Genomic DNA, 56,095 nt, shown 5'->3' with positions numbered 1-56,095 from the left:
TGGTATCTGGCCTGGCGCTGGACTGCCTCCCTGAACGAGCACGCGCTGTGGTTCTCGGTGCCAGTGGTTCTTGCCGAAAGCTGCGCTTATCTCGCTTGGGCGTTGTTCGCCTACAATTTGTGGCGGACCGCCGATCGGCCCTCGCGGCCGGCGCCTTACTGGATCTCCGAGTGCGTTTCGGATCTCGCCGCGCCCCACCGGCCGCTGGCCGTGGATGTGTGTGTCGCGACCTGCGACGAGGATGCGGCCCTGGTCCGCCAAAGCCTGGAAGATGCGAAAAAGCTGAATTATCCCTATCAGATCGACATAAGGCTGCATCTCTATGATGCGGGCCGCCGCCCCGCCATGAAGCAGCTTGCGGAGTCCCTGGAAGTGGCCTACATCGTGCCGGAGGAGCGGGACGGCCTGGGGACGCACAATCTGCGCCGGATCGTCGAGGAGACACAAGGGGATTTCATCGTGTTCTGCGATGCCGACACCCGGTTGTTTCCCTCCTTTCTGGAACATACCTTGGGGTATTTCCGCGATCCGGACGTGGCCTGGGTGCAGACGCCGCAGTGGTATGACGACATCCCCCAAGGCACCCCGCTGGGCGATGTCCTGGGCCGCCGTTTCGGCCCCACGGGCCTGGCGGTCGGAAAAGCGTGCGAGGCGGCGGCGGGACCGATACGGATCGGCAGGGACCCGTTCGGCAGCGATCCAACCATGTTTTTCGGCGTGATCCAGCGCCGGCGCGACCGCGCCGATGCGGCCTATTCGTGCGGCGCGGGCGCCGTCTACCGCAGCGACGCGCTCGCGGAGGCGGTGGATCTGGCGCGCGCCCGGCGGGTGGGCAAGGAGGTCGGCCGGTTCGCGAAGGGGATCAGCGACCGGGAATGCCGTGCCGATTTCGTCGAATCGGTGACGCGCCAGGCGGCGGCGGATGCCGGCGTGGCGCCGTATCATCTGCGCGAATCCGAACATTTCTACGTGTCCATGGTGCTCCACGGCTGCCGCAACCGGCGCTGGGGTTCCGTGCTGCATCCCCGGATCGAGTCGAAGATGCTCTCGCCGCAGACTTCGCGGGATGCGGTCGCCCGGCGTTTCCGCCGCACCCTGGGGCTCATGGAAATCGCGCTGCGCGACAACCCCGTTTTTTCCCGCGGCCTGAGCCTGTCGCAGCGGCTCCTGTATGCCCAGATCCTTTGGTCCTGCTTCGGCTCCCTGTGGCACTCGGTTTTCCTCTTGGCGCCGATCGTTTTTCTGTACACCGGCATCGCGCCGGTCGCCGCTTATTCCCCGCGGTTTTTCGTCCATCTCCTGCCGTTCCTGCTGGCTGCGGAGCTTGCCATGATGACGGGTACCTGGGGCGTGTCCTGTTTCCGGCAGCGGGCCGCGTCGCTGGCCCTGCTGCCGGTGGATCTGCATGCCTTGTGGTCGGTGCTGCGGGGGCGGCGGTTTCCCACGGTTTCGAGAAGCAACCGGGCGCGCGATTTGTCCCGGCTGGCCGAATTCCGCATCGCGGCCACGGCTTTGACGCTGGGCGGGATGTTTTTCGCCCTGGTACGCCTGGCCTTCGGCAGCCACGCGGACCCGGGCGGCCTCCTCGCCAACGGCCTGTGGGGGCTTTACAACGTCGTTCTGCTGTCGGGCACCGTGAGCCTCTCGGCACGGAACGTTCCCGTCGAACCATCTGACGCGCAAGAGGTCCAGGCATGAGCTTTCCGAGCGCATTACTCGCCGCACGCCAGCATCTCGTGGTGATCCTGGGTCTCCTGACCGCGGCCGCGCTGGTGTCGTGGCTGGAGACGCCTTCCCGCCCCGTGCCGCCGCCGCTTCCCGCCGGGGAAATACCCGCCTCCCGCCACGGCACCTTGTCCGAGGAAGAGACCCGCTGGGCTCGGGCCGCCTGGCGCTATTTCCAGCGCAATTCGCGGGAGGAGACGGGGCTGGCCAATGCGGCCGACGGCCGTTCCGTCACCACGCTGTGGGACACGGGCTCCCATCTGCTCGCCATGATTTCCGCCTATCGCCTCGGCGTCATCGACCGTGCCGAGTTCGACCAGCGGCTGGGCCGGGCCCTGAACGGCCTGGCAAGGATACCCTTGTTCCAGGGCGAACTCCCCAACCGCTTCTATCTCACCGAAACCCTCGGGATGGCGGATGCCGAAGGTCTGCCCTCGGACCAGGGCGTCGGCTGGTCGGCGGTCGATATCGCCCGGGTGCTGGTGCCGCTGAACGTCATCGTCTGGAACCATCCGGGCCATGCCGCCGAGGCGAGCGCCGTGGTGCGGCGCTGGCGGCTGGACCGGCTGGTGCGGGAAGGCGTGCTGACCGGCGCGGTCGTCGACGCGCAGGGCCGGGCGGAGTATTCGCAGGAAGGCCGGGGGGCTTACGAAACCTATGCGGCGAAGGCTCTCGCGCTGATGGGGGGTGGCGTGCCGGCAACCGCGGCCTCGTACGGCTACGCCAAGGTCCAGGGGGTGCGGGTTCCGGTCGACCAGCGGCCGCCGGAAAAATTTTCCACCCGCAACTACACCGTCGGCGAGCCCTATATTCTCGAAGGGCTGGAATTCGGCTGGGACCGTAGCGGACGGGAGGACGCCTGGCGCATATTCCGCGCCCAGGAAAACCGGTTCAAGGCGACCGGCAAGTTGACGGCGGCCAGTTCCGGTCCCGTCGACGAGGCGCCGTATTTCGTCTACAACGCCGTGTACGCCGGGACCAGGCCGTGGCAGACGCTCACGGCGGACGCCAGGGAGGCTTCGGACTTCCGCTTCTTGAGCGCAGGCGATGCCGTCGGCTGGCATGTCCTGTACGATGCGGGCTATGGCCGGCAACTGGCGGAAAAAGCGGCGGGCCTGTTCGATCCGGAGCAGGGCTGGTATGGCGGCTGGTACGAAGCCAAGGATCGCCCCAACCGCGTGCTGAGCGCCAACACCAATGCCATGGTGCTGGAGGCCTTGCATTACCGGCAGTTTGGCAAGCTGGTGGCGGTTTACCCGCCGGCCGACATCGCCGAATCCGCAGCGCCCGTCCGACCGCCAGCGGGCCAGCCTTCGGCGGACAGCGGCGGGACCACGGCGCGGGCCAAGCCGGCGGCCAAGTCCGGCCCGGCCCACAAGGCCAAGATCGGGACGGCCGGCTCGCGGAAAGGGAAGGGCGGCTCCTCCGCCTCCAAGGCTTCCGGCAGACACGGTTCGAAGGCCCGGAAGACGGAAGCCAAGCCGGCAAAGAAACGTCGCTGACGGCGGCTTCGCCCAAGAACCCATGAAGAAGGCGCTCGTGCTGGGTTTGCTGGTCCTGGCGGGTTGCGCCACCGCGCCGCCCCGCAACCCCGCCGACATCTGCTCCATCTTCAGGGAAAAGGACGACTGGTACGAAGGCGCCCGCCAAGCGGAGCTGAAATGGGGGCTGCCCATTCCGGTGCAGATGGCGATCATCAAGCACGAGTCGGATTTCGTGGAAGACGCGCGGCCGCCGCGGGTCCGGTTCCTGGGGATACCGCTTTGGCATCCGACCTCGGCTTACGGCTATGGCCAGGTGCTGGACGGAACCTGGGACCTTTACACCGAGAAGAGCGGCAATTCCGGCGGCGACCGGGACGATCTGGCGGACGTCGCCGACTTCATCGGCTGGTACGCGCATCAGTCGCAGAGCCGGCTGGGTATTCCCAAGCGCGACGCCTACAACCTGTATCTTGCCTATCATGAAGGCTGGGGCGGGTGGCGGCGCCGCAGCTATGTGTCCAAGAGCCGGCTGATGAACATCGCCAGGAAGGTGGCGGCCACCGCCCAAACTTACGAACGGCAACTGTACCGCTGCCGGCCCGATCTGGAAGCCGCGGCGGAGTGAGAAATTCGATTTTTTGAGATGAACCTTTCCTATCGGCTACCGGTCCGCGAAGCGTACGAGCCGGTGCGCCGCGGCTTGACCGTCGTTCTGCGCTGGGCAGTCGCGTTGGCGGGCGAAATCCGCGCCGGCGGGCTGGATTACCGTGCCATGAGCCTGGTATATACCAGCCTGCTGGCGCTGATCCCTTTGCTCGCCGTGGCGTTTTCCGTGCTCAAGGCTTTCGGTGCGCACACCGAGCTGGAGCCCTTGCTGTCGGAACTGCTCGATCCTCTGGGGCCCAACGCGGAGCAGGTGAAGGACGCCATCATCGACTCGGTCAAGCGGATGAAGGTCGGGGTGCTCGGTTTCCTGGGCTTCCTGTTCCTGTTCTACGTCAGCATCACCATGCTGGACAAGATCGAGGAATCCTTCAACCATGTCTGGCGTACCCGCACTTCCCGCAGCCTCTGGCGCCGGCTCGGCGACTACCTGAGCTTCACCCTGGTCGGTCCGCTGCTGGTGTTTTCGGCCTTCGGCAGCATGACCGGACTCCTGGGCCGCCACTCCGGGCGAGGCGCGGCCGGCTGGGCCTGGAGCCTGGCGGATCACGTGCTGCCGTATGCGGCGATCATCCTGGCCTTCACCCTGTTCTACCGGGTCATCCCCAGCGCCCGGGTCAAGCTGCGCTCGGCCCTGTTCGGCGGCGTCGTGGCTGGCGCGATGTGGGAAGTGGCCGGCTGGGTGTTCGGCAAGTTCGTCGCGGGGTCTTCGCAATACCATGCGGTCTATTCCAGCTTCGCCATCCTGGTGCTGTTCATGGTATGGCTGTACGTGAGCTGGCTCATCGTGCTGCTGGGCGCGCAAAGCAGTTTTTTCTTCCAGAATCCCCAATGCATCGGCCAGTCGGGGGGCAGGGCGAGGGCGGACAACCGCCTGTGGGAGCGCAGCGGCCTGGCGGTCCTGTACCTGATCGTCCAGCGTTTCCTGGCCGGACAAAAACCCCCGAGCCTCCCGGACCTGGCCGAATCGCTCAAATTGCCGGAAGTCCTGACGGGGGAACTGCTGGCCCTACTGCAGCATGCCGGCTTCATCGTCGCCATCGACCACGGCCGTCCGGGTTTCCTGCCCGCCCGCGATCCGGGGACGATAGCCGTGCTCGAGGTGCTCGAAACCCTGCGCGGAGACGAGGACGGCCTCCCGGTCCCGGAGCCGGTCGCCTTGGGGTTGGCCGCCGCCGAGACCTCGCTGTGCGCCGCTCTGGCCGGCGCGAGCCTGCGCGACTGGGCCACCTCGGCCCCTCCCCAATAGTTCGATCGATTCATCATGCCAACATCCCGAGATTTTTTTGCCACGGCCCCCAAGGGTCTGGAACCTTTGCTCGCCCGCGAACTGGACGGCCTGGGGGCCGAATCCGTCAAGGAAACCCGCGCCGGGGTCGAATTCCGCGGCACGCTCGAAACGGCTTATCGCGCCTGTCTGGGGTCGCGGCTGGCCAACCGGATACTGATGCCCCTGGACCGCTTCGCCGCGGCGAGGCCCGAGGCGCTGTACGAAGGCGTGCGGCGCACCGACTGGGCCCGGCACTTCGAGCCCGAGGTCACCCTTGCCGTCGACTTTTCTTCCCGCCGCTCGGCCATCACCCATACCTTGTTCGGCGCCCAGAAGGTCAAGGACGCGATCGCCGACCAGTTCCTCGAACGCTGCGGACGGCGGCCCTCGGTGCGGCTCGAACAGCCGGACATCCGCATCAACCTGCATCTGGAGGCCGACCAGGCCGTCATCAGCCTGGACCTCTCGGGCGACAGTCTGCATCGGCGAGGCTATCGCACCGAAGCCGGGCCGGCGCCGCTCAAGGAGAACCTGGCGGCGGCGGTCCTGATCCGCGCCGGCTGGCCGGAGGCCGCGGCGCGGGGTGGCGGTCTGATCGATCCCATGTGCGGTTCCGGCACCCTGTTGATCGAAGGCGCGCTGCTCGCGGCGGACATCGCTCCCGGTCTGTTCCGCGAGTATTTCGGCTTTCTCGCCTGGAAGGGGCATGACCTCGAGCTATGGCAGCGACTGTTGGATCAAGCCCGTGAGCGGGGCGATGCCGGGCTGGCCAGCCTCCCGCCCATCCTCGGCTACGACATGGACCGCCGCGCCATCCATTTGGCGCTCAACAACATCGACAGGGCGGGCCTGCGCGGCAGGATCCACGTCGAACGCAAGGCCGCCGCCGATGCGCGCCCGAAAGGGGCGGCGGGGCTGGTCGTGGTCAATCCGCCTTACGGCGAACGGCTGGGCGACGTCGAGAGCCTGATCCCGGTCTACCGCGAATTCGGCGAAACCTTGCAGCGGCATTTCCAAGGCTGGAAAGCCGCCCTGCTGACCGGCAATTTCGAACTGGCTTTCCAGATCGGGATACGGGCGGGGCGTTACTACACCCTCTACAACGGCGCGCTGGAGTGCCGGCTGTTCCTGTTCGACATCGCGCCCGAACGGTTCTTCACACCCCGCTCGGGCGCTCCGGAGACCGAAGGCCAGAAGAAGCTGCGGCAGATCATGGAAAAAGCCGGGCGCGGTGCCATCCCTGCGGAACAGGCCGAAATGTTCGCCAACCGCCTGCGCAAGAATCAGCGCAACCTGGGAAGCTGGGCGCGCAAGAGCGGGGTGAGCTGCTACCGGCTGTACGACGCCGACCTGCCCGAGTTCGCGGTGGCGGTGGACCTCTACCAGGGCGAGAAACTCTGGGTCCACGTGCAGGAATACGAAGCGCCTGCCAGCGTCGATCCGGCGAAGGCGGAAGCACGCCTGGCCGGGGCGGTCGCCATGATCCCGGAGGTGCTGCAAGTGCCGCGCGAGCAGATTTTCCTCAAGGTGCGGCGGCGTCAGAAGGGCGAGGCGCAGTACGTCAAGCAGGACCAGACCGCGCATTTCCAGGTGGTGGAGGAGGGCGGCTGGCGCTTCTGGGTCAACTTCGAGGACTACCTGGACACCGGCTTGTTCCTCGATCACCGCATCACCCGCGGCCTGATCCAGCAGGCGGCGCGCGGCCGGCATTTCCTCAACCTGTTCGCCTACACCGGCACGGCGACGGTGTACGCGGCCGGCGGCGGCGCGGCCTCGACCACCACGGTCGACATGTCGCACACCTATCTCGACTGGGCGGGCCGCAACCTGGCGCTGAACGGCTTCGGTGAACGAGACCATCTGCGCATCCAGGCCGATTGCCTGGACTGGCTGGATCAGGCGGTCACTCGCGGCCGCCGTTACGGCCTGATTTTCCTCGACCCGCCGACGTTCTCGAATTCCAAGCGGATGGCAGGCAGTTTCGACATCCAGCGCGACCAGGGGCCGCTGCTCGAGAAAGCCGTGTCTCTGCTCGAGCCCGGCGGCATCCTGATCTTTTCCACCAACTGCCGCAGGTTCAAACTGGACGAAGCGGCGCTGGCAGGCTGTGTGGTCGAGGACATCAGCCGCCTCACCTTGCCGAAGGACTTCGAGCGCAACCCCAAAATCCATCTGTGCTGGCGCATCCTCGCGCCGGCTGGCCGGCGTTGAAAAATAAGGAGCGAGCGGGAAAAATGAAACGGGTCCACGTCCATGTCGCGGGACAGGTGCAAGGGGTCTGGTACCGGGCGTCGGCGGCCAGGAAGGCTGCGGAACTGGGCCTGACCGGCTGGGTGCGCAACCTTCCGGACGGACGGGTGGAGCTGGTCGCCGAGGGCGACGCGGAAACGGTCGATGCCCTGCTGGCCTGGTGCCGGCGCGGTCCGCCCCTGGCGCGGGTGGCCGGGCTCGACGTCCGGGAAATGGCGGTCACCGGCGAGTTCGTAGAGTTCGCCGTGTTGCGTGACGAATGATGGACTCAGGACGGCGAGGACAAATCCTGCAGCAGCTTGATGAACGGTTCGGGCCGCGCGCCGAGATCGCCCAACAGGGGACTATTCATGGACAACACCAGGATCAGGACCAATGACAGCATGCTGGTCACGATGCCGGTGAGCATGAGCTGGACCCTCTGGTTTTCGGCGCCGAAGAACCAGAGGAAGGCGATGGTGAAAGCGGCGCCCACCCACAGCACGAACCGGAGCAGGTCGCTCAGATCGTCGTTCGCGGCGGAAATCCGTTCGTAGCGGGCTTCGGCCAGATTTTCCAGCATCGAGACGGTCGTATCGTAGAGTGCCTGGCCGCGCGGCTCGGCCGGATCGATCGCATTGCTGACCCGCCACAACCGTTCCAGCGGCGCGCGCTTGATCCGTCCACCCTGATGTTCGGCCAGCAACGGCCATTCCTGTTCGATGACGGCGTTCGCGTAGCCCACCGCGGCGGCGTGGACGGCATGCCCGACCTTGTCGTTGTAGGCTTCCGCCACATTGACGAGGTCCATGAGGATGGCGGCCTCATGCACGGTGGCGGAGGAAAGATCGCCCAGCCGCTCTTCTCCCTGGCCGACCAGGATGCCCAGGATCAGGCTGAACAGCACGCCGAAATTGGTGTACACGGCCGCCGCCACATCGTTGTGGTTGCGCAGCTTGCGGTGGTCCACCCGCCGTTGGATGAGGCCGTGGATGCCCATACTCGCCAGCCCGGCTAGGGCAGTGATCAGAATGATGCTGAGGATGGTCATGTCGGGCGGTCTGGTCGATGAGTGCGGCGGACTGGGGCAAGGCCGCGCAATCATGCCATCAAGCGGCCTCGGGAGATAGAGGCGACCGAGGGATGGCCCGGAGCGGAGCGGAGGCATCCCTGCCTCCGGGAGACGGGCAGCCCCGCCGGAACGGGGCCGGGGAGACTGCGCTCTTTATGCGCTCAGGCAGGGTCCGTAGAGTTTGTCGACTTTGGGGATGTGATTGACCAGCCAATCCCGGACGAAGCGCGTGGTGTCCTGGTTCACCTCGGCTTCACCGGCGTGGAACTTCTTCTGCAGATCGGCGCAGACGCCGACGAGCTTCACATGTTCTGCTTTGTGAGCCTCGAAGTCGGCGTAGCCTTTCTTCTGCATTTCGGTTTCTTCCGCCTGGAAATGCATGACGACGTAATCGATCAGCGCGTCCAGTTGCTTGCCGATTTCGGCGCGATTGCCCGTGGCGGCGGTATCGTGCAGCTTGTTGACCATGTCGAAAATCGTCTTGTGCTGGTCGTCGGCAAAGCCCACGTTGGTGCCGAACTCTGCTGCGGTCCAGGTCATTAATGCCATGGATTCATTCCTCCTCGTTTTAGTGTGTGGGGTTCTGGACGCGGGACTCGTGCGCCAGATTGGGGCGCAAGGCCCAGAGGTGGACTATACGGATTCTGGCGCATCGGAATTTGATCTGGATCAAAACTTTAACGATTCAGTCGCAAAGCGGTCCTCCCCGCTCCGGCGGCTTGCGTTGCCCGATCCCTGATATGATCGGGGCGGAAAACCGCGGTGGGTGGCGCCGCGCCTTGAATTGACAGGTGGCCGATGTTCATAGCGTTCTGGTGTCGTGTGATTGTCGTGCTGAGTCTCGCCGGGATGTTCTGGGGGGCGGCGGCGGGTCAGGTGTCCGGTTTGCCGCCGTGCGAGTCGGCGGTGTCCGGCGCTTCGATCCGGGTCTCGCCGCGCGTTCCCGTGCCGGGCGAACCGCTGAAGATATTGGCGGTTTCCGCCGACGCGCCGATCCGGAACCTGTCCGTGCGCGCTCCCGATGGAACCAGCCTGCCGCTCGAGCCCGAGCGCCGGGGCGGTCCGCCCTGGAGCCTGGCGGTGGAGATCGGCCGGCCTGCGCGGGGGGGCTATCGGGTGGAGGCGCGCGGCGCGGAGGGGGCACTCGCATGCCTGGATCTGAGCGTGGACGGCGGCACGGCGGCCGGCCTGCCGGGGCGCTGGGACCGGGCCGCCGAGGCGTTCTTTTCCGCCTGGGTCGAAACGCTGTTCGACTATCCGCTGGAGGAAAGCGTCAACCTCCCGTCGCTCAAGCCGGTGCTGACGGACCCCTCCCGCAATTTCCTGTACGACTATTTCGGAGCGGGCGAGGACCGGCGCATTCCCTCCGATCCCGACTGCGCGGACCTGCCATATTACCTCCGCGCCTATTTCGCCTGGAAAATCGGCTTGCCCGTAGCCTACCGGGGCTGCAGCCGCGGTTCGGCCAGCCAGCCGCCGCGCTGCGGGGCGGCGAACGTCGCCGATGCCTTCGCGCGGGGGCCGGCGCCGGCGGGCGTATTCACGGGGGTGATCCGCAAGGTGATGGATACGGTGCACTCCGGCAGCGCCCGTACCGGCCTCCGCGACAGCGCCACGGATTTCTACCCGGTGCCCCTCAAGCGGGAGTATCTCTGGCCGGGCACGGTCTATGCCGACCCCTACGGCCATGTGCTCATGATCGCCAAATGGGTCCCTCAGTCGATGGACCGGAACGGTATGCTGCTCGCCGTGGACGCCCAGCCCGACAACTCCATCAGCCGCAAGCGGTTCTGGGAGGGGACGTTTCTCTTCGCCGACGACGTGAGGGGCGCGGGTCCGGGCTTCAAGGCTTTCCGGCCGCTCGTGTCCGCCAGTGCGGCTGTCCGGATTCCCGGCAACGGGGAGCTGGCGGGCTCGGCCTTGACCGCGCCGTTTTCGGCCGAGCAGGGCGAGCTGACGCCCGAGGACTTCTATGCCGAAATGGGGCGGCTGATCAATCCTCAAGGGCTGGACCCGCAGCAAGCTTACGAGGCCATGTTCGAGGCCTTGATGGAACAGTTGGAGACGCGGGTGGCTTCGGTGGAAAACGGCGAGGCGTACTTCCGGAAGAATCCCCGTGCCGTCATCGCCATGCCGTCCGGCAGCGCGGTCTTCGAGACCATCGGCCCGTGGGAGGATTATTCGACCCCGTCGCGTGACATGCGGCTGATCATCGCCCTCAACGTCATGTCGCAGCTTCCCGACCAGGTGGTGCGCTATCCGGAACTGTTCGTCCTGCACGGCCAGTCTCCGTCGGAGGTCAAGGCGTGGCTGGAGCGGTTGGATTCCGAGCGCCTCCGCGACGCGCACATCGTCTACCGCCGCAGCGACGGCAGTCCCTGGCGGCTTTCGCTGGCCGAGGTGTTCGCGCGCCGGAAAGCCTTGGAAGTTGCGTATAATCCGAACGATTGCGTGGAAGTGCGCTGGGGTGCCGAGCGCGGAACCGAAGAGTATTCCACCTGCAGCCGGCACGCGCCGGCGGATCAGGCGGCGCGCATGGAGCAGTACCGGGCCTGGTTCCGCGAGGCCAAGCGCCCGCCGCGTTAGCGGGGGCTTCGGGGCTGGATTGGAAAAGCGGGTCCATCGGGAAATCTTGTTGGAAAATCGGGATGAATCGCTTGAATCAGGGAAATCGTCAATGGCGCGCCGGTCGGCGAAGCCTGCGCTTTTGCGCTTTGGCTTTTTGCCTCGCCATCGGCGGCTGCGGCGGCACGAAGAAGGCGCCGACGCAGCCCGTGCCGTTGACGGAACCGGCCGCGTCGGCCGAGAAGCCTGCCGTGAGGGAACCGACGCTGTCGGCGATCAAGCGCCGGATACTGGCGCTTGCCAACTCCGAGTGGGAGTTCTTCGGCTCCCAGCGCGTCATCTATGACGGCGGCCAGGAAAGCATTCCGCATGTGGGCTATTGGGAGGACGAGGACGACGCCCATATCCAGCGCGTCAGCCGCTACTGGCAGGCGGTGAACAAGCCGGGGCTGTCCGGACTCAACTGTTCCCAGCCCTGGTCCGCCGCCTTCGTGAGCTGGGTGATGGAAATGGCCGGCGTGCCGGAAAGCCAGTTTCCCCCGGCCAGCGCCCACTGGGTCTATCTGAGCCAGATCATCCGCAAGTCCGATGGACCGTATGCCTCCTTCGTCCCCCACTCGATCAAGGAATACAGCCCCCGTCCCGGCGACCTCATCTGCGCCAGCCGGGAGCGCTACGGCCTGCCCAGCGTGACCCGGCCGCTGGAAACCTACATGCTGGAAGATACCAAGCTGCATTGCGACATCGTGGTCGAACGCAACGGCGGCAGCGTGGATGCGATCGGCGGCAACGTCCGCAACTCGGTTTCGCGCAGCACGGTCGCGCTGAACAAGGACGGCATGCTCGTCCCCACGCGGCAGCGTCCGTGGTTTCTGGTCCTGGAAAACCGGTTGTGACCCGTCCGGCACCCTGCCGCGGGGGCTCCTTTCGCTCATTTCACGGGAAATAAAGCCATGCAGTCGCCGGATACGGGCGCGCCGGAGCTGAAGCGCGCCCTGGGCTGGGCCAGCGCGGGTGCCATCATGGCGGGTTCGGTGATCGGCACCGCCATCTTCCTCGTTCCTTCGACCATCGCCCGCGAAGTCGACTCGGTGGGTTGGACGTTTTTCGTCTGGGTTTTCGGTGGCCTGCTGTCGCTGGCCGGAGCGCTCAGTTATGCGGAATTGGGCGCGGCCTTTCCCGAGGCCGGCGGGGAGTACGCCTTTCTCCGCCGTGCCTATGGCCCCCTGTGGGGCTTCCTGTTCGGATGGCAGCAGGTCGTCATCGGAAAGACCGGCTCCATCGCCGCCATCGCGACCGGCTTCGCCATATTCCTCGGCTTTTTCGTCGACGGCTTGCAGGAGGAATGGCTGCGCCTGCCGTGGGGAGAGGGCGGCTGGGGAGTGACGGGGCTACAGCTCGCCGCGATGACGGCGGTCGCGTCGTTCTCCCTGATCAACTGTTTCGGCGTCGGCCGGGGCGGCGCGGTGCAGAGCTTCCTGACCGTCCTGAAGGTGGCGGCCATCGTGGCTTTGGCCGTGTTGGTATTCGGCGCCGGCAAGGGTTCCTGGGACCATTTCCGGCCCGCTCCGGAAAGCCCGGCCTGGGCCGGACGAGGCGTGGGCGCCTTCGCCGCCGCGCTGGCCGCGGTGCTTTGGGCTTACGACGGCTGGAACAACCTGACCCTGGTGGGCTCGGAAATCCGCGATCCGGAGCGCACCATCCCGAAGGTGTTCCTGTTGGGGCTGTTGGGCGTGATGGGGGTTTATCTGCTGGCCAATTTCGCCTATTTCTACGCCCTGCCGCTGGAGGCGGTGAAACGCTCGGAGCGGGTGGCGCAGGACGTGGCGCAGATCGTCTTCGGCGACTGGGGGGGCGCCGCGATCACCGCCGCCGCCGTGGTGTCGACCCTGGCGGCGCTCAACGGCTCGATCCTGTCGGGCGCCCGGGTGTCCTACGCGATGGCGCGGGACGGGCTGTTCTTCGGCCCGCTGGCGCGGCTGAATCAGGCCTATCGCGCCCCGGTCAACGCCCTGATCGTCCAGGCGCTGTTCGCCTGCTTCCTGATCCTCCTTTTCGGTCAGGACCGGGCCGGTTTCGACCGGCTGTTCAACTACGCGGTCTTCGGGCTCTGGGCGTTCTACGGCATCACCGCACTCGCCGTCATCGTGCTGCGGCGGAAGTCGCCGGAGGTGGCGCGGCCTTACCACGTGGCGGGCTATCCCTGGGTGCCGCTGATTTTCGGCGCGGTCGCCGGCTTGTTCTGTCTCAGCATGATCTTCAAGAATCCAGCGGAAACCGGTATCGGCCTGGCCTTCCTGCTGCTGGGCATCCCCTTCTATCTCTATTGGCGCTCCAACGGCGAGGCCGAGGCTTGCCGTGAGCGGGGTCGAACGGAATGAGCGAACTTGCCGTGAGCGAAGCCGAACGGATCGTATACGCCTACACCGATGGCGCCTGCCGCGGCAATCCCGGCCCCGGCGGCTGGGGCGTGCTGCTGCGCTACGGCAGCAAAACCCGGGAGATCTACGGCGGTGAGCGCGAGACCACCAACAATCGCATGGAACTGATGGCCGCCATCCAGGCGCTGGAAACGCTGACCCGTCCCTGCACCGTGAAAATCGTCACCGACTCGCAGTACGTGAAGAAAGGCATCACCGAATGGGTCGCGCAGTGGGAGAAGCGCGGCTGGAAAACCGCGGGGCGCACCCCGGTCAAGAACGTCGACCTGTGGCAGCGGCTGATCCAGGCGGAGCAGCGCCACCAAGTGAGCTGGGGCTGGATCAAGGGCCACTCCGGCCACCCCGAAAACGAGGCTGCGGACCGCCTCGCCAACCGCGGCATCGACGAACTGCTTGCGGTGAGCGGAGCCGAACGGCTGCAATCGAACAAAATCTCCGCCTGAAGGGCAGACCATGCGCCAAATCGTACTGGACACCGAAACCACCGGCCTCGATCCCAAGGCCGGCCACCGCATCATCGAAATCGGCTGCGTGGAACTGCTCAACCGGCGGATCACCCAGAACCGCTTCCACGTCTACATCAACCCCGAGCGGGAGATCGACGCCGGCGCGATCGAGGTGCACGGCCTGACCAACGAATTCCTGGCCAGCAAGCCCGTGTTCAGGAGCATCGCGGACGATTTCCTGAACTTCATCGGCGGCGCCGAACTCATCATCCACAACGCCGCCTTCGACGTCGGCTTCCTCGACCACGAACTCGCGCTTCTGGGTGAAAACCGTGGCCGGATCGCCGACTACTGCGGCGTCTGCGACACCCTGGCGATGGCGCGCAAGAACCATCCCGGCCAGCGCAACAGCCTGGACGCCCTGTGCAAGCGCTACAACGTCGACAACAGCCGCCGGGAACTGCACGGCGCCTTGCTGGACGCCGAAATCCTCGCCGACGTCTACCTGGCGATGACCGGCGGACAAATCGCCATGCTACTGGAGGCCGACGGCGAATCCGGCGGGGTTCTAGGCCCGGGCGGGGCCGACGGGCGGCTCGAACGGCTTGCCGTGAACCCCTCGGCGGGTTTCGGCCACGCTCACCCCGAGCCGCTCGGGGCAAACTCCGTCGAACGGCTCGCCGTGGGCGGAGTCGAACGGGAGCAGGCGGCGCCGAGAGTGGTCGACACCAGCCGCCCGCCGCTGCGGGTCATCCGCAGCACGCCCGAAGAGGCCGAAGCCCACGCCGCCCGCCTGGAAGCCATCGCCAAGGCGAGCTCCGGCAACTGCCTGTGGTCCCGCAGCAGCAGCTAGCGCGCGGCTACGCCATCGGGTATCCTACGCCGCCTGATCGGAAGCGGCAGCCCAAGCCCGCTGATATCGATTCTTGTCTTTTATGGAAGAGTGGCCGAGTGGTTGAAGGCACCGGTCTTGAAAACCGGCAACGGGAAACCGTTCGTGGGTTCGAATCCCACCTCTTCCGCCAGTTGAACTCGCAACGAAGTCCAGGAAACCCGTGAGCAATAAGGCTTGGCGGGTTTTTTGTTGTCCAGAATCGGGAACCGCTAGTAGATAGGCGCCCGACGAGCGAGGCCATGGATCTACCCCCTCTCCGCGGCCGGCGTTCCCTCCTGTCACAATCGCTGGTTGGGATCGTGTCAGGCCGGAGCCAAGCACCAGCGAGGCAAATCACGGTTGCCGTGGCTAAGCCGACTGTTGTTTATACGGAAGTTACCATGTGTTACCGAAATCTGTTAGCGCGCTTTGTAGAAAGTTGCTGCTACTGAATGTTTCGGTTACGCCGGCCAACGCGTGCGTCGGACATCGGTCAGTCGCCGACCTTGCTGCGGGAAGGCGACCGGACGGTCATCGGCGGTGCCGGATACGTCAATGACACCTACAAGCGGGCCGATTCTGCTGGCACGGGTAACATACCTACTTAGCCGTCATCGAATCGAAAGTCTTTTTGGCATAGCTGCGACAATTCCATAGGCAGTCCTTTTCACGCATATCAACATATTCCGGGTGATCGTTACAAATTATCTTACCGCTTTGCGGATATGTTTGTAGACAAGCGTCCCATGCCCAATCGGAACACTCAGACTCACAAGACTGTTCAGCATAGCTCAATATCGGCCCGATACATTCTATATAATCTGAATCACACCGAGATAACTTCGCGATTTCGCATTGCCTTCTCTCGGCTCGGCAGGCCGCCAGTTGTTGTTGACCATCCGGCGGCAAATACCCTCGCGGATAAGAATCGGCATTAACGTGAGAAAGAATCGTAAATACAAATATAGCCCCAAAAGTTACTAAGCGTAAAACAACCAAAGCCATATCGTTTAACCTCATTTTCTCGCTGAAATGACATGCATGCGCGTCGTCAAAAAAAATCCGCATATGGATCAAAATAAAGGGGGTCATACATAAACGAGAAAGCCAAACCAACAATAGAGTTGTTTCCGATGATAACCGCATGATTACCTGGAGCGTCGCCATTTTTTGCGAAACCCGACGGGACATCCCAGTCACCCTCGGGAGCAAAAAATTGGCGACGTCTTTGCCTTCGGCGGCCCGCGCCGTCCTGCGTCCGCCTCGGCTTCGTCCGTCTCTCCGCGACGCACTCCGCCAAGGCTCCCACAATGGCTCGACGCCGTGTCGGTTCCCTTATGTTTTGTCTCCGCCCGCGATGAAGCCGCGGACTCCGACAAAACATCCGGGCCTACGGCTTCGCGGGGGTCGTCGCACTCGCTCGCTTCGCTCGACTTCCTTGTGCTCCTTCAAAGAAATTTTTAGATTCCAAAGGCCAGCGCCAAGCCCGAAAAAGCTATCTATGAATAGACTGAGTCGGTTTCTAATGCGATGCATCAAGCAATGAAAGGTCTTCATTCCTCCAATGGAGTGTTCGACGGAGATGCGAGTTCGCGCTTGCTTTTTGTTCTCGCGCCTTTGTTGATCTGCCAACGCGGGATGAGGATTGTTCTTGGAGGCTCTGGGTTTCTTATGAGGCAGGTGAATTCTGGCTTTATTCCCATAATCGGAAGCGGCCCCCAAGAACCCCAAATCCAACCAGACATCGGCACCGTCAAACCATGATAAGGCAGGATCGAACCATCGCTTCATCAGCGCATAATCATGAACACTGCCGGCCACGATACTTCCAACGAACAAAATTTGCCGTGCCAGGGTCGAAATGACTAGGGTTTTAACCGTATGGCGTTTTTTTTACCGCTATAGTGGGCTTTCTGCTGATCGTCATCCTGCGGCCTGACGCAACTGCATTCCACCCCGTCAATGATGATATCTCCATGTTTTTCAATCAGCTTCATCATCTCTCCCGGGGTCGTCAGCTCCCGCTCGGGCAGCAGATCAAGTTTCGCCAGGCTGCGCCGTAACACGGGCAGAAGTTGCGCCACATGGCGATGCGCGTGTCCCGAGCTGAAGCCAAAATGAAAGCCCAGGACATCGAAAGTACAGTAGGTCTTGAGGTAATGCAAAATGAAGAACAGCTTCTTATCTATCCGATCGAGATAGCCCACATGGCCACCTTTGGGTACCCGTTTTATTTCGCCTTGCTGAACGCGTTCTTGCTGAATCTCCGCATGGGCCTCCTCAAAGATAGGGCAAAGCTTGGCGAATTGAGCCTTACTCATTCCGATCAGGGCTCTGACGGTACGCTCACTGGTTTCTTCCATGAACTTTTCAAAAATCATTGGCTGACATCATTCGATTGTTGTTAATCATTTTATACCACAGCAAATCCATTTAGTTCAACGGAAGCAACTCTAATGGCAAGCGGAAACGTAAAGCCGGACAACAAAGCCTCTGACGGGGTCATCTGCCTAAGCGTATAGTGTTGGTTCTTCATGCATTCCCTGATGAATTCCCGATTTATCCCTTCTTTATTGGCCACCCATTCCACGCATGTTTGACCACGGGTTGTCCACTTGCCGTGTACCTTCCCGTCTATGCCAACAACCAGCAGAGAGAGCCTGCTGGCGCCTCGTCCGGGCATTGCTGAATAGGCTGCGCGCTTTTCAATCACAATGAAAAATCCTCATTCCGACGAGCTGAGTGTGGAAGATAGTTAGATTCCTTGGCTCGAGAGGCAGCACACCCAAAATTCACGGTTGCTAAACATACGAAGCAAAATAAAACAATCAACGCTTCTATTATTGGTTTTCTTATGCGCAAGGAAGGCGTCGCCGAAACCCATTGCTCCGGCGACTAACCTCGGAGTAGAGATCGATCAGCAATTGGGCTTTCATTATTATTAGGTCTTATTGGAAACCGATATAATCGTATTTCACTTACATCTTTTGCGTTAACACGTCCTGGTTTGTTTTCGCTTTCTAAATTTATTCTACTGAGCTTGGTACACTTTGAAAGTGACTGGCATGACACACAACCAAATTCCACCTCCAGTAGGGTTGCAATTGGCGCTATTTGGATCAAAATAAGCACAAGAAACCCAAGATTTACTACACCAGTCAGAGGCTTGAGCGTTTACTGACAATAGGGCATCTTGTAATGAATTCCCATAAGCTCCAAACGTCTCGGTCTTCTCATAGAGAAGCCTCCCGGCCGCAAAACAGTTAAAAGCAATTAAAACGGCAGCAAAGAATAATAATTTAATTTTCATGAGCTTCTCCGTTAAAGAATAAGAAATAAAGATAAGCACCTAACAAAAAGTCATTTGGTATTGCGATCCGAATCCTGCGCCGATGTGGTCGATGGCCTGTTCTAGTTCGTGGGTAAAGGACCTGAAGGGCAGCCATTCGTACTTCATCTTCTTCCACAGGATTTCGATCCGGTTCAATTAAGGGCTGTAGGCCGGCAGGAAGTAAAACCGCATGCCTTTTTCCTTCAGCAGCTCCCATACGGCTCCAGCGCTTTCGCCGTGTGGCTCGACGCATGGTCTAGGATCACCACCATCGGTTTCTTGACCTACTCGATCAGGGCCCTCAGAAAACCGAAGAACAACAAGCCATTCACGCTGTGCCATAGCTTCGCTATCACCAACTGCCCCGAGGACAGCAGCACTGATTCTGCAGTCCTCAGCACGACAAAAACATCACCAATCTTGATGATGTTTTTTCTGGCGAGTTGTGGTAGGGGCCGCCCGAAATGCCGTATGCTTCGCGAGGACTTTCTTTCGGAGCATTCGTCGTGACGCGGGAAGACGAGTTGGATGGGCTGATCGGAACGCTGTACGAAGCGGCGCTGGAGCCGGAATTGTGGCGAGAGGCGATCGAAGGCCTACTGCGGATGGTGGACGCGCAAATCGGGCATTTGTACTTCTTGGAACGGAACAGCGGACGGGTCACCAGCTCGATCATGCTGGGGCCGGGACATAAAAGGGAGGACATCGAACAGATCGATGCGGATTATTCCGGCTACTATCGAACCATCGATCCACGGCAGGCGGTCGCGGCACGCGCCGGCGTGGGCGAGTGGATTCTGTGCCACGAACACTGGGACGAAGCTTTCGTACGCCGCAGCGAGTTCTTCAACGATTTCCTGATTCCTTCCGGCATGCGCTATTTGCTCGGTGCGCGTCTAGGCGATCTGGAAGAGCGTTCGATATTTATAGGGATGACCCGCGCCGTGGGCCATCGCCCTTTCGGCGAGGGCGAAGTCCGTCGGATCAAGCGCATCGAACATCATCTGGCACGGGCGGCGCGGCTGTATTTCAAGTCGGAAGGTCTGCGGCGGAAGCTGGACAGTGGGCTGGCGGCATTGGACGCGCTGGATTTCGCGGCGTTGATCGTCGACCAGATCGGGGCGGTCCACTTCGCCAATTCGGCGACCGAGGGCCTGCTGAGGCGAAAGGGAGTCGCGCTGAAGGTCAGGGGTAGCCGATTGTCCCATGCCGTGCCCGAGATCAACGTGCGGCTTGAAACGTTGTTGCGGGAAGCCGTTGTCGGCGGCAAAGGCGGGGGGATGCGTCTTTCGCGTGGCAGGGAGGGCCCGGACCTGCATCTGCTGGTGGTACCGCTGTCGGCACGTTCGCGCCTGGCCGCGCCCTGGCAGATGCCGCTGGCCCTTCTACTGGTGTCCGACCCGACGACCCGGCGAATGCCACCGGACCGCTTCTTGCGTCTGCTGTTCGGACTGAGCCCAACGGTGCGCATTCCGGCGAACGTGACCGTTGATTCCGGTGATCGTGACCGCCGGGGATCTCATGCCGCGCTGGAGGTTGGTTTTTTACTTGGACCGGTCACGTTGGGTCAAGCCGGCGGTGGTTTTGCGCATCGACTCGCCGGTCAGGGGTAGCCGGTGGGCGTTGTGCAGGAGGCGGTCGAGGATGGCATCGGCGAGGGTGGGCTCGCCGAGGTAGTCGTGCCAGTGCTCGACCGGCAGCTGGCTGGCGATGAGGGTGGAGCGCAGGCCGTGGCGGTCTTCGATCAACTCCATGAGGTCGTTGCGCTGAGAGGCGGTGAGCGGCTGGATGCCCCAGTCGTCGAGGATGAGCAGGTCGGTGCGGGCGAGCTGGTTCATGAGCCGGGAATAGGAGCCGTCGCCGCGGGCGACGGCGAGCTGTTCGAGCAGCCGAGGCAGGCGCAGGTAACGGACGGCTAGTCCCTGGCGGCAGGCCTGATTGCCGAGGGCGCAGGCGAGATAGGTCTTGCCGGTGCCGGTGGGGCCGGTGAGGCAGAGATTGTGATGGGCGCGCAGCCAAGAGCCTTCGGCGAGCGCGGCCATTGGGGGACGATGCAGGCCGCGGGGGTGGCGATAGTCGATATCCTCGATGCAGGCGGCAAGGCGCAGCTTGGCGTCCTTGAGCAAACGGCTGAGGCGGCGGTTGTCGCGGTAGAGCAGCTCCCGGTCGACGAGCAGCGCGAAGCGCTCGTCGAAGGAGAGATCGTGGGTGGCGGGCTGTTCGAGCTGTTGTTCGAAGGCCTCGCGCATGCCGGTGAGGCGCAGGGTGTGGAGCTTGTCCAGGGTTTGCTGGGTGAGCATGGTTTTGTCTCCTGTTGTAACGGGTTTCAGTTGTAGTAGTCGGGACCGCGCACGTTGCCGTGGGCCGGCAGCGCCGCGGCGGTCTCGTCATGGGCCTCATGCGGCTGGCGGTCGAGCCCCTTGTCGAGGATGGAGCTGACGGAGCGATAGGACGGTGATTGGATGGCCAAGGCCCGCGCACAGGCCGCCTCCAGCCGCGCTCGGCTGTAGCGCCGAGCGAGATTGAGCAGGCCCAGGCAGGCGCGGTAGCCGTGCTCGGGATGGGGCCGGTTGTTGAGCTGGTGTTCGACCACGTGCAGCGTCGCTACGCCGATGTCTTTGGCCCAGTTCATGAAGCGCCCCGGTGACCACTGGCGGTGCTCGCGGTGGGACTTGGGCATGTGCTCGGGGAGGGTGGAGAAGCGGCCGGCGCCCTGGCGCGGGTGCGCGGCGACGCGGTGTCCCCGGTGCAGCACCTCGATGCTGGTGGCGGTGGCGCGCAGCTCCAGCACCTGGCCGACCAGCGCATGGGGCACGCTGTAGAGGCGACCGCCGAACTCGACGTGGTAGTCGATGCCGGGCTTGACCTGTTTCCACTCGGCGTACTCGTAAGGCACCAGCGGCAGGGGTTTGAGGGCCGGCCGGTCGAGGGACTCGAACAGGTCGCGGCGGCTGTCGGGCTGGCGCTGGAAGGGGCGGCCGTTGAGTGACTCCAGCAGCTCGTGTATGGCCTGGTTGAGGGCCGCCAGGGAGTGGAAGGTGCGATGGCGCAGCCGGGCCAGAATCCACCGTTCCACGACTTGCACGGCCACCTCCACCTTGGCCTTGTCCTTCGGCTGGTAAGGGCGCGCCGGCAGGATGGCGGCGCCGTAGTGGCGGGCCAGCTCGGCGTAGGTGGCGTTGGGCTCGGGGGCGTAGCGGCAGGGCTGGCTCACCGCCGCGCGCAGGTTGTCCGGCACCCACAGCGCGGGGGTGCCGCCGAAGTAGCGCAGGGCGCGCTGATGGGAGGCGATCCAGTCCGGCAGCGCCTGGGTCCAGGTGGCCTCGGCGTAGGTGTAGCTGGAGGCGCCGAGCACGGCGACGAACACCTGCGCCTGGCGCAGCTCGCCGGTGGCGGGGTCGATCACCGGAACGGTGGGGCCGCAGTAGTCGAGAAAGAGCTTCTCGCCGGCGTGGTGAACCTGGCGCATGCTGCGCCGCTGCTGGCCCTGCCAGAGCCGGTAACGGTGGCAGAACTGGCTGTAACGGTAAGCGGCCTCGCCGTGGGTCGCCACGTACTCGGCCCACAGCAGCTGCAGGGTCACCCCCTTGCGCTTGAGCTCGTGGTGAAGGCGCGGCAGGTCCGGCTCCACGAAGCGCGCCGGGGCCGTGGGGGCGGGGAACAGCAACCGCTCCAGGGCCGCCTCGTCCATCGCCCCGGGCAGCGGCCAAGCAACGCCCTTCGCCTGGGCGAGGCTCACGTACTTGCTGACCACGCCCTTGGAGACGCCCAGCGCCCGGGCGATCTTCTCGTGGCTGAGCTTCGCCTCGTGCTTGAGGCGCAGAATCTCGGTGATGTGTCGCATGGAACTCCTCTTTGCCGGCATGTCGCCCCCTTCGAAAGTAAAAGGGCGGCTCTATGCCTGTTGGGGTTGAGAAATTCCAGCGCGGCTGAGGTGATTCCGGGAACGTGACCGCGATTTCCGGCATCGTGACCACCGATTCCGGCCGGAAGGCCAAAATCGGTCACGATCAAACGGAATCGCCGGTCACGTTCACCCGGCATGGGCGGTCACGATCAAACGGAATCGGCGGTCACGTTGGGCCGGAATACGCAAACGGAGGTACGGCTCGCGGAGGCACTGGTAGCGGGGCTGAGTCCAGGGGAGTATGCGGCAGATGCCGGCGTTTCAATGAATACGGTGCGCACCCAGATTCGGTCCATGTTCGAGAAGACACGCACCCGTCGCCAAGCCGACCTGGTGAAGCTGCTGACATCGCTTCCGGCGATCCGGTTGGACGGTGAGATTTTGTAATGATGACGCGAGAACGGGCTGGCCGGAGTGAGCGCGAAATGTCAATAAGCGCTCGGAGGCCGTCAGGTAGCACTGATCGTGGAACTCGAATTGCTCAAGTGTTCCGTACAGTTAATGACGGGACGCCGAGGAAGAACGATCCAGCCCCCGGCGGACGGTACTTCGTACATCGTCATTCCGCTGGACGCTACCGCAACGGCAAATTCGATATCAGAACAAATTCCGTAAAAACATCGTATGAGGTGAAGTTTGTGGCAGACGCCTCTGCTGAGGGGGCTCCACCGCGTTGTCGGCCTGGGCGCAAGACCGGCGATGCGCTCCGCCGGATTCTCAGGGGCCAGAAATACAAAGGCCTGTCTCGAGCGGGTTTGATCGAGCAATCCTAGCTGTCAATCCCGTGCCTCATGCCGCCGCGCATCGAACCCGCAGGCGGCAGGTTTCCCTGGAGCCGTGCGGAACATCCGTGACGTGATCTTTTTTCGTCCAGACGGTGCGGGTCAAGCCCGACCCAAGCGCCGCGTAAGGTCGCCCCCTCCACGATGCTACGTTGGCGGCGGCGTTCGAGCGGTCGCAAGCCTTGCCGGCGAGCTGTGTGTCCAGCCTGGAGCCTTGGCGTGAGCGGATCACCCAGTGGCACTGCCAAGGTATCCAAGGCACCACCATCCACGCCGCCTTGGCGCGCGAGCATGGCTACACCGGGAGCCTGTCCTCGGTGTACCGCTTCGTGGGGCAGTTGGTGATCGCGTCCCCGCCCGAGGTGCCGCTACGCCTCTCGTCAAGGGAGAAAGGGTGATCTGTGCACTTCATGCTTCAGCGTATCCTACGCGGGCAGCGAGGACTTCAACCCAAAGCCCGCAACACCGCTCCCGGCTCCTTCGCCACCACATGGAGCAAAGTCAAAGCCGGACCGTGAGGCTTACGGTCTCCCCGCTCCCAATGCCGAAGTGTCCCGACACTGATTCGCAGCTTTGCAGCGAACTCCATCTGCGTCAGACCCAAGCTATGGCGCAGCTCCGCCACGTTCACCTCATCCGGGCGATGCATCTTCGCCGGAACCGGTTGTCCCTCCGTCAGCGCAATAGCCTCCTTCAACCCCTGCGCGATACTTTCAAATGCCTTGCTCATCGTTTCTTCTCCAATGCCGTTGTCATCAGCACGTCTACCAGCTTCGCGAGGCTGTTCCGCTCCGCTTTCGTAAGGTTCGCCTGTTCGTTCTTACCGAACACCGTCAGCAAGAACAGCGGCAGCCGTTCATCGTGGTAGTAATAAATCACCCGCACCCCGCCGCTCTTGCCCCGGTTGCCCCGTCCCCATCGCAGCTTACGGATTCCTCCCGTGCCCTCCATCACATCCCCGGCGCGGGGATGAGCGGCCAAGTAGTCGATCACGGCCTTACGATCAGCCTCACCCAGGAGATCGTTCGCACGTCGAATGTACTCCGGCAGTTCTGTAATCGTGGTAAGCATAGCCTCAATGTAAGCCAATGGCTTAGTTCACGCAAGGTCCTTTCCCTTACGACTCCTTACGAAACCGTGCATGTTGACTTCGTGAGGGAGGCAGCCGTGGTGTCATTTTGCTCATCGGCAGCTACTACCAGGCCGAAACCGACCTGCTCGAGGGCAAGCCCGGCCATCACCTGAAAATCGAGCTCTCGCCCCATCTCCTGGCTGCCTGTAACTCTCAGGCGATCCAGACCGAACTGGACAGCTTCGCGCATGGCCTCATGACCGCCCCCGAACCCGCCGGCGTCGCCATTCATCTGGCGGTGGACGTTCAAGGCTGGTCCCCCGATCCGCACTTCCAGGACCGTTTCATCACCCGTGCCCGCATTGCCCGGCGCTATGACGGCATCTCGGACGCCGAATTCGATGGGCTGTCGGATGTCTCCGTCTGCTACGGCAAGCAGGCCGCCGAAAGCCTCACCTTCGGCAAGGCGGCTTCCCTTCAGCTCTGCCTCTACGACAAGTCCAAGCAGATCGTCCACGCCGACAAGGTGGACTTCATGCAGGGGCAATGGGGCGAGTTCACCCAAGGCGAATTCGACCCCACCCAGCCGGTTTGGCGGGTGGAAGCCAGGTTCCATCACTCGGCACGGGCCGGAATTGAGAATTTCCGCTGGCACGATCTGCGGCGGCCCGCGTCGGGTGGTTACGAATCGGCTACGCCCAGAAACAAAAAAGGGTTAAGCTTTCGCCTAACCCTTTAAATTTATGGTGGGCCATGTAGGGATCGAACCTACGACAAACGGATTAAGAGTCCGCTGCTCTACCAGCTGAGCTAATGGCCCGTAAAACGGGGATGGGGTGACCGATGGGGCTCGAACCCACGACAACCGGAATCACAATCCGGGACTCTACCGACTGAGCTACGGTCACCACTGAAATTGGCGCGCCTGGCAGGACTCGAACCTGCGACCCTCGGCTTAGAAGGCCGATGCTCTATCCGGCTGAGCTACAAGCGCTTGATTGGTCGGGGTAGAGGGATTCGAACCCCCGACATTCTGCTCCCAAAGCAGACGCGCTACCAGACTGCGCTATACCCCGGATGAGCTTGCCGAACCTTGTCAATGCGCTGCTCAAAGAGACGCGCATTTTATAATCCCAAAACAGGCCCGTCAATCTCGATATCTAAAGATTGGCTTTGACCGTTTCGAAAACGGCAACGGCCTTGGCCTCGCCTTCCTTCAGTAGGGTTTCGAGCCGGTCCACCCGGTCCCGGGCGAAAGCCTCGTCCTTCACGCCCTTGGCGTTGACGTAGACGTTCAGCGCCGCGCTTTTGAGGGCGGCATGGGCGGCCATGACGGCCACGCCGGCGTCGCTGATGAGGTTGCGGTTGCCTTTTTGGGCGACAATTTCACTCAGTTCGATGATATCCACGCAAAGCCGGGCGCAGACCAAGGGGACCTCGGTTGCGGCCTTCAGCGCTTCCTGGACGGCTTTGCCGCGTGCGGCTTTGTCTTCCTCGGTTTCGCGAGGCAGCGCGTAGGCAGCCATGACGCGGTCGAACGCTTCGATGTCCGCCCGGATCAGGTCCATGGATTGCGCCCGCAAAGCGTCTGCCCGCGCCAGGACGTCGGCCATCTCGGCTTCGACGGTCTCGTAGTTCTTCTTGCCCACGGTCAGATTGCACACCATGCCGACCAGCGCCGCGCCCATCGCACCCATGATGGCCGCCGCGCTGCCGCCACCGGGCGTCGCCGATTTGCTGGCGAGTTCGTCGAGAAACTGCTGGATGGGCTGGTCCTGGATCATGGGGTCGCGCGTAGTGCTTGAGAAAATGATGACCGACCATTATAAGCAAGGCCGGCGGCTAGCGTAAAATCGCCAGCCGACGCCCCGCATACCGATCACCGGGAAGAAACCCAAGCACGAATCCTGACCATGAAAAAACTGCTGTTTCAATTCGATACCGACCTGCATCCGTCCGTCTTCGACACCGTCGTCGGCTACGACGGCGGCGCCGATCAGGTCATTGCGCACGGACATCTGACGCCGGACAACGTCGGCCCGCTGGTGGAGGGCACCATCTTCACCCGCGCTCCCAAGGACAAGAAGAACACCGCCATATTCGTGGGCGGCAGCGATCTGGTGGCGGGGCAGAATCTGCTCCGGGCGGTGCGGAAGAAGTTTTTCGCCGATTTCCGGGTATCGGTGATGCTGGACAGCAACGGCAGCAATACCACCGCGGCGGCAGGCGTCGCCAAGCTGGCCTCGAGCGGGACGCTGGCCGGCAAGAAGGCGGTGGTGCTGGCGGGCACCGGTCCGGTAGGCCAGCGGGCGGCGGTGATGCTGGCGAAGGAGGGTTGTTCGGAGGTGGTGATCACCTCGCGGCAGTTGGCCCGCGCCGAGCATGCCTGCGCCGAGATGAAAACCCGCTTCGGGGTGGATCTGGTTCCGGTCGAGGCGTTCGACGACGATGCGCGCGGTGCCGCGATCGCCGACGCCCAGATCGTATTCGCCACCGGGGCGGCGGGGGTGCAGCTGTTGGAGGAACGTCACTGGCGCGACCATCCGAATCTGGAGCTGCTGGCCGACGCCAACGCCACGCCGCCCTTGGGGCTGGGCGGTGCCGACATGATGGACCGGGGCGCGGACCGGCACGGCAAGATCGTATGGGGAGCGATCGGTTTCGGCACCCTCAAGCTGGCGCTGCACCGGGCGTGCATCGCCAAGCTGTTCGAGAGCAACGATCGGGTGTTCGACGCGGAGGAAATCTTCGCGCTGGCCAAGACCATGGCCTGAGGGCCGGCCCTATTCGCGCCGCCAGCTCGTGCCGCCGGCGGAATCCTCGAGGATCACCCCCTGGGCCTTGAGTTCGTCGCGGATGCGGTCGGACTCGGCCCAGTTCTTGGCTTTGCGGGCCGCCAGCCGCGCCTGCACCAGCGCGTCGATGTCCGCATCCCCCAAGCCTGAACCGGCGGAATCGCCTTTGAAGTAGGCTTCGGGATCGGCCTGCAGCAGGCCCAGCACGGCCCCGAGGGTTTTCAACGTGGCGCCCAACGCCGCGGCCTTGGCCGGCTCCGCCGCCTTGTGCCGGTTGATCTCCCTCGCCAGGTCGAACAGCACGGCGATGGCTTCGGGGGTGTTGAAGTCGTCGTGCATGGCGTCCGCGAAACGCATAGAGAAACCCTCGCCCCGGCCCTCTCCCAGGGGGAGAGGGAGGTCTGGAGCCAAGCCGCGCAGCGCGGTGTAAAGGCGTGACAGCGCCGCGGCGGCCTCGTCGAGGTTTTCGTCCGAATAGTTCAGCGGGCTGCGGTAATGGCTGTTGAGGATGAAGAAGCGCACCACCTCCGGCCGGTAGCGGGTCAGCACCTCGCGCACGGTGAAGAAATTGCCCAGCGACTTGGACATCTTCTCCTCGTTGATGCGCACGAAGCCGTTGTGCATCCAGTAATTGACGAAATGCTCGCCGCTCGCCCCTTCCGACTGGGCGATCTCGTTCTCGTGATGGGGGAACTGCAGGTCCATGCCGCCGCCGTGGATGTCGAAATGGGCGCCCAGGCAGCGGGTCGACATGGCCGAGCATTCGATGTGCCAGCCGGGACGGCCCGGTCCCCAGGGGGATTCCCAGGACGGCTCGCCCGGCTTGGCCGATTTCCATAGTACGAAGTCCAGCGGATCGCGTTTGGCTTCGTCCACTTCGACCCGTTCGCCCGCCTGCAGCTCTTCGAGGTTCTTGCCCGACAGCCGGCCGTAGGCCCGGAAACTCGCTACCGCGTAGAACACGTCGCCGTTGCTACCGACGTAGGCGTGCCCGCGCTCGATCAGTGTTCCGATCATCGCCAGGATGTCCTCGATGGACTCGGTCGCGCGAGGCTCGTGATCTGGCGGCAGCACGCCCAGCGCCCGCTCGTCCTCATGCATCGCCTCGATGAAGCGGGCTGTCAGCGCGCCGATGGTCTCGCCGTTTTCCGCTGCCCGCTTGATGATCTTGTCGTCGATGTCGGTGACGTTGCGGACATAGGTCACGGCCAGCCCCAAGTGCCGCAGGTAGCGCGCCACCATGTCGAACACCACCATGACCCGGGCATGGCCCAGGTGGCAGTAGTCGTACACCGTCATTCCGCACACGTACATGCGGACGCGGCCCGGTTCGATGGGGCGGAATTCCTCTTTCTGCCGGGTCAGACTGTTGTAGATCTTGAGCATGTCACTCCGATTCGTAGGTGAATTCGGCCAGCCGGCGGTGCAGGCGCGGCTTGTCGAGGAGCTGGTAGATTTTCGCCAGCTCCGGCCCGTCCAGGCTGCCGGTCAGTGCCGCCCGCAGCGGCAGGAACAGGTGTTTGCCCTTGGCGCCGCTGCGCCGCTTCAGCCCGGCCAGGAAAGCGGCGAAGTCGTCGGGCGACTCCGTCGCGGCGTCGATGGCCGCCAGGTAGAACGCCTCGCCGGCCGATTGCGCCACGGCGGCGATGTCGGTCGCCAATTCCAGCTCGTCGGTGAACAGGATCCTGGCCCAGGCATCCGCCTGTTTGGGGAACAGGCAGTTGCTGCGGACGATGTCCAGGAAATCGGCGCGGTGAGCGTCCGGCACCACGGCCCGGGTTTCGGCGTGGACCCAATGCCAGAGGGCGCCATCGGCGGCGCCGCGCACAGCCAGGCCCTGCCAGTGGTCCAGGTGGGACACGTCGAAACGCGCGGGCGAGCGGCCCAGGCGATTGACGTCGAAACCGGCCCGCAGGGCGGCGAGTCCCAGCAGTTCTTCACTGTCGTAATGGTGGCCGAGTCGGGCCAGCATGTTGACCACGGCTTCGGGAAAATAGCCTTCCTCCCGCAACTGGTTGATGCTGCGGCTGCCGTTGCGTTTGGACAGCGGCGCGCCGTCGTCGCCGACGATGAGCGAGATATGGGCGTAACGGGGCGCGGGTAAGTCCAGCGAGGCCAGGATCATGAGCTGGCGCGGGGTATTGGCGAGATGATCCTCGCCGCGCAGAACCCTGGTGATGCCCATCAGCGCATCGTCGATGGCGTTGCAGAAGATGAAGGCGGGGGTGCCGTCGGCGCGGCGGATGATGAAATCGCCGATGTCTTCGCCGGCGAAACGCTGCGGCCCGCGCACCTCGTCCTCGAACTCGACCACCTGGTCTCTCGGTACCCGGAAGCGCAGGGTCACGGCCAGCCCCTCCTCATGCTTGCGGCGGATTTCCTCCGTCGAGAGATGGGCGCACTTTCCCGAGTAGCGCGGCGGCCGGCCGGAACTCAGCTGCACCTTGCGCGAAACCTCGAGTTCCAGCGGGGTGCAGAAACAGGGATAGGCCAGGCCTTTTTCCTCCAGGGCGCGGTAATAGTCCGCGTAGACTTCGCCGCGCCGCGACTGATACCAATGCGGATCGGGTTCGGCGGTCCGCGGCCCTTCCTGCCAGTCCAGCCCGAGCCAGTGCAGGTCGGCGATCAGTTCGGCGACGAATTCGGCGCGGCTGCGCTCCAAGTCGGTATCTTCGATCCGCAGGACGAAGACGTCGCCCCCGAGGGCGCTGAGCAGCGCGGTGCGCGCGTTGCCGAGATGGATCAACCCGGTCGGGCTGGGCGCGAATCGCGTCTTGATCGGGGGCATGGTGCGGGTGGCGGTACGGACGAATGGCCGAAAAAGTAACGCAAAAGAGTAACGGCAACGAGCGAGCGCCCGCAAGCCGCAGCGGCTTCTTCCGCAGTTTGCCATCCGTTTGGAGCATGTTAACCTTCTCCGCCGTGTGGCGGGCACCGTCCCTGAAAAAAACGGGTGACCGGGGATCGGCCGGCAACCCCTTTCGAAACGATACCATCGACAAAATCGCGGGATACCGGTCGTCGTGAAAATCTTGAGCTGCCTCCTCTGGACGCCCCTCGCGGGCGCTCTGGTGCTGGCCTTCCTGCCGCAACGGCTGCACCGGCACGCGTGCAGCCTCGCCTTGGGATTCAGCGGACTGTGTCTGCTGTTGGCCCTCCTCGTCGCCATCCGTTTCGAGACGGCCTCGCCGGACATCCAGTTCGGCGAAATGCTGCCTTGGAATCCCGGCATGGGCAGCTTCTACGCCTTGGGCATCGACGGCTTCTCGCTGCCCATGCTGCTGCTCTCCGCCTTCCTCTGCCTCGTGGCCTTGCTGGCAGGCCGTGGCGGCGGCAGGCCACGCGGCTATTACACGGCTTTCCTGAGCCTGGAGTTCGGGATGCTGGGCGTCTTCCTGGCCCGCGACTGGGCGTTGTTCTACGTGTTCTGGGAACTGACCCTGATCCCGCTGTTCTTCCTGATCGACCAGTGGGGCGGCAAGCGCCGGCACAGCGCCAGCCTGAACTTCGTGCTCTACACCATGGGCGGCTCGGTGTTCATGCTGATCGCCCTGCTCATGGTCTACACCGCATCGGCCGAGCATTCGACGCTGATGGATCCGATGCAGGCCACGGCGCGCGGACTGCCGCGCGGCAGCCAGGTCTTGATCTTCCTCGGCCTCGTCATCGGCTTCGGTGTGAAGATGCCGGTATTCCCCCTGCACGGCTGGCTGCCGCTGGCGCATGTCGAGGCGCCCAGCCCCATCAGCATCCTGCTGTCCGGCGCCTTGCTGAAGATGGGGGCCTACGGCCTGATCCGTGCCTGCGGCATGCTGCCGGAGGCGGCGCACCTGCTGCAGCCGTGGCTGGCGGCGATCGCCCTGGTCGGGATCGTGTACGGCGCGCTCCTGGCCTGGCGCCAGAGCGACCTGAAGGCCATGATCGCCTATTCCTCGGTCAGCCACATGGGCTTCGTGCTGCTGGGTCTCGCCACGCTGAATCCGGTGGGTCTGACCGGAGCGGTGATGCAGATGACCGCCCACGGCCTGGTGGCGGGCGCGCTGTTCCTTTTGATCGGCCTCTTGTACGAACGCACCCATACGCGCGAGATCGGCGATTACGGCGCCCTGGGCCGGACCGCTCCCCGCTTCGCGGCGTTCACTGCGCTGGCCCTGCTCGCCTCGATGGGGCTGCCCGGTTCCGCCAGCTTCGTCGCCGAGCTGCATGCGATGCTCGGCGGCTTCCAGCGTTTCGGCGCCTGGATGCTGGTCGCCAGCTTCGGCGTCCTGGTCGGCGGCGCCTATGCGCTGCGGAGTCTCGCCGCGCTGGTTGCGGGGCCGGCAAAGCCGGCGATGTCCGGCCTCGAGGATATGCGTCCTGCGGAGTTCGCCGGCGCGTTCTGCCTGGCCGCGGCCATCGTCTATCTCGGCCTCGCCCCGGCCGCGATGCTCGAGCTGAGCCGGGTTTCGATCGGCCATTATCTGGCGGCCCTGCATCCCGAATCCCTGTGAGGCCGAGCATGAGCCATCCGAACGGCGCCGCCCCAACCGACGTCAAGACACGCCTGGCCGAGGCCGTCCAGCGCATGGAACACGTGCTGCCGGGCCAGGCGCCGATCCGGGACTTCGTCCATCACAACACCCTGCACGGGTTTCAGCATCTCCCTTTCGAAACGGCGCTGGAGGAAGCCGAGCGTCTCACGGGCATCCACGGCTATCTGCCGGAGAGCGAGTTCCGCGCGCTGTACCGGAAAGGCCGCATCGGCGACGCCGACATCGATGCGGTACTCGACCGGCACCTCGGGCCGCATGGCGGGGAAATCCTGGCCATGGCCGGAGGCGAGCCGATCACCCGCAGGCAGATCCATCGCCTGCTGCTGACGGTCGACCTCGAGCCCGTGGACCCCGCCCGTTTCACGTGGCTGGTCGACGAACTCAAGGCGCTCGACCGCTTCGATCCGGAGGTATCGCCCGAAGCCCGGCGCCGGCTCATGGATTCGGCCAAGCGCGGGCAGGAGGAAGCGGTGGCCCCGCCCCGCCCGGTGCGGGATCTCTGGGACGCCTGTCTGGAGCGGCTCGGTCTGGAGGATCGCGCCGCCCTGCATCCGGAAGACCTGATGGAACACGCCATCGCCCAGGCCGAAGCGCTGTACGCCGAATTCAAGGCCGAGTCCTCCGGCAGCGGGCTTTCGGCGCTGCATCGCGCCATGCGCGAGGAGGCGCGCGTCCTGCTCGCCGAAGAGATCGATGCCGTGGGGCGGGAGCGGACCCTCCGCGGCTTCACGCTGAAGCTGACCGGGCAGGACGTGCTTGACCGGGTCCGGCCCCAGCTCATCCGCCACTGCGCGTCGCATCTCGACGAAGGACTGGCCGCCTGGCATGCCCCCGACCGGAGCCACGGGTTCTATGCGGCATGGAAGCGTTCGATGAGGCACGGCGCCGAACGTGGGCTCGGCGAGGTGCCGCTGGACCACGCCGACCTGGACGGCCTGCCCGACGACCCGGCCGAGGCGGTCATTTCCGAACTCGAGCAGCGCGGCATCCCCGCGCCGTACTGGGAAGGCTATCTGGAACGCCTGGCGTTGGAGCTGCCCGGATGGTCCGGGATGATGAACTGGCGGGCCCACCGCCCGGCCTACCGGGCCAACCGGACAGCGCCCGCGAGCCTGATGGATTACCTGGCGGTCCGCCTCATCCTGGACCGCCGCTACCTCCGCCAGATCTGTTCCGAAACCTGGGGCATCGAAGGCCATGTCGGCGAACTGGCGCGCTATTTCGAGCGCCATCTTTCGGAGTTCGTGGTGCGTCACGCGTTGTACCGGAGCGAATTGCCGGAATTCCTGGCCTCGGCCTGCGCCGACCTGGTGCGGCGCGCCGGCAGCGAGCGCATCGACAGGAAGCCCTGGCGCATCGCCGCCGACATGATCTTTTCCTGGCGCCATGCGCCCAGGGTTGGACGGAACTCCGGCTTTTGTCTCCACGGCGGCGGCTGGCGGCTTTTCAAGCTGGCCCAGCATCTGGGCGTTTCGGCCCAGGACGTGCGGGCATTCCGGGAGGAGGACGTCAACCGCCTGCTTGGCGCGCTGGACGAACTGACCCCCGGAAGGCGCGGCTATCTCTGGCTGTGCGCCTACGAACGCAATTACCGCGAAACGTTGTTCAACGCCCTGGCCGGCAACCATGGGCGGGGACGCTGGGCGAGCCGCGACGAGCGTCCCGAGGCGCAGATCGTGTTCTGCATGGACGACCGCGAGGAGGGCATCCGCCGCCATCTGGAAGAACTGAATCCCGCCGTCGAGACCCTGGGCGCCGCCGGTTTTTTCGGGGTGCCCATGCACTGGCAGGGGCTGGACGATGCCGAGCCCATGGCCCTGTGCCCGATCGTCGTCACCCCCTCCCACGAAGTGCGCGAGATTCCGCGTCCCGGCGAGGAAATGGGCCGGCAACTGCACGACCACCGGCGGGGAGTCATCCGGTTTCTCGGCCGGATATTCAACCAGGAGATCCGGCGCAACCTGCTCAGCTCCCACCTGCTGATCGACCTGCTGGCCCCGGGCGTCGCGGCTGGCTTGCTCGGAAGGGTCCTGCTGCCGCGCTGCGCGGCGAAGTTGTCCCGCCGGTTGGCGGAAGCCTGGCTACCCGAGGTGCCGACCACGCTGGCGCTGAATGCGGCGGACGATGCGGGCCCGGCCAGTCCGGAGCGGCCCCGCCCGGGCCTGACCGACGCCGAACAGGCGGACCGGGTGGCGGCCTTCCTGCTGAACATCGGCCTGACCCAGGGCTTCGCGCCCATCGTCGTGCTGATGGGGCACGGCTCCGTCAGCCGGAATAATCCGCATCTCGCGGCATACGACTGCGGCGCCTGCAGCGGGCGCCACGGCGGCCCCAATGCGCGGGTGTTCGCGGCCATGGCGAACCGGCCCGAAGTCAGGGCGCAGCTGGCGCAGCGGAGCTTGCCGATTCCCGACGACACTTGGTTCGTCGGCGCCGAGCACAACACCTGCAGCGAGGAAATCACCTGGTTCGACGCGCAGGACATTCCGCCCTTGAACCGCATCGGCTGGCACGCCTTCGCGGCGCAACTGGACGAGGCCCGCCGGTTTTCGGCGCAGGAACGCTGCCGCCGTTTCGCCTCGGCGCCCAAACGGCCCTCGCCGGCCAGGGCGCTGCGCCATGTTACCGGGCGCTCGGTGGATTTCAGCCAGGCCCGGCCGGAACTGGGTCATGCGACCAACGCCGCCGCTCTGATCGGCCGGCGTTCGGTCAGCCGTGGCCTGTTCCTGGACCGCCGGGTATTCCTGATCTCCTACGACCCGACCCGCGATCCGGAAGGGCGTATCCTGGAAGGCATCCTGCTCGCGGCGGGTCCCGTGGGGGCAGGCATCAACCTCGAATACTATTTTTCCACGGTGAACAACGAGCGCTACGGCTGCGGTTCCAAGGTGCCGCACAACGTGGCCGGGCTGTTCGGCGTCATGGAAGGCACGGCCAGCGATTTGCGCACCGGCCTGCCCCGGCAGATGGTCGAGGTTCACGAAGCCATGCGGCTGCAGATCGTGGTGGAACAGACGCCGGAAGTCCTGGCCGCGATTTACCGCCGCCAGCCGCCGATCCGGGAACTGGTCGGCAACGGCTGGATCCTGCTGTCCGCGATCCACCCGGCGGACGGTACGATCTCGGTGTTCGATCCGGAGCGGGGTTTCGTTCCCTGGACCGGCGTGGTGGCCGAAATGCCGGTGTGCGCCCGTTCGGCCGATTGGTTCGAAGGCCATGCCGGGCCGCTGCCCCCCGCCTTGATCGCCGTCTGACGCCCCGCCATGGCCTATCTCGAAAAAGCCGCCGTTCTGGTTCCGCTCCTGCCCGCCGCAGCCGCGTTCGGCATCGCCGCGGGCATCGCGTTCGGGCGCATCGAGGGCGAATCCTGCGAACGGGCGAGCGCCCGGCTCGCGGGGGCGGCGCTGGGGACATCCGGACTGCTGGCTTTGCTGTTGCTGATGCTGGGATCGGCCGGTACGCTCGATGCCAGAACGGTGCTGGGCACCTGGCTGGCCAGCGCGGATTACCGCGTGCTCCTCAGCTTCCAGCTCGACCGCCTGAGCCTGGGTTTGTCCGTGCTGGTCGCCCTCATGGCCTACCTGGTCGCGCGCTTTTCCGTCAACTACATGCACCGCGAGCGCGGATTCCACCGGTTTTTCCTGGTGCTGTGCCTGTTCGCCGGAGCGATGCAGCTCCTCGTGCTGGCCGGGAATCCGGTGCTGACGTTTTTCGGCTGGGAACTGGCCGGGGTCTGCTCCTACCTCTTGATCGCTTACGCCTACGACCGTCCGGTCGCGGCTGGCAACGCCACCCGCACCTTCGTCACCAACCGCGTGGGCGACGCCGGTTTCGTGCTGGCGATCGCCCTGAGCTTCGCCTGGACCGGCCAGCTCGAATGGCCGAAGCTGCTGGCCGGCCTGGCGCAGCTCGCGCCGGAAAAGCAGAACCTCATCGCCGCCAGCTTCCTGGTCGCGGCCTTCGCCAAGTCCGCCCAGGTGCCGTTCTCGCCCTGGCTGCCGCGCGCCATGGAGGGACCGACACCGTCGAGCGCGATTTTCTATGGGGCGCTGATGATCCATGCCGGCGTCTACCTGGTGCTGCGGCTCGAACCCCTGTTCGTCCATGCGGAAGCAGCTTCGGCGCTGATGGCGGCGGCAGGCCTCTCGACCGCGCTCTACGGCTATTTCTGCGGTCTCAGCCAGACCGACGTCAAGTCCGCCCTGGTGTTTTCGACCCTGGCCCAGGTGGGACTGATGTTCCTGGCCTGCGGCTTGGGATTCTGGCAGCTTGCGACCTGGCATCTGTTCGCCCACGCCGTCGTCCGGGGCTACCAGTTCCTCACCGCGCCGGCGCTGATGCACGCGATATCCGGTCAGCCGCCCAGGTCCTTGCCGTCCTGGCTCGCCAACAGCCGCCGGGGCTACGCCGCCTCGCTGAACCGGTTCTGGTTGGAGGCCGCGGTGGACCGCGCCTGCGTCCTGCCGGTGCAGCGTCTGGCGGACGACTTCGACGCCTTCGACCGCCAAGTGCTGGATCGTCTCGTCGACGCCCCGGCTCCCGCGGTCCAGGCGCTTGCCGCGCTGGCCAACTGGGAGGAGCGGCGCATCGGGGTGCCGCTGGGCGCCGAGGCGGGGCAGGGGATCGGCGGCCTTCCGGGCTGGATCGTGGCACGGACCGCCGGCGCCCTGCACTGGTTCGAGAATCGCCTGGTCCTGCAAGGTGTAGGTCTCGACCTGTGGCGGGCGGGACGGCGTCTCGGGCGCTCCCTGCAGCGGCTCGAAGCCCTGCTCGCCCAGCCGCGCTACGTGTGCCTGGTGCTGCTGGTTTCGCTGTTCGCGGTCGGATGAAGGGGATTCCATGATGGGAGAGATACCCTGGTCCGAAGTCACCGGCTTCCCGGTGCTGAGCACGCTGATCGGTCTGCCGCTGGTGTTCATGCTGGCTGCGCTGCGGGCGGAAAAGAGGGGCCTGGCCTGGACGATCGGCTTTGCCGGCAGCCTCGCAGAGCTGGGGGTGGCCCTATTCCTGCTGGCCCGGTTCGACGCCGGGTCCGCCGATTTCCAGTTCACCGAACACACGGTGTTCCTGTCCGTCCTGAATTACCACCTCGGCGTCGACGGCATCAGCTTAGGGTTCGTGCTGTTGACCGCTTTGCTGACGGTGCTGGCCCTCTTGTTCCGCGAGATCGGGCGAGAGGCGCCGGCAGGCCTGTACGTGGCGACCGTCCTGGCCTGCGAGGCCACGGCGATGGGCATGCTGCTCGCCCTGGATCTGGCCCAGTTCTGGGTTGCCGCCGGTCTGGAACTTTGGCCGGTCACCCTCATCTTGAGGCGCTGGGGCGGAGACGAGGACAGGACGGGGTTGCGCGTCTATCTGCGCTTCGCCGGCTCAGGGCTGGCGATGTTGGGCGGAGGCGTCTTCCTGTTGGGGCTGGGACATGCGCGTGCCACCGGAGTCTGGTCTTTCGATCTGGCGGCGCTGCTGGAGGCCCCGCCTACGGGTACGCTCGAATCCCTGGTTTTCCTGCTGCTCTTCTACGGATTCTCGGTGCGTCTGGCGCAGTTCCCGCTGCACGGCTGGCTGCCCATCGTCGCGGCGCAGGGCCTGCCGGCCACCGCCTTGGCCCTTCTGATAGGCATGAAAATAGGCATCTACGGCCTGCTGCGCTTCGTTCTGCCGCTGCTGCCCAACGCGGTCCACGAATGGGGCGCGTGGACGCTGGGCCTGGCGCTGGCCGGCATGTTCTACGGTGCGGCGCTCGCGCTGATGCAGCTCGATTTCCGCCGCCTGATGGCTTTCGCCACGGTCAGCCAGACGGGGATGCTGGTGGCCGGCGTCTTCGCCCCGAACCTCGAAGGACTGAGCGGTACGCTGCTGCTGGCCTTCAACTTCGGCGCGGCGGGTGCGGGGCTGTTCTTCCTGGCCGGCATGCTCCGGCGCCGCACCGGGACGCTGCTGTTGCCGCGCCTGGGGGGGCTGTTCGAATCCTTGCCGGGGCTGGGCATGCTGTTCCTGGTCGCCGCCTTGAGCACCATCGCCATGCCGGGCACGCCCGGCTTCGACGCCGCCCATCTGCTGCTGGAGGGGCTGATCGAGAACCGCGGCCTGGGTGCGGCGATCGCGGTCGCCGTCGGCAACGTGCTGGCCGCCGGCTTTTTGCTGTGGGCGTTCCAGCGCATCTTTCTGGCTCATCGCCGCTCGCACCGGCCCTATCCCGGATGGCCGCGGCCCGGCTGGCGGGAACACACGCTGATTGCCTTGCTGTGCCTGGTGTTGCTGGGAGTCGGGTTCTACACCGCCCCGTGGATCCATCTCGCCCACCAGGCGCTGCTCCGGCTGGCGCAGGTGCACACCCCGCCGTCCGTGGCGCTTCCTGCCGCTTCGCGGCTGTCCGCCCACCCCTCCTGACCTGAGCGTTGACGACGCTATGATTCCCGATGCCTTGCCGATCCTCAGTCTGCTGATCGGCTTGCCGTTCGCGGCAGGTCTTTCGATGGTCTTCGTGCCGAAACCGGAGACCGGCCGGATGCTGGCCCTGGCGGCCGCTGTGCTGGAGCTGCTGCTGGCCGCGATGCTGCTGTGGGGGTTCGATCCGGTCGACCCCGGCCTGCAGTTCGTCGAGCGCCATGCCTGGATTCCTTCGCTCAACGCGCATTATCAGCTCGGTGTGGACGGCGTCTCGGTGCTGTTCCCGTTCCTCGGCGCCGTCCTCAACCTCGCCGTGATCGTGGCCTCCTGGACGGTGGTGCAAAACCGGGTGCGGCTGTACTACGGCATGATCCTGGCGTTGGGAGGGGCGACCGTCGGCGTGTTCTGCGCCACCGACCTGATGCTGTTTTTCCTTTTCTGGGAGCTGACGATCGTTCCGGTCTACGTTCTGGCCGGTTTTTCCGGCATCGGTCCACAGCGCCGCTACGCCGCCGTCAAATACGCCTTGTTCATGCTCGCGGGCGGCATCCCCCTGCTGTTCGCCATTCTGCTGCTGGCCCTGAATCATGCCCGCTTCCTCGGTGTTCCGGCGCCTGCCGGCCTGAGCTTCGATTATCTGGCGCTGCTGGATACCCCGCTCGGCGGCAGCCTGGCGACAGCGGTCTTCCTTCTGCTGGTGCTGGGCTTCGCCGTCAAGGCGCCGCTGTTTCCTTTCCACGGCTGGCTGCCGACCCTTGCCATGGAGGGCCCGGCGGGGCTCACCGCCTGGCTGGCCGGACTGAAGCTCGGCGCCTTCGGCATCGTGCGTTTCGCCGTGCCCTTGAGCCCGCAGGCCGCGCTGGAATACCGCGGGCTGATGGCAGGGGTCGGCATCCTCACCGCCGCCTATGGCGCCATCGTGGCGATGCGCCAGACCAACCTGCGCCGGCTGCTGGCATTTTCCAGCATCAGCCATGTCGGCCTGGTCGTCGCCGGCATCGCGGCTCTGAACTTCCAGGCCCTGCAGGGCGCGCTGTTCCAGCTCGCCAATTTCAGCATCGTGGCGGGCGGGCTGTTCATGGTCGCCGGATTCATCCAGCACCGGACCGGCTCGACGGAAATCGACCAGCTGGGTGGCCTGGCGAAGCCGATGCCGCTGCTCGGCGCGTTGTTCTTCGTCCTGGGGCTGGCCAGCCTCGGCGTACCCGGCACCAGCGGCTTCGCCGCCGAGCACCTGATCCTGATCGGGCTGCTCCGGCAACACACGGGGCTGGGACTCGCGGCCCTGTTCGCCGGCATCGTCGCCGCGGCCTACGTGCTCCGATACTTCCGGCGCGCCTTCCTCGGGCCGGACAAGCTGGGCACGGCGCCCGGCGAACTCGACCTGCGGCCGCGCGAACTCCTGGTCGCCGGTGCGCTGGTGCTTTGGGTCGTCGTTCTGGGCCTGTTTCCGCGGCTCGCGCTCGATCTCAGCGACGGCGCCGTCAGCGCCCTGCTGGCCCGGGTCCACGAATCCCTGCCGGAGGGGCCGACCTCGGTGGCCGTTGCGGAATGAATTCAAAACCCGCGCCGCAAGGTCGAGCCCGGACGCATTTGCCGATACAATACCGCCCGCAATTCGATCGACCCTTTCGTGCAGGTATCCCGATGCTCAACAGACATCCCATGCGCCGCCTCGTTTTCGCAACCGCATTGTTTACCGCCTTCGTTCCCCTCACTTCCATCGCCAAAGAAACCGGAAAAGCCAAGAAGATGACCGCTCCGCCGACCCAGACTCAGACCCGAGTGCAGCTCCACACCAACCTGGGCGATATCGTGATTCGCCTCGACGCCGAAAAAGCGCCCGTCAGCACCGCGAACTTCCTGAGCTACGTCAAGGAAGGTTTCTACGACGGCACCATCTTTCACCGTGTGATTCCCGGCTTCATGGCCCAGGGCGGCGGCTTCACCCAGGATTACAAGCAGAAGAGCACCCATGCGCCGATCAAGAACGAGGCCGACAATGGGCTCATCAACAAGCGCGGAACCATCGCCATGGCCCGCACGCCGGACCCCAATTCGGCCACGGCACAGTTCTTCATCAACTATGTCGACAACAGCTTCCTCAATTACAAGAGCCCGACCCCGCAGGGCTGGGGCTACGCCGTGTTCGGCGAGGTCGTGAAGGGCATGGAAGTGGTCGACGAAATGGCGAAGGTGCCGACCGGCGCCGGCGGGCCGTTCCCGACCGACGTCCCGCAGAAGGCCATCGTGATCGAGAAGGCGACCGTCGTTTCACCCTGACCGTCCGCGTTCCGGAGGGCCGCGGCGCGTCCCTCCGATTCCCCGTTTTTCCCCGCAATATGCGAAGTTTACGTCCGCTCGAGGAATTCTTGCCTGAGCGGGCGCATTCTGTTATCTATTGCCGATTTAATCCGATACGGCCAAGGAGCTAGTGGATGTCGAACGTCAAAGCCCCAGAAACCCCGTTCAGTTTTGCTCCTTACGAGCCCGCCGAGGGCGAGGAGTACATGAGCCCGGGGCAGGTCGCTCACTTTCGCCGGATACTCCAGAACTGGAAGTCCGAACTCATGGCAGAGGTCGACCGCACCGTCCACCACATGAAGGATGAAGCGGCCAACTTCCCCGACCCGAACGACCGCGCCACCCAGGAATCCGAATTCAGCCTCGAGCTGCGCACCCGGGATCGCGAAAGAAAGCTGATCAAGAAGATCGAAGAAGCCCTGGAAAACCTCGAGCGCGGCGAATACGGTTACTGCGAGACCTGCGGCGTGGAAATCGGCCTGCGCCGGCTGGAGGCGCGCCCGACGGCCACCCAGTGTATCGACTGCAAGACCCTGGATGAAATCCGCGAACGCCAGCTCGGCTGACGGTCCATCCGCGCCGGCTTGAATTCTCGCTTTCCATCCGTCCCCTACCGGGGGCGTTTCGCCCCCTCGCCCACCGGTCCCCTCCATCTGGGTTCGCTCTGTACCGCGCTGGTCGGCTTCTGCGAGGCTCGCCAACGGGGCGGTGTCTGGCTGGTCCGCATCGACGACGCCGACCGGCTGCGCTGCCGGCCGGTCCATGCCGACAGCATCCTCCGCACCCTGGAGACGCATGGGCTGTGGTGGGATGAAGCCGTCCTGTTCCAAAGTCGTCGGGACGAAATCTACCGCGCGGCGCTGGAGCGGCTCGCGGCCGGCGGCCGGGCGTTTCCGTGCACCTGTCCGCGCCGCGAACTCGCCGCTTCCGGCCAGGTCTATTCCGGACGCTGCCGGGCTCGCTATCCGAGTCCGCCGTCTGGCGAACATGCTCTGCGGCTCAGGGTGGACGATGCGGTCATCGCCTTCGATGACCGCATCCAGGGTCGGATCGAGCAGGACCTGGGCGGCGAAGTGGGCGACTTCGTCGTCCGCCGGCGCGATGGTCTCCCCGCCTATCATCTCGCCACCATCGTCGACGACGCGGAACAGGGAGTGACCGAGGTGCTGAGGGGGGGCGATCTGCTCGACTCCACCCCGCGCCAGATACTGTTGCAGGAATGTCTCGGCCTGCCGCGGCCGGACTACTGCCACATTCCCGTGCTGACCGACCGCGGCGGCATCAAGCTGAGCAAGCAGGCGGGTGCCCGCCCGGTGGACGCGGATGCGCCGTCGGAGAACCTATGGACTTTGCTGGCACTGCTGGGGTTCACGCCGGAGCCGGGCTTGCTCGGCGCGAAGCCTGCAGAGATTCTGGACTGGGCGGTGGCGCGCTGGGATATCCGTTGCCTTCCGGCGGGGCGAGGGATAGACGTCAGCGGCCTGGCGCCGTAAGCGCTCGGCGGTTTTGCTCAATCGACGCGCAAAGGCGCCGGTTGTCCCTGCCCCCGGAACCGCCGGTAGTCGGCGAGCACCTGGGCATGGTCGAACACCAGCGGGCTCGGCAGATCGTCCAGGCTGACGATCCGGCAGGCCCCGGCGTCGTCCGCGGCCTGCGGGTCGCCGGCGGCTTCGGCGACGTAGACGGCGGTGACGGTATGTCCGCGGGGGTCGCGCGCCGGCTCGGAATAGAGCCCGAGCAGGGCGGTGAGGCGCACCGCCAGGCCGGTTTCTTCCAGCGCTTCGCGGATCGCGGCGCGCTCCACCGTTTCGCCGACGTCCACGAAACCGCCGGGGATGGCCCATCCCAGCGGCGGGAAGCGGCGCTCGATCAAAACGATGGGACGGCCGGGGCGGTCGGTCAGCTCGATGATGGCGTCGGCGGCGAGGGCGGGTGTTTCGGGGCGGGGCATGGCCTTTTGTACCTGGCGAGTGTCTTGGGAGTAAAATCCGCGATCACCGCGGGCACGCCCGCGGATTTTCTCGGAAGTGGTTGCGACGATGCGTAAATCGGGTTTGGGTAGCGGAAATTATCTCACCTTGGCGGGGCTGCTGAGCCCGATCATTCGGCTGATCGGCGGCAGATTCCAGAAAATCTATTTCCAGATGGTCGAATCGGCCGGCCGGCACAAGCGCGACATTCTGGTGGCGCGTGTCGACAACGCCCGAGGCAGTCTGGAGGAAGCCAAGGAGCAGTTCCAGACCGCCCTGGAAAAATTCAGCGCCCTGACCCAATTCGACGGCGGCGCACTGGAGGACGTCTACCGGCAGCTCAAGATCGAATTCGACTATTCCATGTCCAAGGCGCTGGCCGTGCGCGACCGGATCGACGCGGTTCAGGACGTGGCCGAGGCGCTTTTCCGGGAATGGGAGGAGGAGCTCGACCAGTACACCAACCGCAGCCTGCGCGCGGCGAGCCGGCAGAAGCTGAAGCTGACCCAGCAGCACTATGCCCAGTTGATGAGCGCGATGCGCCGCGCCGAGGGCAAGATCGACCCCGTCCTGCGGGTGTTCCGGGATCAGGTGCTGTTCCTCAAGCACAACCTCAACGCCCAGGCCATCGCCTCTCTGGAGGGCGAGCTGGCCGGCATGAGCCACGGTGTGGCCGGCCTGATCCAGGCGATGGAGCGCTCCATCGACCATGCGGAGGTGTTCATGCGCACCCTGAGCGGTCCCAGGGCCTTGCCGGCCGGTTCCTGATGGCGGAGCTCCCCTTCTGGCGCGCCAAGGCGCTGACCGAGCTCAGCCAGGTGGAATGGGAGTCGCTCTGCGACGGCTGCGGCAAGTGCTGCCTGCACAAGCTGGAAGACGAGGACACCGGCGAGATCCTGCATACCCGTGTGGCCTGCCGCTTGCTGGACATCGCCGCCTGCCGGTGTACCGGGTACCAGGATCGTTTCCGGTTGGTGCCCGATTGCATGGATCTGCGGCAGGTGTCGGACCGGTTCCATTGGCTGCCCGCCAGTTGCGCGTACCGCCTCCTGTCGGAAGGGCGTCCGCTGCCGGACTGGCATCCTCTGGTCTCGGGCGCGGCGGATTCGGTGCACCGGGCCGGCAAGTCCGTGTGCCGGTTGGCGGTTTCGGAAACGGCGGTGGCCCGCATCGAGGATCATGTCATCGAAGGCTTGGGCGATGCAGTATGATGCCGCCTTTTGCGACGGATTTGAGGACGTGATGGATTCCAAGACTGTAGTCGAAGCCGCCCTCGCCAGGCTCGATACGCTGCTGGCCCAGGACTACGGCGCCAAGGGAAGCAGCTTCGGGGAGCGGATTCGGGGCCTGGCCGCAGCGCTGCCGGCGGACACCCGCAAACGCCTGCTCGATCTGGCGGCGCGGGGCGAATCCCTGGCGCGGACGGATGCCGGAGAGCTGGCATTGGCCGAATTCGTGTTCGACTGCGGCGTGGCTTACGAGCAGGTCGACTTCCTCCGCAAGGCGCAACTGGCGGAGGAACTGGGGCTGGTCGAGATGAACGGGCTGCCCCCGGCCGAGCTGGAGCGCAGCGACCTGGATGCCATGGCCCGGTTCATCGCCGCCCGTGATCGGCTGGTAGCCAAGGTGGCGGGCTTCACGCTCAAGGCGCTCGCCGTCATGGGGGCATTGTTCGTCATCGGGTTGGTTTTCGGGATCGTTTGATAGCGGCGTTACGGGAGATGGCATGTTTTCGGCAGTGAAATCGAGGGGGCGTGGGCTGTTGTCGGCGCTGTTCGCAATCGGCCTCGCGGCGTGCGGGCCTTCGTTCGACGGAGAGAAGAATCTGATGGAAGCCAAGCAGTTCATGGAAGCCAACAAGCAGAAAGCCGGCGTGGTCACCACGGCCAGCGGCTTGCAGTATGAAGTGATCCGCGAGGGCGCGGGCGAATCGCCCAAGGCGACGGACACCGTGACGGTCAACTACAAGGGCGGCTTTCCCGACGGTTCGACCTTCGATGCGGGGGACGGCGTCAGCTTCCCGCTGAACGGGGTCATACCGGGGTGGACGGAAGGACTTCAGCTGATGAAACCGGGCGCCAGGTACCGCTTTTTCATCCCGCCGGAACTGGGTTATGGCGAGTATGGCGCCGGCCGGGTCATCCCGCCGAACGCCGCGCTGATCTTCGAGGTGGAACTGCTGAAAGTAGGCGGCTGACGACGCGCCGACACGCTTTTTCTCCTGGTGCCGCAAGCGCGGCGATCGGGCGAACTCAAATCCAACCGGAGAGCGGCTGAAGCCAGGGCAGGCGGCGACGTGCTCGACTTCAGGGGGGAGCTCGAAATGGCGAGAACAAACGAACCGTTCGCGGGGGAAGGGCAGGTTTACACCTGTCCGATGCATCCGGAGATCCGGCGGGCCGGGCCCGGCAGTTGCCCCAAGTGCGGAATGGCCTTGGAGAAAATCGCCGGACCGGCTTCCGAAGCCGGAATCGAGTATGTCTGTCCGATGCATCCGGAGGTGGTTCGTCTCCAGCCCGGCCACTGTCCGGTCTGCGGCATGGCGCTCGAACCGAGAACGGTCGCGGCCGAAGCCGAGGATTCCGAACTCGGCGACATGTCGCGGCGGTTCCGGTTCGGTGCGGCGCTGTCCCTGCCTTTGTTCATTCTGGCGATGGGGCATGATTTTTTCCCGGAAGCCGTGGGCGGTCTTCTCGGACCCTCAATGCTGCAGCGTCTTGAGGCGGCGCTCGCAACGCCCGTCGTGTTATGGGGAGGCTGGCCGTTCTTCGTGCGCGGTTGGGCCTCCCTGGTCAACCGCAGCCTCAACATGTTCTCCCTGATCGCCTTGGGGATAGGCGTCGCCTGGCTCTACAGCATGACGGCGGCGTTATTGCCCGGACTTTTCCCCGCCGCTGTGAGGAGTGGGGAAGGTCTGGTGCCGGTCTACTTCGAAGCCGCTGCCGTCATTACCACGCTGGTGCTGCTGGGGCAGGTGCTCGAACTGCGCGCCCGCAGCCGTGCGGGCGCCGCCATCAAAATGCTGCTGGGCCTGGCGCCGAAGACCGCCCGTCGGGTGTCGGAAGACGGCGGCGAACGCGATGTCCCCCTCGAAACCGTGCAACCGGGCCACGTGCTGCGGGTTCGGCCCGGCGAAAAAATTCCGGTGGATGGAACGGTTCTGGAAGGCAAGAGTGCCGTCGACGAGTCGATGGTGACCGGGGAGCCCATTCCGGTGGAGAAAACGGCCGGCAGCCGGCTGATCGGTGCCACGGTGAACGGCACCGGCAGCTTGCTGATGCGCGCCGAGAAGGTGGGGGCGGATACGCTCTTGGCACAGATCGTCCGCATGGTCGGGGAGGCGCAGCGCAGCCGCGCGCCCATCCAGAAGCTGGCGGACACAGTTTCGGCCTACTTCGTCCCGGCGGTGGTGGCGATAGCCCTCGCCACGCTGGTCGTCTGGAGCGTATGGGGTCCGGAGCCCCGCCTGGCTCACGGCATCGTCAATGCCGTGGCCGTGCTCATCATCGCCTGCCCCTGCGCATTGGGGCTGGCGACGCCCATGTCCATCATGGTGGCCACCGGGCGGGGCGCAATGACGGGAGTGCTGATCAAGAACGCCGAGGCCCTGGAAACGCTGGAACAAATCGACACACTGGTCGTGGATAAGACCGGCACCCTTACGGAGGGCAGTCCGCGGCTGGTGTCCGTCATGACGGCGGACGGCACGGACGAGCGGGAGCTGTTGCGTCTGGCCGCCGGACTGGAACTCGGCAGTGAACATCCCCTGGCATCGGCCATCCTCGAAGGGGCCGAGCAGCGCGGCATCCGGCCGGCGCTTGCGGAGGAATTCCAATCGCTGACCGGGCGTGGCGTGACCGGCAGGGTGGAAGGGCATTCGGTTTGTCTGGGCAATGCCCGGCTCATGGCGGAGTTGGGCTTCGAAACTGGTCGCCTGGCCGAGAGCGCCGAAACGCTGACGCGGGAAGGCCAGACGGTGATGTGGGTCGCGGTGAACGGGGAGACGGCCGGATTCCTCGGCGTAGCCGATCCGATAAAGTCCTCCGCGCCGGAGGCTATTGCGGCTTTGCATCGGTCGGGGCTGGACATCGTCATGCTGACGGGGGACAGCCGCATGACCGCAGAGGCAGTGGCGCGCCACTTGGGTATCGGCCGGATCGAGGCGGAAGTGCTGCCCGACCAGAAAGCCGCCGCCGTCAAGAGGCTGCAGGCCGAGGGCCGCAAGGTCGCCATGGCCGGCGATGGCATCAACGACGCGCCGGCCTTGGCTCAGGCCCAAGTCGGCATCGCGATGGGCACCGGCACCGATGTGGCGATGGAATCCGCCGGCGTGACCCTGGTGAAAGGCGATCTGCACGGCATCGTGCGTGCGGTCCGGCTGAGCCGGGCGACCATGCGCAATATCCGCCAGAACCTGTTTTTCGCCTTCATCTACAACATCCTGGGTGTGCCAGTCGCCGCCGGCGTGCTGTATCCCGCGTTCGGCCTGCTCCTATCGCCCATCGTCGCGGCGGCGGCCATGAGCTTCAGCTCGGTGTCGGTCATTGCAAATGCGCTGAGGCTCAAACGGGCAGGGCTGTGAACCGGCTGCGCGTCCCGCCGACGAGGGCGAAAGCCCATCCTGATACCGGGGGTTACGGCAGCTTCGCCGGATGGGTGAAGACGTAGTCGGCGGCTTTGGCGCCGCTGTGGCAGCCCATGCATTCCTGGGCGAAATCGGCGTTCGCGCCGTAGGGCTTCTGTTCCATCCCCAGCCAGCGGGCATAGCCCCAGCCGCCGGTCGAGGCGTACTTGGCGGCGTCCTTCACCATGAAATCCGCTTGCGTGAAGTCGCCCGGTACCTCGGCCGACGGGAACAGCTCGTGGGTGCCCTTCTTCCAGGACAGCTTGACGAGAATCGCGCCGTCCGGCCAGGGATTGGTCTTGCCTTCGCGTGCGGCCTTGACGGCGATGTCGTTACCGAGGATCGCGCGCAGGTTGTTCTGCTCGATCCGCGAGGAAACGCCGATCATCTTCCAGTCCTTGTAGCCGGCGGGCAGCGAAATCCCGTTGGGTGCGGCTGCCGGTTCGGCGAGGGCTGCGGCGGCGGGAAACAACAGGGCGATGGCCAGTTTGCGCATGGGTAGTCTCCTCACGATGGTGTTGTGCTGGGATTTGAAGTCGGGTCAGGATTTGGGTCCGACGTGCACATAATAGGCGTGGCTGCGTTCGCAGCCATCCTTGCTGAATCCGCTGACCAGTATTCGCACCCTGGCGCCGGGTTGGCCGATCGGGGCGTCGGGACGGCCTTCGACGGTCAGGCGTCCGCTGCGCTGCGGCGTGATCGTGGGCGCTACCGGCTTCCCGTCCACCCAGATTTTCAGCGTGGCGCCGTCGGTATTGTCGGAAGCCGTGAAGGAAAACCGGTCGAAGACTTCCACGGTCGAATCGTTCGCGGGCGACTCTTCGAAAAACAGGGGCGGGGTGCAGTCGAGGATCAGGCCGCCGTGATGGCTGAGGGCGGCGGCCGAGGCCGTCATGGGGATCAGCGGCAGCGTTGCGCAGGCGATGAAAGTGTTGAGTCTCATGGCGTAGCTCCGTGGTGCGAGGTTCTTGCCGGTTGCCCCGGTACTCAGGCGCCGTCCAGTTGCAGGGCTTCGGCGAGATAACTTATCAGAATCCGGGCGGTGGCTTCGACCGTCCGGCCGTAGGCGATGATGCCGTCGGCATGGCCCAGCATGGCGATCAGCGGTACGCCGGGCCCGGCGGCAATCGCTTCCACCGCCAGCGCCATCTCCGGCGTGCCGTACTCGATCTCCGGAGGCGTGGCCGGGAGGCCGAGCCTCCCGGCGTGGCGCCAGATTTCCGGAGAATGGGCATGCATGACGCAGTGCCAGGCCGGCTGGGCGCGGTAGACGGCGGCGTGGGTGAGGGCTTCGGAGGACGGCGGAACGGGGCCGCTTGCCTCCAACTGGTTCGCCTCCAGATTGAAGCCGTGCACCTCGCAGTAGTCGCCGGAAGTCAGATGAATGCGTCCGCCGGTTTGGGTCCCGCTGATCAGGAAGCGGATGTCGCCGCCGGGCAGCCGTAGGCTGACGTTGCCGTAGGCAAGGCCGCCGTAGCGCGCGGGATCGAGCCCGTTGAGACCCAGCATCCGGATGATGCTCCGCCAGGCGTTCAGCTCCCGGATTTGGTCCGTCGAGGGCGGGGAGGCCGGAGTGAAAATCAGCCTGTATTTGGTGACGCCTTCGCCGCCGGCCATCATCGGGCGGTGGCTCCAGAGCGGGTGGCGAACAGGAGCAGCACAGCGCAGGCGCTGATCCAGCCGGCCGACAAGTAGCCTATGATCGCGTCGTAGGAGCCGACCAGTATGCCGAACGGCCCGGCGTTGCCGTCATAGGTGAAAGACTTGCAGGTCTTGATGACGAAGACCCAGCCGGCGTGGATGCCGATGCAATAGCCGAGGCCCTGTGCAGCCCGCGCACGCACACAGCCCAGGAACACGCCGGCGCAGAGCAGCGCCAGAAAGGAGCTGAAGTCGGCTTCCGCGACGCCGTTGCCCACCGCATCGGCCAGCACCGTGAAGCCGCTGTCCCAGTTCAATTCGTTCTCGCCCAATTTCAGCCGGCTGCGGAGGAAATGCGGCAGCGCATAATAGAAGGACGTGATGGCGATGACGTAGGCGGGTCTTACGAACTTTGCCAGTATCGCGAAGGTCAAACCCCGAAACAGCAGTTCCTCGCTGGTCGCCAGCAGCAGCGCGACGCCGATGTGCTTCAGCAGCAGTATTGGAACGGAAGGGTGGCGGGCCGCCTGGACTTCGCTGAAGACGCGGATGTCGAGCGCCATGATCACGGCGACGTGGAGTCCCAGCATCAGGAGTCCCAGACCCAAGCCCAGGCCGATCTGGCGGCCGAATCGGGCGTAACCTGCGGGAAAGCCCACCGAGCGCCAGCCGATCCCCAGCCGCCGCGCCCCCAGGATGAGGCCGACGAACACCAGCAGCAAGGTGCCGCGGCTCAGGATCGTGGTGATGCCGAGCGCGCCGCCGCTGAGCCGGGCCAGGGGATAGCTGAGGGCGGCGACGAGGATCAGGGCGAGGGCGAGACAGACGAAAGGCGCAAGCGAGGCGGCAAAAACGGAACGGATGCGCATCGGGGAGGATGTGAAAATTTGTTGAAATCCCTATAATACGGCGTGATTTTTTGCCGAAACCGGCCCAATCGTCTGCCATTTCCGCGCTTCCCTGGCGCCCGTCTTGCCAGACGCCGCGAGTATAATTGAACCGTGAATTCATTGCGAATGTGGCGAAACTGGTAGACGCGCTGGATTTAGGTTCCAGTGGGGAAACCCTTGAGAGTTCGAGTCTCTCCATTCGCACCACTCTCGTTTGCCTATCCGCCATCCGCGTTTGCGCGGTGAGGCGTGTCCGGCACGTCCCTGATTGAACGCACCCAGGCCCAAGTTGAACCCGAGGTATTTTGAGTATGCAAGTGTCCGTTGAAGCCGTCTCCGAATTGAACCGGAAAATGACCGTGAACGTCCCCGAAGACAAGATTCGGGAAAAGGTCGAATCGCGCCTGAAATCCTTGACCCGCGAGGTCAGGCTGGATGGCTTCCGGCCCGGCAAGGCGCCCGCCAGCCTCGTCCGCAAGCGCTATGGCGCCCAGGTGCGGGAAGAGGTGCTGTCGGAGATGATCCAGTCCAGTTTTCATCAGGCCGTGAACGACGAAAACCTGAAACCGGCCGGCATGCCGCGGATCACCGCGACGGCCATCGGGGAAGGCGAAGGCCTCTCCTACATCGCGGACTTCGAAGTCTTGCCGGAGTTCGGACTGGCGCCTCTGGAAAACCTGCAGTGCCCCCGTTTCACCTGCGAAGTGACGGACGGCGATCTCGAAGCGATGGTCCAGCGGCTGCGGGAACAGCGCCGGATCTGGCGCGCCGCGGAGCGTCCGGCGGCCTTGAACGACCAAGTGGTGATCCATTTCGAAGGCAAGCTGGGTGAGGACAGCTTCACCAACGGCCGGGTCGAAAATTTCCGCGTCGTGCTGGGGGCGGGGCAGTTGATTCCCGGCTTCGAGGACAAACTGGTAGGGGCCGAGCGGGGAGCGAGGATGACTTTCGATCTCGAATTCCCGGCGGAATACGACAACGAGAAACTGGCCGGCAAGACCGCTTCTTTCGATGTCGATGTGGCCGAGATCAACGAGAGCGTGCTGCCGGAAGTCGATGCGGAATTCGTCCGGGCCTTCGGCGTGGATGGTGATGTCGAGGCGTTCAAGGCCGACGTCCGGGGCAACATGGAGCGCGAAATGCGGCGCGCGCTCAAGGTCCGCACCAAATCGGCCGTTCTCGACGCTTTGCTGGCGGCCAACTCCTTCACCTTGCCCGAAGTTCTCGTGGCGGATGAGCTGAACGACCTGTTGCAGCCGTATCACAAGGCGGCCGAGCAGGGGAATCCCGGCGTCGAACTGGCAACGCTGAAGGAGCGCTACACCCCTCTGGCGAAGCGGCGCGTGGCCCTGGGTCTGATCCTGAGCAAGCTGATCGACGACAACAAGCTCAGCGTGGATCGCAAGCGGGTGCGTTCCGCCATCGAGGAGCAGGCCCAGAGCTACGAAAATCCGGAGCAGGTCGTCAATTGGTACTATTCCGACAAGAACAACCTGCGCGAAATCGAAAACCTGGTGCTGGAGGATCAAGTCGTCGACCTGATCCTGTCCAAGGCGGCGGTGACGGAGCAAAGCGTGGATTTCGCAAAGCTCATGGCGCCCGCCGGTGCCACCGAACAGCAACCCCAATCGTGAGACGGTCGATGATAATTGGCGACATGGGCCTGAAACAGGCCGAAACCGCGGCGGGCGGGCTGGTGCCCATCGTGATCGAGCAGTCGGCGCGCGGAGAGCGGGCCTTCGACATCTACTCCCGCCTGCTCAAGGAACGCGTGATTTTTCTGGTGGGGCCGGTCGAGGACTACATGGCCAATCTGGTCATGGCCCAATTGCTGTTTCTGGAGTCCGAGAATCCCGACAAGGACATCCATCTCTACATCAACTCCCCGGGCGGCGCGGTGACGGCGGGTCTGGCCATCTATGACACCATGCAGTTCATCAAGCCCGACGTCAGCACCCTTTGCGTCGGCCAGGCCGCCAGCATGGGCGCGCTGCTGCTGGCCGGCGGGGCCTCCGGCAAACGCTACTGCCTGCCGCATTCGCGGATGATGATCCACCAGCCGCTGGGCGGATTCCAAGGGCAGGCTTCCGACATCGACATCCATGCGCGGGAGATACTGGCGGTCCGTGACCGCCTCAACAAGATTCTCGCCCATCACACCGGCCAGCCCATCGAGAAGATCCAGATCGATACCGATCGCGACAACTTCATGGGCGGAGACGATGCGGTGAGTTACGGCTTGATCGACAAGGTGTTGACCCACCGGGCCGTGACAGCGGCGTGAATGTCGGATAGATTTGGGCCCTAAGAGGGTACCGGCCGCGGCCGCGGGTCCGTCCAGAGGGCGGACTCCACTGCGGAAAACGAAGAGGTAAAGCGATGAGCGAGGATAAACACGGCAAAGACAGCGGCGGCAAGCTCCTGTATTGCTCATTCTGCGGGAAAAGCCAGCACGAGGTCCGCAAGCTGATAGCGGGGCCGGCGGTGTTTGTCTGCGACGAATGCGTCGAGCTGTGCAACGACATCATCCGCGAGGAATTGCAGGAGAACGCCTCCAGCGGCGCCGACAAGCTGCCCAAACCGAAAGAGATCAAGAACGTACTGGACGAGTACGTGATCGGCCAGGAGAAGGCCAAGCGTATTCTTTCGGTCGCCGTCTACAACCATTACAAGCGGCTGCGCGCCCAGACCCACGGCAAGAAGAACGAAGTCGAGCTGGCCAAGAGCAACATCCTGCTGATCGGGCCGACCGGTTCGGGCAAGACGCTCTTGGCGGAAACGCTCGCGCGCCTGCTCGACGTGCCCTTCACCATCGCCGACGCGACCACGCTGACCGAGGCGGGCTATGTGGGCGAGGACGTGGAGAACATCATCCAGAAAATCCTGCAGAAGTGCGACTACGACGTCGAAAAGGCGGAGCAGGGGATCGTCTACATCGACGAGATCGACAAGATTTCCCGCAAGGCGGACAACCCCTCGATCACCCGCGACGTCTCCGGCGAAGGCGTGCAGCAGGCATTGCTCAAGTTGATCGAAGGGACCGTGGCTTCCGTGCCGCCGCAGGGCGGGCGCAAGCATCCGCAGCAGGAGTTCCTGCAGGTCAACACCGCCAACATCCTGTTCATCTGCGGCGGCGCTTTCGCGGGTTTGGAGAAGATCATCCGCTCGCGCTCCGAGCAGGGCGGCATCGGTTTCGCGGCGGACGTCAAGAGCAAGGACGACAGCCGCAACGTAGGCGAGGTGCTCGCCGACGTCGAGGCGGAGGATCTGATCCGCTATGGTCTGATTCCGGAATTCGTCGGGCGCCTGCCGGTGGTGGCAACGCTGGAGGAACTGGACGAGCCGGCCCTGGTGCGCATCCTGACCGAGCCGAAGAACGCCCTGGTCAAGCAGTACCGGCGGCTGTTCGAAATGGAGTCCTGCGAACTGGAAATCCGCGAGGACGCGCTGGGCGCCATCGCCCGCAAGGCCATGGCGCGCAAGACCGGAGCGCGGGGACTGCGGACCATACTCGAGCATACGCTGCTGGACACGATGTACGAGCTGCCTTCCTCGGACCGGATTTCCAAGGTGGTGGTCGACGAAAAAGTCATCAATGGCGAAAGCGAACCCCTGATGATTTACGACAACAGCCTGGAAAAGCAGGCGGCGGCAGCGGATTGATCTGCCGCGGGATACCGCTTCCTGCTTTTCCTCTCCGGCGTGCGCGCATTTTGTCATGAACGATGCTTGCAATTTGCGCGCCGCGCCCTCAACTCACTTATGTGGCTTAAGACAATCGAGAGGGTGCTTCGATGGAAAATTCAGGCGTCGAACATGATTTGAGCGGCGAACGGTGGGTCCCGGTACTGCCTTTGCGCGACGTGGTGGTTTATCCCCACATGGTCATCCCCTTGTTCGTCGGGCGCGAAAAATCGATTTTCGCGCTGGACAGTGCGATGCGGGACGGCAAACAGGTCTTGCTGCTGGCGCAGAAAGACGCGGAAGTCGACGATCCCGGCTTCGAGGATCTCTACCGGGTGGGCACGCTCTCCAACATCCTGCAATTGCTGAAATTGCCGGACGGCACCGTGAAGGTGCTGGTGGAAGGGGCTCAACGCTGCCGGGTGGAGGACATCCGCCTGGCGGACAAGCACTACAGCGCCAGCGTTTCCGAGATCCGGGAGGTTCCCGGCATCGAGGAGCGGGAGCTGGATGTCCTGATGCGCACCGCGACCAATACCTTCGACCAGTACGTCAAGCTGAACAAGCGCATCCCTCCAGAAGTTCTCAACTCGCTCTCGGGGATCGACGATCCGGCGCGGCTGGCGGACACCATCGCCGCCCACATGACGGTCAAGATCGAGGACAAACAGGCGATCCTGGAGAACAGCGCAATCTCGGCCCGGCTGGAGAAGCTGATCACGCTGATGGAAGGCGAGGTCGACATGCTGGAGATGGAACGGCGTGTGCGCGGCCGCGTCAAGCAGCAGATGGAGAAGAACCAGCGCGAGTACTATCTGAACGAGCAGATGAAAGCCATTCAGAAGGAGTTGGGCGAGATGGAGGAAGTGCCCAATGAATTCGAGGAGCTGGGCCGGAAGATCGAAAAGGCCGGCATGCCCCAGGCGGCCCGGGCCAAGGCGGAAACCGAACTCAACAAGCTGAAGCTGATGTCTCCGATGTCCGCCGAGGCCACGGTGGTCCGCAACTACATCGACTGGATCGTGAACCTGCCGTGGAAGAAGCGCACCAAGGTGAGTCACGACCTGCAGCAGGCCGAGGAAATCCTCGAAGCCGAGCACTACGGGCTCGAGAAGGTCAAGGAGCGCATCCTGGAATATCTGGCGGTGCAGCAGCGCGTCAAGAAGATCAAGGGGCCGATACTTTGCCTGGTGGGGCCGCCCGGCGTAGGCAAGACTTCCCTGGGGCAATCCATCGCCCGCGCGACCAATCGCAAATATGTCCGCATGGCCTTGGGCGGCGTCCGTGACGAGGCGGAGATCCGCGGCCATCGGCGAACCTACATCGGTTCGATGCCGGGCAAGATCCTGCAGAATCTGTCCAAGGTGAAGACGCGGAATCCGATGTTCATGCTGGACGAAATCGACAAGATGGCCATGGACTTCCGCGGCGATCCGGCGTCCGCCCTGCTCGAGGTGCTGGATCCGGAACAGAACCACACCTTCGCCGACCATTATCTGGAAGTGGACTTCGATCTGTCCGAAGTCATGTTCGTGGCCACGGCGAATACGCTCAACATTCCGCCCGCGCTGCTGGACCGCATGGAGATCATCCGCCTCCCCGGTTATACCGAGGATGAGAAGGTCAACATCGCGATGCGCTATCTGGTGCCCAAGCAGATGAAGAACTGCGGGCTGAAGGACACCGAGGTTCACATCAGCGAGACGGCCGTCCGCGACATCATCCGGCACTACACCCACGAGGCCGGGGTTCGCAGCCTGGAGCGGGAAATCGCCAAGATCTGCCGGAAGGTGGTCAAGAATCTGCTGCTCAAGCCCAGCCACAAGAAGGTGTCGGTCACTCCGCGCAACCTGGACGACTACCTCGGCGTGCAGCGTTTCCGTTTCGGTCGTGCCGAAGAAAGCGACCAGATCGGCCAGGTCACGGGGTTGGCCTGGACCGAAGTGGGCGGGGAACTGCTGACGATCGAAGCGGTAGTCATGCCGGGTACCGGCAAGCAGACCTACACCGGCAAGCTCGGCGAAGTCATGCAGGAGTCGATTCAGACGGCGGTGACCGTAGTCCGCAGCCGCGCCGAAGCGCTGGGTATCGATCCCTCGTTCTACCAGAAGCACGATGTCCATATTCACGTGCCCGAAGGCGCGACACCCAAGGACGGACCGAGCGCGGGCATCGGCATGTGCACCGCCCTCGTTTCGTCCCTCACGGGCATCCCGGTGCGCTCGGACGTCGCCATGACCGGCGAGATCACTTTGCGCGGTGAGGTGCTGCCCATCGGCGGACTGAAGGAAAAGCTGCTGGCGGCACATCGAGGCGGTATCACGACGGTCCTGATTCCCAAGGAAAATGAAAAGGATTTGGCCGATATCCCCCGGAACATCAAACAGGACCTGGATGTCCGGACGGTGCGGTGGATTGACGAAGTGCTGGCCGTAGCCTTGCAACGCTTGCCGGAACCGTCCGAACGGGTGGTTCCCCCCGCCGAGGAGTGCGCTCCGAAAACGGTGGGAGCGGCCGGTGGCCTGACCGCGCATTGAAGGGCCGGATGGCGAGGAATTCCGGGGCTTGCGCGCCTTGACACGACTTTTTTTGCGCTGCTAAAGTGCGGCAGCTAGGGGGACGCCAGTTCCACTGGATTCACGGCCCGGCTTTTCGATGCAGCGGTACAGTCAACTCAAATAGGGGAAAGAAATGAATAAAGCGGAACTGATTGAAGCTATCGCCGATTCGGCCAATCTCACGAAGGCCGATGCGAGTCGCGCTCTGGATGCCGTGATCGACGCAATCACCGGTGCGTTGAAGAACGGCGATACGGTCTCGCTGGTCGGGTTCGGCTCGTTCGCGGTCAAGGAACGCGCGGAGCGCCAGGGGCGCAATCCGCAGACGGGCGGTAGCATCACCATCAAGGCTGCGAAAATTCCGTCGTTCAAGTGTGGCAAAGCGCTCAAAGATGCTGTAAACTAATTCTTCTTCACTTGGGGTGCTTAGCTCAGCTGGGAGAGCATCGCCCTTACAAGGCGAGGGTCGTAGGTTCGATCCCTACAGCACCCACCAAGAGAATCAGATTATTGGAGCGGTAGTTCAGTTGGTCAGAATACCGGCCTGTCACGCCGGGGGTCGCGGGTTCGAGCCCCGTCCGCTCCGCCATATCGAAACCCCAGGCATCCGCCGGGGTTTTTTTTTGGCTCTAGTGTTTAATTGCGTAAATTAGCGATAGTATTGCGCAGCTGGGAGCCTTTGACTTCCCGCTTGCGCCAGACGAATGGGGCGGCCTTGTCGTTGTAGGCGGCGATGAAATCGTTGATCGCCTGCGCCAGTTGGTCGATGCTGTTGAAACTGGCCCCACGTAAGGCCTTGCGGGTCATGATGCCAAACCAGATTTCCACTTGGTTCAACCAACTGGC

General features: G+C 64.3%; 51 protein-coding genes, 8 tRNA genes and 1 pseudogene (2 of these 60 only partly in view). 38 read left to right on the top strand and 22 right to left on the bottom strand.

Going from position 1 to position 56,095, the window contains the following annotated elements; translation table 11 throughout:
* The 6 genes in view from ABZN20_RS09795 to ABZN20_RS09770 are tightly spaced (at most 23 nt apart) and all read left to right on the top strand, a layout consistent with a single transcriptional unit that may run on beyond the window.
* Nucleotides 1-1,698, top strand: the 3' portion of a protein-coding gene (locus tag ABZN20_RS09795) for a glycosyltransferase (protein ID WP_367027510.1). The gene continues 120 nt to the left of window position 1, outside the view; the window shows 1,698 of its 1,818 coding nt (coding positions 121-1,818); its start codon lies beyond the left edge, outside the window; it ends in the stop codon at nt 1,696-1,698.
* The gene (locus ABZN20_RS09790; RefSeq protein ID WP_367027509.1) at nt 1,695-3,227 is read left to right on the top strand and encodes a DUF3131 domain-containing protein; all 1,533 of its coding nucleotides are present in this window, start codon (nt 1,695-1,697) and stop codon (nt 3,225-3,227) included. Before ABZN20_RS09795 ends, ABZN20_RS09790 begins: the two co-directional genes overlap by 4 nt.
* A gap of 22 nt (nt 3,228-3,249) precedes the next feature.
* Nucleotides 3,250-3,834 carry a hypothetical protein gene (locus ABZN20_RS09785; protein ID WP_367027508.1) on the top strand — a complete coding sequence of 195 codons (585 nt, stop codon included), beginning with the start codon at nt 3,250-3,252 and terminating at the stop codon, nt 3,832-3,834.
* Between the two features lie 18 nt (nt 3,835-3,852).
* Nucleotides 3,853-5,121: a YhjD/YihY/BrkB family envelope integrity protein gene (locus ABZN20_RS09780; protein ID WP_218807691.1), complete on the top strand. Its 1,269-nt coding sequence runs from the start codon at nt 3,853-3,855 to the stop codon at nt 5,119-5,121.
* A gap of 15 nt (nt 5,122-5,136) precedes the next feature.
* Nucleotides 5,137-7,353: a bifunctional 23S rRNA (guanine(2069)-N(7))-methyltransferase RlmK/23S rRNA (guanine(2445)-N(2))-methyltransferase RlmL gene (gene rlmKL, locus ABZN20_RS09775; protein WP_367027507.1), complete on the top strand. Its 2,217-nt coding sequence runs from the start codon at nt 5,137-5,139 to the stop codon at nt 7,351-7,353.
* Between the two features lie 23 nt (nt 7,354-7,376).
* Nucleotides 7,377-7,655 carry an acylphosphatase gene (locus ABZN20_RS09770; RefSeq protein WP_367027506.1) on the top strand — a complete coding sequence of 93 codons (279 nt, stop codon included), beginning with the start codon at nt 7,377-7,379 and terminating at the stop codon, nt 7,653-7,655.
* A 5-nt stretch (nt 7,656-7,660) separates the two neighbouring features.
* On the opposite strand, the gene ABZN20_RS09765 is transcribed toward ABZN20_RS09770, so the two are convergent.
* Both ABZN20_RS09765 and ABZN20_RS09760 read right to left on the bottom strand, forming a co-directional pair.
* Nucleotides 7,661-8,422 (bottom strand): DUF4239 domain-containing protein, encoded by a 762-nt coding sequence (locus tag ABZN20_RS09765; protein ID WP_367027505.1) that lies wholly within the window; start codon nt 8,420-8,422, stop codon nt 7,661-7,663.
* A gap of 174 nt (nt 8,423-8,596) precedes the next feature.
* A complete protein-coding gene (locus ABZN20_RS09760) occupies nt 8,597-8,992 on the bottom strand; it encodes a bacteriohemerythrin (RefSeq protein WP_218807687.1) in 396 nt (131 codons plus the stop codon).
* A gap of 282 nt (nt 8,993-9,274) precedes the next feature.
* Here ABZN20_RS09760 and ABZN20_RS09755 point away from each other — a divergent pair, with 282 nt between their 5' ends.
* The 7 genes and pseudogenes from ABZN20_RS09755 to ABZN20_RS20075 form a co-directional block, all read left to right on the top strand.
* Nucleotides 9,275-11,029, top strand: coding sequence for a hypothetical protein (locus tag ABZN20_RS09755; protein ID WP_367027504.1), 1,755 nt, complete (start codon nt 9,275-9,277; stop codon nt 11,027-11,029).
* Nucleotides 11,030-11,091: 62 nt separating this feature from the next.
* A complete protein-coding gene (locus ABZN20_RS09750; RefSeq protein ID WP_367027503.1) occupies nt 11,092-11,904 on the top strand; it encodes a DUF2272 domain-containing protein in 813 nt (270 codons plus the stop codon).
* Between the two features lie 57 nt (nt 11,905-11,961).
* Nucleotides 11,962-13,389, top strand: a complete 1,428-nt coding sequence (locus ABZN20_RS09745) for an APC family permease (RefSeq protein ID WP_218807684.1) — start codon at nt 11,962-11,964, stop codon at nt 13,387-13,389.
* A gap of 11 nt (nt 13,390-13,400) precedes the next feature.
* Nucleotides 13,401-13,892, top strand: a complete 492-nt coding sequence (gene rnhA, locus ABZN20_RS09740) for a ribonuclease HI (protein ID WP_218808957.1) — start codon at nt 13,401-13,403, stop codon at nt 13,890-13,892.
* A 10-nt stretch (nt 13,893-13,902) separates the two neighbouring features.
* Entirely contained in the window at nt 13,903-14,748 is an 846-nt protein-coding gene (dnaQ, locus tag ABZN20_RS09735; RefSeq protein ID WP_218807683.1) for a DNA polymerase III subunit epsilon, read from the top strand.
* Between the two features lie 84 nt (nt 14,749-14,832).
* A tRNA-Ser gene (locus tag ABZN20_RS09730) sits at nt 14,833-14,920 on the top strand.
* Between the two features lie 319 nt (nt 14,921-15,239).
* Nucleotides 15,240-15,344: pseudogene (locus ABZN20_RS20075) on the top strand (IS5/IS1182 family transposase); the annotation flags it as partial.
* A 760-nt stretch (nt 15,345-16,104) separates the two neighbouring features.
* Here the strand turns inward: ABZN20_RS20075 and ABZN20_RS09725 are convergent.
* From ABZN20_RS09725 to ABZN20_RS09715, 3 genes are all read right to left on the bottom strand, one after another.
* Nucleotides 16,105-16,608 (bottom strand): transposase family protein, encoded by a 504-nt coding sequence (locus tag ABZN20_RS09725; RefSeq protein WP_367027502.1) that lies wholly within the window; start codon nt 16,606-16,608, stop codon nt 16,105-16,107.
* Nucleotides 16,609-16,634: 26 nt separating this feature from the next.
* On the bottom strand, nt 16,635-17,150 hold the full coding sequence (locus ABZN20_RS09720; RefSeq protein ID WP_367025613.1) for a helix-turn-helix domain-containing protein: 516 nt from the start codon (nt 17,148-17,150) through the stop codon (nt 16,635-16,637).
* Nucleotides 17,151-17,800: 650 nt separating this feature from the next.
* The gene (locus ABZN20_RS09715) at nt 17,801-18,079 is read right to left on the bottom strand and encodes a hypothetical protein (RefSeq protein WP_367027501.1); all 279 of its coding nucleotides are present in this window, start codon (nt 18,077-18,079) and stop codon (nt 17,801-17,803) included.
* A gap of 527 nt (nt 18,080-18,606) precedes the next feature.
* Here ABZN20_RS09715 and ABZN20_RS09710 point away from each other — a divergent pair.
* Nucleotides 18,607-19,713, top strand: a complete 1,107-nt coding sequence (locus ABZN20_RS09710; protein ID WP_367027500.1) for a hypothetical protein — start codon at nt 18,607-18,609, stop codon at nt 19,711-19,713.
* Here ABZN20_RS09710 and istB read toward each other — a convergent pair.
* Both istB and istA read right to left on the bottom strand, forming a co-directional pair.
* A complete protein-coding gene (gene istB, locus ABZN20_RS09705; RefSeq protein WP_367025276.1) occupies nt 19,645-20,400 on the bottom strand; it encodes an IS21-like element helper ATPase IstB in 756 nt (251 codons plus the stop codon). The two genes, ABZN20_RS09710 and istB, sit on opposite strands and share 69 nt — an antisense overlap.
* A gap of 26 nt (nt 20,401-20,426) precedes the next feature.
* A complete protein-coding gene (istA, locus tag ABZN20_RS09700; protein ID WP_367025277.1) occupies nt 20,427-21,965 on the bottom strand; it encodes an IS21 family transposase in 1,539 nt (512 codons plus the stop codon).
* Nucleotides 21,966-22,986: 1,021 nt separating this feature from the next.
* Here istA and ABZN20_RS09690 point away from each other — a divergent pair.
* A complete protein-coding gene (locus ABZN20_RS09690) occupies nt 22,987-23,187 on the top strand; it encodes a hypothetical protein (RefSeq protein ID WP_367027498.1) in 201 nt (66 codons plus the stop codon).
* Nucleotides 23,188-23,234: 47 nt separating this feature from the next.
* On the opposite strand, the gene ABZN20_RS09685 is transcribed toward ABZN20_RS09690, so the two are convergent.
* Both ABZN20_RS09685 and ABZN20_RS09680 read right to left on the bottom strand, forming a co-directional pair.
* Entirely contained in the window at nt 23,235-23,519 is a 285-nt protein-coding gene (locus ABZN20_RS09685) for a helix-turn-helix domain-containing protein (RefSeq protein WP_218807678.1), read from the bottom strand.
* Complete coding sequence (locus tag ABZN20_RS09680) at nt 23,516-23,860, bottom strand: type II toxin-antitoxin system RelE/ParE family toxin (RefSeq protein ID WP_367027497.1); 345 nt, start codon at nt 23,858-23,860, stop codon at nt 23,516-23,518. The genes ABZN20_RS09685 and ABZN20_RS09680 overlap by 4 nt, the downstream gene beginning before the upstream one ends.
* Before the next feature lie 107 nt (nt 23,861-23,967).
* Here ABZN20_RS09680 and ABZN20_RS09675 point away from each other — a divergent pair, with 107 nt between their 5' ends.
* The gene (locus ABZN20_RS09675; RefSeq protein ID WP_367027496.1) at nt 23,968-24,600 is read left to right on the top strand and encodes a hypothetical protein; all 633 of its coding nucleotides are present in this window, start codon (nt 23,968-23,970) and stop codon (nt 24,598-24,600) included.
* Nucleotides 24,601-24,605: 5 nt separating this feature from the next.
* On the opposite strand, the gene ABZN20_RS09670 is transcribed toward ABZN20_RS09675, so the two are convergent.
* The 5 genes from ABZN20_RS09670 to fchA all read right to left on the bottom strand — a co-directional run bounded on the left by ABZN20_RS09670 (nt 24,606) and on the right by fchA (nt 25,645).
* Nucleotides 24,606-24,681 (bottom strand) — tRNA-Lys (locus ABZN20_RS09670).
* A gap of 12 nt (nt 24,682-24,693) precedes the next feature.
* Nucleotides 24,694-24,769: transfer RNA gene (locus ABZN20_RS09665), tRNA-His, on the bottom strand.
* 9 nt (nt 24,770-24,778) lie between these two features.
* Nucleotides 24,779-24,855, bottom strand: a tRNA-Arg gene (locus tag ABZN20_RS09660).
* A gap of 5 nt (nt 24,856-24,860) precedes the next feature.
* Nucleotides 24,861-24,937, bottom strand: a tRNA-Pro gene (locus ABZN20_RS09655).
* A gap of 84 nt (nt 24,938-25,021) precedes the next feature.
* Entirely contained in the window at nt 25,022-25,645 is a 624-nt protein-coding gene (fchA, locus tag ABZN20_RS09650) for a methenyltetrahydrofolate cyclohydrolase (protein WP_367027495.1), read from the bottom strand.
* A 129-nt stretch (nt 25,646-25,774) separates the two neighbouring features.
* On the opposite strand from fchA, the gene ABZN20_RS09645 reads away from it, so the two are divergent.
* Complete coding sequence (locus ABZN20_RS09645) at nt 25,775-26,635, top strand: NADP-dependent methylenetetrahydromethanopterin/methylenetetrahydrofolate dehydrogenase (RefSeq protein ID WP_218807675.1); 861 nt, start codon at nt 25,775-25,777, stop codon at nt 26,633-26,635.
* A gap of 9 nt (nt 26,636-26,644) precedes the next feature.
* Here the strand turns inward: ABZN20_RS09645 and cysS are convergent, their stop codons facing one another.
* Nucleotides 26,645-28,042 carry a cysteine--tRNA ligase gene (gene cysS, locus ABZN20_RS09640; protein WP_367027494.1) on the bottom strand — a complete coding sequence of 466 codons (1,398 nt, stop codon included), beginning with the start codon at nt 28,040-28,042 and terminating at the stop codon, nt 26,645-26,647.
* Nucleotide 28,043: 1 nt separating this feature from the next.
* Nucleotides 28,044-29,444 carry a glutamate--tRNA ligase gene (gene gltX / locus ABZN20_RS09635; RefSeq protein ID WP_367027493.1) on the bottom strand — a complete coding sequence of 467 codons (1,401 nt, stop codon included), beginning with the start codon at nt 29,442-29,444 and terminating at the stop codon, nt 28,044-28,046.
* A gap of 235 nt (nt 29,445-29,679) precedes the next feature.
* On the opposite strand from gltX, the gene ABZN20_RS09630 reads away from it, so the two are divergent.
* From ABZN20_RS09630 to gluQRS, 8 genes are all read left to right on the top strand, one after another.
* Complete coding sequence (locus ABZN20_RS09630) at nt 29,680-31,146, top strand: complex I subunit 4 family protein (protein WP_367027492.1); 1,467 nt, start codon at nt 29,680-29,682, stop codon at nt 31,144-31,146.
* A gap of 8 nt (nt 31,147-31,154) precedes the next feature.
* A complete protein-coding gene (locus ABZN20_RS09625; RefSeq protein ID WP_367027491.1) occupies nt 31,155-34,442 on the top strand; it encodes a DUF2309 domain-containing protein in 3,288 nt (1,095 codons plus the stop codon).
* 9 nt (nt 34,443-34,451) lie between these two features.
* On the top strand, nt 34,452-36,017 hold the full coding sequence (locus ABZN20_RS09620; RefSeq protein WP_367027490.1) for an NADH-quinone oxidoreductase subunit L: 1,566 nt from the start codon (nt 34,452-34,454) through the stop codon (nt 36,015-36,017).
* A gap of 10 nt (nt 36,018-36,027) precedes the next feature.
* A complete protein-coding gene (locus ABZN20_RS09615; protein ID WP_367027489.1) occupies nt 36,028-37,578 on the top strand; it encodes a complex I subunit 4 family protein in 1,551 nt (516 codons plus the stop codon).
* 19 nt (nt 37,579-37,597) lie between these two features.
* The gene (locus ABZN20_RS09610) at nt 37,598-39,133 is read left to right on the top strand and encodes a complex I subunit 4 family protein (protein WP_367027488.1); all 1,536 of its coding nucleotides are present in this window, start codon (nt 37,598-37,600) and stop codon (nt 39,131-39,133) included.
* Between the two features lie 197 nt (nt 39,134-39,330).
* Nucleotides 39,331-39,861 carry a peptidylprolyl isomerase gene (locus ABZN20_RS09605; protein ID WP_367027553.1) on the top strand — a complete coding sequence of 177 codons (531 nt, stop codon included), beginning with the start codon at nt 39,331-39,333 and terminating at the stop codon, nt 39,859-39,861.
* A 155-nt stretch (nt 39,862-40,016) separates the two neighbouring features.
* Nucleotides 40,017-40,448, top strand: coding sequence for an RNA polymerase-binding protein DksA (gene dksA, locus ABZN20_RS09600; protein ID WP_218807668.1), 432 nt, complete (start codon nt 40,017-40,019; stop codon nt 40,446-40,448).
* An 18-nt stretch (nt 40,449-40,466) separates the two neighbouring features.
* Nucleotides 40,467-41,375 (top strand): tRNA glutamyl-Q(34) synthetase GluQRS, encoded by a 909-nt coding sequence (gene gluQRS, locus ABZN20_RS09595; protein WP_367027487.1) that lies wholly within the window; start codon nt 40,467-40,469, stop codon nt 41,373-41,375.
* Nucleotides 41,376-41,392: 17 nt separating this feature from the next.
* Here gluQRS and ABZN20_RS09590 read toward each other — a convergent pair whose 3' ends face one another.
* A complete protein-coding gene (locus ABZN20_RS09590) occupies nt 41,393-41,833 on the bottom strand; it encodes an NUDIX hydrolase (RefSeq protein WP_367027486.1) in 441 nt (146 codons plus the stop codon).
* 88 nt (nt 41,834-41,921) lie between these two features.
* On the opposite strand from ABZN20_RS09590, the gene ABZN20_RS09585 reads away from it, so the two are divergent.
* From ABZN20_RS09585 to ABZN20_RS09565, 5 genes are all read left to right on the top strand, one after another.
* Nucleotides 41,922-42,620: a DUF2959 domain-containing protein gene (locus ABZN20_RS09585; protein ID WP_367027485.1), complete on the top strand. Its 699-nt coding sequence runs from the start codon at nt 41,922-41,924 to the stop codon at nt 42,618-42,620.
* Nucleotides 42,620-43,063, top strand: a complete 444-nt coding sequence (locus ABZN20_RS09580; protein ID WP_367027484.1) for a YcgN family cysteine cluster protein — start codon at nt 42,620-42,622, stop codon at nt 43,061-43,063. Before ABZN20_RS09585 ends, ABZN20_RS09580 begins: the two co-directional genes overlap by 1 nt.
* 31 nt (nt 43,064-43,094) lie before the next feature.
* On the top strand, nt 43,095-43,556 hold the full coding sequence (locus ABZN20_RS09575) for a hypothetical protein (RefSeq protein ID WP_367027483.1): 462 nt from the start codon (nt 43,095-43,097) through the stop codon (nt 43,554-43,556).
* Nucleotides 43,557-43,578: 22 nt separating this feature from the next.
* Nucleotides 43,579-44,049 carry an FKBP-type peptidyl-prolyl cis-trans isomerase gene (locus tag ABZN20_RS09570; RefSeq protein ID WP_367027482.1) on the top strand — a complete coding sequence of 157 codons (471 nt, stop codon included), beginning with the start codon at nt 43,579-43,581 and terminating at the stop codon, nt 44,047-44,049.
* Between the two features lie 126 nt (nt 44,050-44,175).
* Nucleotides 44,176-46,434, top strand: coding sequence for a copper-transporting P-type ATPase (locus ABZN20_RS09565; protein ID WP_367027481.1), 2,259 nt, complete (start codon nt 44,176-44,178; stop codon nt 46,432-46,434).
* A 52-nt stretch (nt 46,435-46,486) separates the two neighbouring features.
* Here the strand turns inward: ABZN20_RS09565 and ABZN20_RS09560 are convergent, their stop codons facing one another.
* From ABZN20_RS09560 to ABZN20_RS09545, 4 genes are read right to left on the bottom strand one after another with little or no spacing between them, the layout of a single operon-like run.
* The gene (locus ABZN20_RS09560; protein WP_266024525.1) at nt 46,487-46,972 is read right to left on the bottom strand and encodes a cytochrome P460 family protein; all 486 of its coding nucleotides are present in this window, start codon (nt 46,970-46,972) and stop codon (nt 46,487-46,489) included.
* Between the two features lie 45 nt (nt 46,973-47,017).
* Complete coding sequence (locus ABZN20_RS09555; protein ID WP_367027480.1) at nt 47,018-47,419, bottom strand: hypothetical protein; 402 nt, start codon at nt 47,417-47,419, stop codon at nt 47,018-47,020.
* Between the two features lie 44 nt (nt 47,420-47,463).
* A complete protein-coding gene (locus ABZN20_RS09550; RefSeq protein ID WP_367027479.1) occupies nt 47,464-48,096 on the bottom strand; it encodes a class II aldolase/adducin family protein in 633 nt (210 codons plus the stop codon).
* On the bottom strand, nt 48,093-48,986 hold the full coding sequence (locus ABZN20_RS09545) for a CPBP family intramembrane glutamic endopeptidase (protein WP_367027478.1): 894 nt from the start codon (nt 48,984-48,986) through the stop codon (nt 48,093-48,095). Before ABZN20_RS09545 ends, ABZN20_RS09550 begins: the two co-directional genes overlap by 4 nt.
* 143 nt (nt 48,987-49,129) lie before the next feature.
* Between ABZN20_RS09545 and ABZN20_RS09540 the strand changes: the two genes are divergently transcribed.
* From ABZN20_RS09540 to ABZN20_RS09505, 8 genes are all read left to right on the top strand, one after another.
* Nucleotides 49,130-49,214, top strand: a tRNA-Leu gene (locus ABZN20_RS09540).
* Nucleotides 49,215-49,318: 104 nt separating this feature from the next.
* Nucleotides 49,319-50,641, top strand: coding sequence for a trigger factor (gene tig, locus ABZN20_RS09535; protein ID WP_423246438.1), 1,323 nt, complete (start codon nt 49,319-49,321; stop codon nt 50,639-50,641).
* A gap of 23 nt (nt 50,642-50,664) precedes the next feature.
* A complete protein-coding gene (gene clpP / locus ABZN20_RS09530) occupies nt 50,665-51,291 on the top strand; it encodes an ATP-dependent Clp endopeptidase proteolytic subunit ClpP (protein ID WP_367027477.1) in 627 nt (208 codons plus the stop codon).
* 95 nt (nt 51,292-51,386) lie between these two features.
* Nucleotides 51,387-52,670: an ATP-dependent Clp protease ATP-binding subunit ClpX gene (gene clpX / locus ABZN20_RS09525; RefSeq protein WP_218807656.1), complete on the top strand. Its 1,284-nt coding sequence runs from the start codon at nt 51,387-51,389 to the stop codon at nt 52,668-52,670.
* A gap of 131 nt (nt 52,671-52,801) precedes the next feature.
* Nucleotides 52,802-55,228 (top strand): endopeptidase La, encoded by a 2,427-nt coding sequence (gene lon, locus ABZN20_RS09520; RefSeq protein ID WP_367027476.1) that lies wholly within the window; start codon nt 52,802-52,804, stop codon nt 55,226-55,228.
* A gap of 154 nt (nt 55,229-55,382) precedes the next feature.
* On the top strand, nt 55,383-55,655 hold the full coding sequence (locus ABZN20_RS09515) for an HU family DNA-binding protein (protein ID WP_218807654.1): 273 nt from the start codon (nt 55,383-55,385) through the stop codon (nt 55,653-55,655).
* Nucleotides 55,656-55,669: 14 nt separating this feature from the next.
* Nucleotides 55,670-55,745 (top strand) — tRNA-Val (locus tag ABZN20_RS09510).
* 16 nt (nt 55,746-55,761) lie between these two features.
* Nucleotides 55,762-55,838 (top strand) — tRNA-Asp (locus tag ABZN20_RS09505).
* A 47-nt stretch (nt 55,839-55,885) separates the two neighbouring features.
* Here the strand turns inward: ABZN20_RS09505 and ABZN20_RS09500 are convergent.
* On the bottom strand, nt 55,886-56,095 hold the 3' portion of the coding sequence (locus ABZN20_RS09500; protein WP_218806107.1) for an IS630 family transposase. The gene runs 861 nt beyond the window's last position; the window shows 210 of its 1,071 coding nt (coding positions 862-1,071); its start codon lies beyond the right edge, outside the window — the gene reads right to left on this strand; it ends in the stop codon at nt 55,886-55,888.

The sequence above is a fragment of the Methylococcus sp. ANG genome (assembly GCF_040730495.1).
Lineage (GTDB): Bacteria > Pseudomonadota > Gammaproteobacteria > Methylococcales > Methylococcaceae > Methylococcus.
The sequence above is the reverse complement of the archived record's forward strand: the minus strand, read 5'-3'. Positions and strand labels throughout refer to the sequence as shown.

Coding starts and splice junctions, on each gene's coding strand:
- ABZN20_RS09790 (WP_367027509.1), top strand. CDS start 1,695: ATGAGCTTTCCGAGCGCATTACTCGCCGCACGCCAGCATCTCGTGGTG.
- ABZN20_RS09785 (WP_367027508.1), top strand. CDS start 3,250: ATGAAGAAGGCGCTCGTGCTGGGTTTGCTGGTCCTGGCGGGTTGCGCC.
- ABZN20_RS09780 (WP_218807691.1), top strand. CDS start 3,853: ATGAACCTTTCCTATCGGCTACCGGTCCGCGAAGCGTACGAGCCGGTG.
- rlmKL (WP_367027507.1), top strand. CDS start 5,137: ATGCCAACATCCCGAGATTTTTTTGCCACGGCCCCCAAGGGTCTGGAA.
- ABZN20_RS09770 (WP_367027506.1), top strand. CDS start 7,377: ATGAAACGGGTCCACGTCCATGTCGCGGGACAGGTGCAAGGGGTCTGG.
- ABZN20_RS09765 (WP_367027505.1), bottom strand. CDS start 8,422: ATGACCATCCTCAGCATCATTCTGATCACTGCCCTAGCCGGGCTGGCG.
- ABZN20_RS09760 (WP_218807687.1), bottom strand. CDS start 8,992: ATGGCATTAATGACCTGGACCGCAGCAGAGTTCGGCACCAACGTGGGC.
- ABZN20_RS09750 (WP_367027503.1), top strand. CDS start 11,092: ATGAATCGCTTGAATCAGGGAAATCGTCAATGGCGCGCCGGTCGGCGA.
- ABZN20_RS09745 (WP_218807684.1), top strand. CDS start 11,962: ATGCAGTCGCCGGATACGGGCGCGCCGGAGCTGAAGCGCGCCCTGGGC.
- dnaQ (WP_218807683.1), top strand. CDS start 13,903: ATGCGCCAAATCGTACTGGACACCGAAACCACCGGCCTCGATCCCAAG.
- ABZN20_RS09720 (WP_367025613.1), bottom strand. CDS start 17,150: ATGATTTTTGAAAAGTTCATGGAAGAAACCAGTGAGCGTACCGTCAGA.
- ABZN20_RS09715 (WP_367027501.1), bottom strand. CDS start 18,079: ATGAAAATTAAATTATTATTCTTTGCTGCCGTTTTAATTGCTTTTAAC.
- istB (WP_367025276.1), bottom strand. CDS start 20,400: ATGCTCACCCAGCAAACCCTGGACAAGCTCCACACCCTGCGCCTCACC.
- istA (WP_367025277.1), bottom strand. CDS start 21,965: ATGCCGGCAAAGAGGAGTTCCATGCGACACATCACCGAGATTCTGCGC.
- ABZN20_RS09685 (WP_218807678.1), bottom strand. CDS start 23,519: ATGAGCAAGGCATTTGAAAGTATCGCGCAGGGGTTGAAGGAGGCTATT.
- ABZN20_RS09680 (WP_367027497.1), bottom strand. CDS start 23,860: ATGCTTACCACGATTACAGAACTGCCGGAGTACATTCGACGTGCGAAC.
- fchA (WP_367027495.1), bottom strand. CDS start 25,645: ATGATCCAGGACCAGCCCATCCAGCAGTTTCTCGACGAACTCGCCAGC.
- ABZN20_RS09645 (WP_218807675.1), top strand. CDS start 25,775: ATGAAAAAACTGCTGTTTCAATTCGATACCGACCTGCATCCGTCCGTC.
- cysS (WP_367027494.1), bottom strand. CDS start 28,042: ATGCTCAAGATCTACAACAGTCTGACCCGGCAGAAAGAGGAATTCCGC.
- gltX (WP_367027493.1), bottom strand. CDS start 29,444: ATGCCCCCGATCAAGACGCGATTCGCGCCCAGCCCGACCGGGTTGATC.
- ABZN20_RS09625 (WP_367027491.1), top strand. CDS start 31,155: ATGAGCCATCCGAACGGCGCCGCCCCAACCGACGTCAAGACACGCCTG.
- ABZN20_RS09620 (WP_367027490.1), top strand. CDS start 34,452: ATGGCCTATCTCGAAAAAGCCGCCGTTCTGGTTCCGCTCCTGCCCGCC.
- ABZN20_RS09615 (WP_367027489.1), top strand. CDS start 36,028: ATGATGGGAGAGATACCCTGGTCCGAAGTCACCGGCTTCCCGGTGCTG.
- ABZN20_RS09610 (WP_367027488.1), top strand. CDS start 37,598: ATGATTCCCGATGCCTTGCCGATCCTCAGTCTGCTGATCGGCTTGCCG.
- ABZN20_RS09605 (WP_367027553.1), top strand. CDS start 39,331: ATGACCGCTCCGCCGACCCAGACTCAGACCCGAGTGCAGCTCCACACC.
- dksA (WP_218807668.1), top strand. CDS start 40,017: ATGTCGAACGTCAAAGCCCCAGAAACCCCGTTCAGTTTTGCTCCTTAC.
- ABZN20_RS09590 (WP_367027486.1), bottom strand. CDS start 41,833: ATGCCCCGCCCCGAAACACCCGCCCTCGCCGCCGACGCCATCATCGAG.
- ABZN20_RS09585 (WP_367027485.1), top strand. CDS start 41,922: ATGCGTAAATCGGGTTTGGGTAGCGGAAATTATCTCACCTTGGCGGGG.
- ABZN20_RS09580 (WP_367027484.1), top strand. CDS start 42,620: ATGGCGGAGCTCCCCTTCTGGCGCGCCAAGGCGCTGACCGAGCTCAGC.
- ABZN20_RS09575 (WP_367027483.1), top strand. CDS start 43,095: ATGGATTCCAAGACTGTAGTCGAAGCCGCCCTCGCCAGGCTCGATACG.
- ABZN20_RS09570 (WP_367027482.1), top strand. CDS start 43,579: ATGTTTTCGGCAGTGAAATCGAGGGGGCGTGGGCTGTTGTCGGCGCTG.
- ABZN20_RS09565 (WP_367027481.1), top strand. CDS start 44,176: ATGGCGAGAACAAACGAACCGTTCGCGGGGGAAGGGCAGGTTTACACC.
- ABZN20_RS09560 (WP_266024525.1), bottom strand. CDS start 46,972: ATGCGCAAACTGGCCATCGCCCTGTTGTTTCCCGCCGCCGCAGCCCTC.
- ABZN20_RS09555 (WP_367027480.1), bottom strand. CDS start 47,419: ATGAGACTCAACACTTTCATCGCCTGCGCAACGCTGCCGCTGATCCCC.
- ABZN20_RS09550 (WP_367027479.1), bottom strand. CDS start 48,096: ATGATGGCCGGCGGCGAAGGCGTCACCAAATACAGGCTGATTTTCACT.
- ABZN20_RS09545 (WP_367027478.1), bottom strand. CDS start 48,986: ATGCGCATCCGTTCCGTTTTTGCCGCCTCGCTTGCGCCTTTCGTCTGT.
- tig (WP_423246438.1), top strand. CDS start 49,319: ATGCAAGTGTCCGTTGAAGCCGTCTCCGAATTGAACCGGAAAATGACC.
- clpP (WP_367027477.1), top strand. CDS start 50,665: ATGGGCCTGAAACAGGCCGAAACCGCGGCGGGCGGGCTGGTGCCCATC.
- clpX (WP_218807656.1), top strand. CDS start 51,387: ATGAGCGAGGATAAACACGGCAAAGACAGCGGCGGCAAGCTCCTGTAT.
- lon (WP_367027476.1), top strand. CDS start 52,802: ATGGAAAATTCAGGCGTCGAACATGATTTGAGCGGCGAACGGTGGGTC.
- ABZN20_RS09515 (WP_218807654.1), top strand. CDS start 55,383: ATGAATAAAGCGGAACTGATTGAAGCTATCGCCGATTCGGCCAATCTC.